Source organism: Aquipuribacter nitratireducens (assembly GCF_037860835.1).
Taxonomy (GTDB): Bacteria; Actinomycetota; Actinomycetes; order Actinomycetales; family JBBAYJ01; genus Aquipuribacter; species Aquipuribacter nitratireducens.
Genome location: NZ_JBBEOG010000002.1, coordinates 458,213 through 514,881, shown reverse-complemented (window position 1 = coordinate 514,881; position 56,669 = coordinate 458,213). Strand labels below are relative to the sequence as shown.

General features: G+C 75.5%; 48 protein-coding genes, 2 tRNA genes and 1 pseudogene (2 of these 51 running past the window's edge). 15 read left to right on the top strand and 36 right to left on the bottom strand.

Annotated elements, in window-relative coordinates; translation table 11 throughout:
- Positions 1-1,363, bottom strand: partial view of a DAK2 domain-containing protein gene (locus WAB14_RS05810; protein ID WP_340268279.1) — the 5' portion only. Its footprint begins 239 nt before the window's first position; only the first 1,363 of its 1,602 coding nucleotides appear in the window; the start codon lies at positions 1,361-1,363; the stop codon falls past the left edge of the window.
- A 236-nt stretch (positions 1,364-1,599) separates the two neighbouring features.
- Between WAB14_RS05810 and rpmB the strand changes: the two genes are divergently transcribed.
- A complete protein-coding gene (gene rpmB / locus WAB14_RS05805) occupies positions 1,600-1,785 on the top strand; it encodes a 50S ribosomal protein L28 (RefSeq protein WP_340268277.1) in 186 nt (61 codons plus the stop codon).
- 34 nt (positions 1,786-1,819) lie between these two features.
- Here the strand turns inward: rpmB and WAB14_RS05800 are convergent, their stop codons facing one another.
- Positions 1,820-2,899 carry a thiamine-phosphate kinase gene (locus tag WAB14_RS05800; protein ID WP_340268275.1) on the bottom strand — a complete coding sequence of 360 codons (1,080 nt, stop codon included), beginning with the start codon at positions 2,897-2,899 and terminating at the stop codon, positions 1,820-1,822.
- A gap of 68 nt (positions 2,900-2,967) precedes the next feature.
- Between WAB14_RS05800 and WAB14_RS05795 the strand changes: the two genes are divergently transcribed.
- Complete coding sequence (locus tag WAB14_RS05795; RefSeq protein ID WP_340268273.1) at positions 2,968-3,201, top strand: Lrp/AsnC family transcriptional regulator; 234 nt, start codon at positions 2,968-2,970, stop codon at positions 3,199-3,201.
- Positions 3,180-3,650, top strand: coding sequence for a DUF3515 family protein (locus WAB14_RS05790; protein ID WP_340268271.1), 471 nt, complete (start codon positions 3,180-3,182; stop codon positions 3,648-3,650). Before WAB14_RS05795 ends, WAB14_RS05790 begins: the two co-directional genes overlap by 22 nt.
- Before the next feature lie 2 nt (positions 3,651-3,652).
- Here WAB14_RS05790 and WAB14_RS05785 read toward each other — a convergent pair whose 3' ends face one another.
- The gene (locus WAB14_RS05785; protein WP_340268269.1) at positions 3,653-4,843 is read right to left on the bottom strand and encodes a D-alanine--D-alanine ligase family protein; all 1,191 of its coding nucleotides are present in this window, start codon (positions 4,841-4,843) and stop codon (positions 3,653-3,655) included.
- A gap of 62 nt (positions 4,844-4,905) precedes the next feature.
- Between WAB14_RS05785 and WAB14_RS05780 the strand changes: the two genes are divergently transcribed.
- A complete protein-coding gene (locus WAB14_RS05780) occupies positions 4,906-6,117 on the top strand; it encodes a trans-sulfuration enzyme family protein (RefSeq protein ID WP_340268267.1) in 1,212 nt (403 codons plus the stop codon).
- Between the two features lie 12 nt (positions 6,118-6,129).
- Here WAB14_RS05780 and WAB14_RS05775 read toward each other — a convergent pair whose 3' ends face one another.
- Together WAB14_RS05775 and WAB14_RS05770 are read right to left on the bottom strand one after the other, a co-directional pair.
- The gene (locus WAB14_RS05775) at positions 6,130-7,140 is read right to left on the bottom strand and encodes an NAD(P)H-dependent glycerol-3-phosphate dehydrogenase (RefSeq protein WP_340268265.1); all 1,011 of its coding nucleotides are present in this window, start codon (positions 7,138-7,140) and stop codon (positions 6,130-6,132) included.
- Positions 7,137-7,901 carry a lysophospholipid acyltransferase family protein gene (locus WAB14_RS05770; RefSeq protein WP_340268263.1) on the bottom strand — a complete coding sequence of 255 codons (765 nt, stop codon included), beginning with the start codon at positions 7,899-7,901 and terminating at the stop codon, positions 7,137-7,139. Before WAB14_RS05770 ends, WAB14_RS05775 begins: the two co-directional genes overlap by 4 nt.
- 51 nt (positions 7,902-7,952) lie before the next feature.
- Here WAB14_RS05770 and cofC point away from each other — a divergent pair, with 51 nt between their 5' ends.
- The gene (cofC, locus tag WAB14_RS05765) at positions 7,953-8,609 is read left to right on the top strand and encodes a 2-phospho-L-lactate guanylyltransferase (protein WP_340268261.1); all 657 of its coding nucleotides are present in this window, start codon (positions 7,953-7,955) and stop codon (positions 8,607-8,609) included.
- A 3-nt stretch (positions 8,610-8,612) separates the two neighbouring features.
- Here the strand turns inward: cofC and murA are convergent, their stop codons facing one another.
- The 5 genes from murA to leuC all read right to left on the bottom strand — a co-directional run bounded on the left by murA (position 8,613) and on the right by leuC (position 14,140).
- Positions 8,613-9,929 carry a UDP-N-acetylglucosamine 1-carboxyvinyltransferase gene (gene murA / locus WAB14_RS05760; RefSeq protein ID WP_340268259.1) on the bottom strand — a complete coding sequence of 439 codons (1,317 nt, stop codon included), beginning with the start codon at positions 9,927-9,929 and terminating at the stop codon, positions 8,613-8,615.
- A gap of 79 nt (positions 9,930-10,008) precedes the next feature.
- A complete protein-coding gene (locus WAB14_RS05755; protein WP_340268257.1) occupies positions 10,009-11,211 on the bottom strand; it encodes an HU family DNA-binding protein in 1,203 nt (400 codons plus the stop codon).
- Between the two features lie 78 nt (positions 11,212-11,289).
- The gene (locus WAB14_RS05750) at positions 11,290-12,099 is read right to left on the bottom strand and encodes a methyltransferase domain-containing protein (RefSeq protein ID WP_340268255.1); all 810 of its coding nucleotides are present in this window, start codon (positions 12,097-12,099) and stop codon (positions 11,290-11,292) included.
- Positions 12,096-12,692 (bottom strand): 3-isopropylmalate dehydratase small subunit, encoded by a 597-nt coding sequence (gene leuD, locus WAB14_RS05745; protein WP_340268253.1) that lies wholly within the window; start codon positions 12,690-12,692, stop codon positions 12,096-12,098. The genes WAB14_RS05750 and leuD overlap by 4 nt, the downstream gene beginning before the upstream one ends.
- A 35-nt stretch (positions 12,693-12,727) precedes the next feature.
- Positions 12,728-14,140 carry a 3-isopropylmalate dehydratase large subunit gene (gene leuC, locus WAB14_RS05740; protein WP_340268251.1) on the bottom strand — a complete coding sequence of 471 codons (1,413 nt, stop codon included), beginning with the start codon at positions 14,138-14,140 and terminating at the stop codon, positions 12,728-12,730.
- A 101-nt stretch (positions 14,141-14,241) separates the two neighbouring features.
- On the opposite strand from leuC, the pseudogene WAB14_RS05735 reads away from it, so the two are divergent.
- Positions 14,242-14,955 (top strand): annotated as a pseudogene (locus tag WAB14_RS05735) (IclR family transcriptional regulator); the annotation flags it as partial.
- A 223-nt stretch (positions 14,956-15,178) separates the two neighbouring features.
- Here WAB14_RS05735 and WAB14_RS05730 read toward each other — a convergent pair.
- Both WAB14_RS05730 and WAB14_RS05725 read right to left on the bottom strand, forming a co-directional pair.
- Positions 15,179-15,251, bottom strand: a tRNA-Glu gene (locus WAB14_RS05730).
- Between the two features lie 70 nt (positions 15,252-15,321).
- Positions 15,322-15,393 (bottom strand) — tRNA-Gln (locus WAB14_RS05725).
- Positions 15,394-15,520: 127 nt separating this feature from the next.
- Here WAB14_RS05725 and WAB14_RS05720 point away from each other — a divergent pair.
- Positions 15,521-17,677, top strand: coding sequence for a hypothetical protein (locus WAB14_RS05720; RefSeq protein ID WP_340268249.1), 2,157 nt, complete (start codon positions 15,521-15,523; stop codon positions 17,675-17,677).
- 21 nt (positions 17,678-17,698) lie between these two features.
- On the opposite strand, the gene gltX is transcribed toward WAB14_RS05720, so the two are convergent.
- Complete coding sequence (gene gltX / locus WAB14_RS05715; RefSeq protein WP_340268247.1) at positions 17,699-19,228, bottom strand: glutamate--tRNA ligase; 1,530 nt, start codon at positions 19,226-19,228, stop codon at positions 17,699-17,701.
- Complete coding sequence (locus WAB14_RS05710; RefSeq protein WP_340268245.1) at positions 19,225-20,028, bottom strand: fumarylacetoacetate hydrolase family protein; 804 nt, start codon at positions 20,026-20,028, stop codon at positions 19,225-19,227. Before WAB14_RS05710 ends, gltX begins: the two co-directional genes overlap by 4 nt.
- Positions 20,029-20,085: 57 nt before the next feature.
- Between WAB14_RS05710 and WAB14_RS05705 the strand changes: the two genes are divergently transcribed.
- A complete protein-coding gene (locus WAB14_RS05705) occupies positions 20,086-20,979 on the top strand; it encodes a 3-methyladenine DNA glycosylase (RefSeq protein ID WP_340268243.1) in 894 nt (297 codons plus the stop codon).
- Between the two features lies 1 nt (position 20,980).
- On the opposite strand, the gene WAB14_RS05700 is transcribed toward WAB14_RS05705, so the two are convergent.
- Positions 20,981-21,709 (bottom strand): maleylpyruvate isomerase family mycothiol-dependent enzyme, encoded by a 729-nt coding sequence (locus tag WAB14_RS05700; protein WP_340268241.1) that lies wholly within the window; start codon positions 21,707-21,709, stop codon positions 20,981-20,983.
- Positions 21,710-21,803: 94 nt separating this feature from the next.
- Between WAB14_RS05700 and WAB14_RS05695 the strand changes: the two genes are divergently transcribed.
- Positions 21,804-22,262 (top strand): DUF6069 family protein, encoded by a 459-nt coding sequence (locus WAB14_RS05695; protein WP_340268239.1) that lies wholly within the window; start codon positions 21,804-21,806, stop codon positions 22,260-22,262.
- Positions 22,259-22,750: a MarR family winged helix-turn-helix transcriptional regulator gene (locus WAB14_RS05690; RefSeq protein ID WP_340268235.1), complete on the top strand. Its 492-nt coding sequence runs from the start codon at positions 22,259-22,261 to the stop codon at positions 22,748-22,750. The genes WAB14_RS05695 and WAB14_RS05690 overlap by 4 nt, the downstream gene beginning before the upstream one ends.
- An 84-nt stretch (positions 22,751-22,834) precedes the next feature.
- Here WAB14_RS05690 and WAB14_RS05685 read toward each other — a convergent pair whose 3' ends face one another.
- The 4 genes from WAB14_RS05685 to WAB14_RS05670 form a co-directional block, all read right to left on the bottom strand.
- Entirely contained in the window at positions 22,835-23,464 is a 630-nt protein-coding gene (locus tag WAB14_RS05685; RefSeq protein ID WP_340268233.1) for a maleylpyruvate isomerase N-terminal domain-containing protein, read from the bottom strand.
- The gene (gene cimA / locus WAB14_RS05680) at positions 23,461-25,074 is read right to left on the bottom strand and encodes a citramalate synthase (RefSeq protein ID WP_340268231.1); all 1,614 of its coding nucleotides are present in this window, start codon (positions 25,072-25,074) and stop codon (positions 23,461-23,463) included. The genes WAB14_RS05685 and cimA overlap by 4 nt, the downstream gene beginning before the upstream one ends.
- Entirely contained in the window at positions 25,071-26,198 is a 1,128-nt protein-coding gene (locus tag WAB14_RS05675) for a branched-chain amino acid aminotransferase (RefSeq protein WP_340268230.1), read from the bottom strand. Before WAB14_RS05675 ends, cimA begins: the two co-directional genes overlap by 4 nt.
- A 64-nt stretch (positions 26,199-26,262) precedes the next feature.
- Positions 26,263-27,345, bottom strand: a complete 1,083-nt coding sequence (locus WAB14_RS05670) for a 3-isopropylmalate dehydrogenase (protein ID WP_340268228.1) — start codon at positions 27,343-27,345, stop codon at positions 26,263-26,265.
- Positions 27,346-27,422: 77 nt separating this feature from the next.
- Here WAB14_RS05670 and WAB14_RS05665 point away from each other — a divergent pair, with 77 nt between their 5' ends.
- Positions 27,423-28,205: a hypothetical protein gene (locus WAB14_RS05665; RefSeq protein ID WP_340268226.1), complete on the top strand. Its 783-nt coding sequence runs from the start codon at positions 27,423-27,425 to the stop codon at positions 28,203-28,205.
- A 10-nt stretch (positions 28,206-28,215) separates the two neighbouring features.
- Here the strand turns inward: WAB14_RS05665 and WAB14_RS05660 are convergent, their stop codons facing one another.
- The 7 genes from WAB14_RS05660 to ilvD form a co-directional block, all read right to left on the bottom strand.
- Positions 28,216-29,478: an FAD-binding domain-containing protein gene (locus tag WAB14_RS05660; protein ID WP_340268224.1), complete on the bottom strand. Its 1,263-nt coding sequence runs from the start codon at positions 29,476-29,478 to the stop codon at positions 28,216-28,218.
- On the bottom strand, positions 29,475-29,912 hold the full coding sequence (locus WAB14_RS05655; protein ID WP_340268222.1) for a DUF3253 domain-containing protein: 438 nt from the start codon (positions 29,910-29,912) through the stop codon (positions 29,475-29,477). The genes WAB14_RS05660 and WAB14_RS05655 overlap by 4 nt, the downstream gene beginning before the upstream one ends.
- 81 nt (positions 29,913-29,993) lie before the next feature.
- A complete protein-coding gene (gene ilvC / locus WAB14_RS05650) occupies positions 29,994-31,022 on the bottom strand; it encodes a ketol-acid reductoisomerase (RefSeq protein WP_340268220.1) in 1,029 nt (342 codons plus the stop codon).
- A 50-nt stretch (positions 31,023-31,072) separates the two neighbouring features.
- On the bottom strand, positions 31,073-31,585 hold the full coding sequence (gene ilvN, locus WAB14_RS05645; RefSeq protein WP_340268218.1) for an acetolactate synthase small subunit: 513 nt from the start codon (positions 31,583-31,585) through the stop codon (positions 31,073-31,075).
- A gap of 2 nt (positions 31,586-31,587) precedes the next feature.
- On the bottom strand, positions 31,588-33,399 hold the full coding sequence (locus WAB14_RS05640) for an acetolactate synthase large subunit (RefSeq protein ID WP_340268216.1): 1,812 nt from the start codon (positions 33,397-33,399) through the stop codon (positions 31,588-31,590).
- Positions 33,400-33,636: 237 nt separating this feature from the next.
- Positions 33,637-36,387, bottom strand: coding sequence for a putative bifunctional diguanylate cyclase/phosphodiesterase (locus WAB14_RS05635; RefSeq protein ID WP_340268214.1), 2,751 nt, complete (start codon positions 36,385-36,387; stop codon positions 33,637-33,639).
- Between the two features lie 135 nt (positions 36,388-36,522).
- On the bottom strand, positions 36,523-38,223 hold the full coding sequence (gene ilvD, locus WAB14_RS05630) for a dihydroxy-acid dehydratase (RefSeq protein WP_340268212.1): 1,701 nt from the start codon (positions 38,221-38,223) through the stop codon (positions 36,523-36,525).
- A gap of 119 nt (positions 38,224-38,342) precedes the next feature.
- On the opposite strand from ilvD, the gene WAB14_RS05625 reads away from it, so the two are divergent.
- Positions 38,343-39,611 carry a PQQ-dependent sugar dehydrogenase gene (locus tag WAB14_RS05625; RefSeq protein ID WP_340268210.1) on the top strand — a complete coding sequence of 423 codons (1,269 nt, stop codon included), beginning with the start codon at positions 38,343-38,345 and terminating at the stop codon, positions 39,609-39,611.
- Positions 39,612-39,620: 9 nt separating this feature from the next.
- Here WAB14_RS05625 and WAB14_RS05620 read toward each other — a convergent pair whose 3' ends face one another.
- Genes WAB14_RS05620 through WAB14_RS05610 form a run of 3 tightly spaced genes read right to left on the bottom strand, consistent with a single transcriptional unit; the run spans position 39,621 to position 42,998 of the window.
- A complete protein-coding gene (locus WAB14_RS05620; protein ID WP_340268208.1) occupies positions 39,621-40,538 on the bottom strand; it encodes an HAD family hydrolase in 918 nt (305 codons plus the stop codon).
- Positions 40,535-41,494: a formylglycine-generating enzyme family protein gene (locus WAB14_RS05615; RefSeq protein WP_340268206.1), complete on the bottom strand. Its 960-nt coding sequence runs from the start codon at positions 41,492-41,494 to the stop codon at positions 40,535-40,537. Before WAB14_RS05615 ends, WAB14_RS05620 begins: the two co-directional genes overlap by 4 nt.
- A 13-nt stretch (positions 41,495-41,507) precedes the next feature.
- A complete protein-coding gene (locus WAB14_RS05610) occupies positions 41,508-42,998 on the bottom strand; it encodes an arylsulfatase (protein WP_340268204.1) in 1,491 nt (496 codons plus the stop codon).
- Between the two features lie 155 nt (positions 42,999-43,153).
- Here WAB14_RS05610 and WAB14_RS05605 point away from each other — a divergent pair, with 155 nt between their 5' ends.
- Entirely contained in the window at positions 43,154-43,543 is a 390-nt protein-coding gene (locus tag WAB14_RS05605; RefSeq protein ID WP_340268202.1) for a hypothetical protein, read from the top strand.
- Between the two features lie 24 nt (positions 43,544-43,567).
- On the opposite strand, the gene gatB is transcribed toward WAB14_RS05605, so the two are convergent.
- The 7 genes from gatB to WAB14_RS05570 form a co-directional block, all read right to left on the bottom strand.
- Entirely contained in the window at positions 43,568-45,073 is a 1,506-nt protein-coding gene (gene gatB / locus WAB14_RS05600; protein ID WP_340268200.1) for an Asp-tRNA(Asn)/Glu-tRNA(Gln) amidotransferase subunit GatB, read from the bottom strand.
- Positions 45,070-46,641 (bottom strand): Asp-tRNA(Asn)/Glu-tRNA(Gln) amidotransferase subunit GatA, encoded by a 1,572-nt coding sequence (gene gatA / locus WAB14_RS05595; RefSeq protein ID WP_340268198.1) that lies wholly within the window; start codon positions 46,639-46,641, stop codon positions 45,070-45,072. Before gatA ends, gatB begins: the two co-directional genes overlap by 4 nt.
- Positions 46,641-46,961, bottom strand: a complete 321-nt coding sequence (gene gatC / locus WAB14_RS05590; RefSeq protein WP_340268196.1) for an Asp-tRNA(Asn)/Glu-tRNA(Gln) amidotransferase subunit GatC — start codon at positions 46,959-46,961, stop codon at positions 46,641-46,643. Before gatC ends, gatA begins: the two co-directional genes overlap by 1 nt.
- A gap of 11 nt (positions 46,962-46,972) precedes the next feature.
- Positions 46,973-49,099, bottom strand: coding sequence for an NAD-dependent DNA ligase LigA (gene ligA / locus WAB14_RS05585; RefSeq protein WP_340268194.1), 2,127 nt, complete (start codon positions 49,097-49,099; stop codon positions 46,973-46,975).
- Between the two features lie 49 nt (positions 49,100-49,148).
- A complete protein-coding gene (locus WAB14_RS05580) occupies positions 49,149-50,153 on the bottom strand; it encodes an aldo/keto reductase (RefSeq protein ID WP_340268192.1) in 1,005 nt (334 codons plus the stop codon).
- Between the two features lie 65 nt (positions 50,154-50,218).
- Positions 50,219-50,695 carry a cupin domain-containing protein gene (locus WAB14_RS05575; protein ID WP_340268190.1) on the bottom strand — a complete coding sequence of 159 codons (477 nt, stop codon included), beginning with the start codon at positions 50,693-50,695 and terminating at the stop codon, positions 50,219-50,221.
- A gap of 45 nt (positions 50,696-50,740) precedes the next feature.
- Complete coding sequence (locus tag WAB14_RS05570) at positions 50,741-53,359, bottom strand: helix-turn-helix transcriptional regulator (protein WP_340268188.1); 2,619 nt, start codon at positions 53,357-53,359, stop codon at positions 50,741-50,743.
- A 93-nt stretch (positions 53,360-53,452) separates the two neighbouring features.
- On the opposite strand from WAB14_RS05570, the gene WAB14_RS05565 reads away from it, so the two are divergent.
- Positions 53,453-54,316 (top strand): SDR family oxidoreductase, encoded by an 864-nt coding sequence (locus WAB14_RS05565; RefSeq protein ID WP_340268186.1) that lies wholly within the window; start codon positions 53,453-53,455, stop codon positions 54,314-54,316.
- A gap of 45 nt (positions 54,317-54,361) precedes the next feature.
- On the top strand, positions 54,362-56,669 hold the 5' portion of the coding sequence (locus WAB14_RS05560; protein WP_340268184.1) for a DEAD/DEAH box helicase. The gene runs 257 nt beyond the window's last position; only the first 2,308 of its 2,565 coding nucleotides appear in the window; its start codon is at positions 54,362-54,364; its stop codon lies beyond the right edge, outside the window.

Sequence of the window (56,669 nt, the reverse complement as noted above, 5' to 3'; positions counted from 1 at the left end):
TGGCCGCGACCGCCGCACGCAGGCGGCCGACGTCCTCCGACCCGGTCGGCACGCCCTCCGCGAGGGCGGCCAGGACCTGCACCGGCGACGACGTCGGCAGCGACTCGACGCCGTCCGGGGCGGGGACGTCGGGATCGCCGGGGAGCACCACGACGTGGGCCCCGGACCGCTCGGTCAGCCCCCGGACGGTGCCGTCGAGCTCCTCGGGCGAGCACGCGACGGCGCCCGCGTCGCGGCACGCGGCGGCCGTCGCCCCGCCCCGCACGCACGCGACCACGACGACGTCCCGCGGCACGTCGACCCGCGGCCCGGGCTCGTCCCGCTCGCCCCCGACCGGTGCCGGCCCCGGGGTCGACCGCGACGCCGCGAGGAAGTGCGTGATGCGGATCTCGGCGGGTCGGCCGAGGGGCAGGGCGGTCTCGACGGCGGCGCCGGGCTCGTCGGTGTGGACGTGGGCGTGCCACAGACCACCCCCGCCCACGACGACGACGCTGTCGCCGAGCGCCGACAGCAGCTCCCGCAGGCGGTCGCCGACACCCGACCCGTCGCCCGACCCGTCGCCGGACCCGTCGCCGGACCCGTCGCCCTCGAGCAGGTACATCACCTCGTAGGCCGGGCCGTCCGGGTCGAGGTCGGCACCGGGTGCCCCGTGCGCGTGCGGGAGCCGCGGTGCGGCGTCCGCTGAGGGGGCAGCGGCGCCGGTGACCACCTCCTCGAGGGCCTCGAGGGCGAGGACGAGAGCGGCCGCACCCGAGTCGACGACGCCGGCGGCGGCGAGGACGGGCAGCTGCGACGGGGTGCGCGCGAGAGCCTCGCGGGCAGCGGCGACGGCGGCGGCGACGACCTCGTGCGTCGTGGCGCCCGCCGACGTCGCCACGTGGCCCGCCGCGTCGGCCGCGGCCCGCGAGACGCTGAGGACCGTCCCCTCGACGGGGGAGGCGACGGCCTGCCGGGCGAGCTCGTCACCCCGGGCGAGGGCGGCCGCCACCACGCGCGGGACCAGCCCACCGGGCGCGTCGAGCGGACGCACCCCGTCCTCGGGCGTGAGCAGGACGTCCGCCCAGCCGCGCACGAGCTGGCTCGCGATGGCGCCCGAGCTGCCGCGCGCCTCGAGCAGGAGCGCGCGCCGCGGGTCGACGTCGTCGCCCGCGAGGGCCCGCGCGAGGCCCCGGGAGACGGTGAGGGAGAGGTTCGTGCCGGTGTCGGCGTCGGCGACCGGGAAGACGTTGAGCGCGTCGAGGCGCGGCCGGGCCGCCTCGAGCCGGTCGGCGACGAGGTGCGCCCAGTCGAGGAGCCGCACGGGTCCGAGCCCGGCGGCCTCACCCGCCCCCACGGCGTCGGGTCGCACCGCGCCGTCCGCCATGCCCGGCAGGATACGGACCGGGTGGGACACGTCCCCTGTGGTCCGCGGTCCCCGGCGAGCCCCGGGCCTCGGCGGGTCCGCGGGTTCGGACACGGGCTGCGCGTCCGCTACCCTGTCGTGGTTGCCTGCCGGACCCCGGGGGGCTCATGCACCGGCCCCCGGTCCCACGGGGAGGACCGGAACCGCCCGAGGAGGCCCGACGCGGGCCCCTGACACCTGTACTCGAGGAGAATCCCGTGGCTGCCACCTGCGACGTCTGCGGCAAGGGCCCCGGCTTCGGACACTCGATCTCCCACTCGCACCGCCGCACGAAGCGGCGCTGGAACCCGAACATCCAGCGGGTCCGTGCGCTCGTGGGCGCGACGCCGAAGCGGATGAACGTCTGCACCTCCTGCCTCAAGGCCGGAAAGGTCGCGCGCTGACCCCAGCGCCACCCGCTCCACGGCCGCCGCTCCCTCAGGGACGGCGGCCGTAGTGCGTCCAGCCCCCGGTCGCGCCGGCGAGGGGCGCGGGGTCGGCGCCGTCGACGAGCACGCCCGGCTGCTCCCCCGCGGCGGGCTCGCGGCACGCGCCCACGACGTGCGCCCCCGGCGGCAGGGCGCCGGCGGGGAAGGTCGCGAGCATGGCGTGCTCCTCCCCGCTCGTCAGCACCCACCGCCGCGCCAGGTCGCGGTCGGCGGGGTCGAGGGCCGTCGCGAGCGCCCGCAGGTCGTCCCCGGGCGAGAGGGCGGCGCCGTCGAGGTCGACGACGACCCCGGAGGCCTGCGCCACCCGCAGCACGTCCCTCACGAGGCCGTCGCTCACGTCGATCATGCTCGTGGCCCCCGCAGCGCGCGCGACGGCGCCTGCACGGTGGTCGACCACGGGCGCGCGGTGGGCCGCCAGGCACGTCGTGAGGGCCTCCCTCGCCCCGGCGTCCCAGTCCGCCGGCGCCTCCGGCGAGGCGAGCGTCCCGACACCGGCCGAGAGCGCGGCCAGCCCCGCCGCGGACGCCCCGAGGGGCCGCCCCGGCAGCGGCAGCAGCGCGACGACGTCCCCCGGCCGGGCTCCGGCGCGGGTCACCGGCGGCGCCGGACCGTCGAGCACGCCGAGACCCGTGCCTGTCACGACGGTGACCGGGCCCTCCGCGACGTCTCCGCCCAGCACCGCGGCACCCGCGGCCGCCGCCCCTTCCCCGAGCCCCGCGGCGAGGCCGGTCGCCCACGACAGCGGCAGGTCGCCCGGTGCCGTCAGCGAGACGACGAGGCCCGTGGGGCGCGCCCCCATCGCCTCGACGTCGGCGAGCACCTGGACGACCGTCTTGCGGCCGACGTCGGCGGCCGACGACCAGTCGAGCCGGAAGTCGACGCCCACCACCAGCGTGTCCGTCGTGACGACGACGGGACCCGCGTCGGCGACGACGGCCGCGTCGTCCCCCGGCGGCACGACCACCCGGGGGCCGGGCTCCGGGTCGCGGGACCCCGAGGCGGTGAGGGTCCGGAGCACGGCGGAGACGAGGGCGTCCTCCCCGACGTCGGCGACGGTCGGCTCGGGCACGGGCGGCTCCTCGGGTGGGCGGTCGGCACCGTGGGGCCGGCGTTGGTCGGTCGCGGTACGGTCGGCGCGTGGTCCAGGCGTACATCCTCGTGCAGACAGAGGTCGGCAAGGCCGGCAGCGTGTCCGACGCCATCCGCGACATGGCGGAGACGGTGTCGGTGGAGAACGTGACGGGTCCCTACGACGTCGTCGCGAAGGTCCAGGCGGAGACGCTCGACGAGCTGGGCCGGCTCGTCGTCGCGCGCATCCAGGAGCTCGCCGGCATCACCCGCACCCTCACGTGCCCCGTGGTCCACGTCTGAGGCTGCCGCTCGCCGCGCTCGCCGCGCTGGTCCTCGCCGGCTGCACCGGCCCGCTCGCCGTCGAGGCCGGACCGGAGGCCACCGACCCGGCCTGCGCCGAGCTCCTCGCGGCCCTCCCCCGGACCGTCGCGGACGCCCAGGCGAGGCAGACGAGCGGCGCCGGCACCGCCGCGTGGGGCGAGCCGGCCGTGCTGCTGCGCTGCGGCGTCACGCCGACCGGTCCGACGTCCCGGGAGTGCGTGAGCGTGGAGGCGTCCGACGGCTCGGTGGTCGACTGGGTGCTGCTCGCCTCCGACGACAGCGGCGCGATCCTCACGACGTACGGCCGCCGACCGGCGGTCGAGGTCGAGGTGCCCGCCACCTACGGCCCCGCGACGCTGTCCGTGCTGCCGGACGTCGGTCCCGCGGTGGCCGCGCTACCCGTCGAGGCGGCCTGCCTGTCGTCCTAGGGCTACCGCAGGCCGACCGGCCGCTCGAGCGCCAACCGGACGAGGCGGTCGACGAGCTCGGGGTACGTCACGCCGGTCCGCTCCCACAGCACGGGGTACATCGACGTCGACGTGAACCCCGGCATCGTGTTGACCTCGTTGAGCAGCAGGCGTGCCCCGCCCGGGCCCGCCGCGTCCCCACCGGGCTCGACGAACCAGTCGACGCGCGCGAGCCCCTCGCAGCCGAGGGCCTCGAACGCCTCGACGGACCGGTCGCGGACCGCCGCTGCGACCTCGTCGGGCAGGTCCGCCGGCGCGACGAGGTCGACCCGCGACCCGTCGAGGTACTTGGCCTCGAAGTCGTAGAAGCCGTCGCCGTGCACGACGATCTCCCCGCACACGCTGGCCCGCGGCGTCCCCCCGTCCGGCGCCCCCAGGACCCCGCACTCGATCTCGCGCCCGGCGACGCCGACCTCGACGACGACCCGCGGGTCGTGCTCCGCCGCCGCCTCGAGCGCCGCGACGAGCGCGGCCTGCGCGTCGGGCCCGTCGAGGGCGACCCGGCCGATGCCGAGGCTGCTGCCGGCACGGGACGGCTTGACGAAGACGGGTGTGCCGGGAGCCGCGCGACCGAGGACCACGTCGCGTACCTGCCCGAGGACGCCTGCGGGGTCGGTGCGCCAGTCCCGCGGGTGCAGCAGCACCCAGTCGGCGACCTCGAAGCCCGCGTGCGCGAGCAGGACCTTCATCGTGTGCTTGTCCATCCCCGCGGCGCTCGCGAGCACACCCGAGCCGACGTACCGGGTGCCCGCGAGCTCGAGGAGGCCCTGGAGGGTGCCGTCCTCGCCGTAGGGCCCGTGGAGCAGCGGCAGCACGACGTCGACGTCGCCCACCGCGACCGGTGACCCGGACTCGGGCACCCGCACGAGCCCCTGGCGCTCGGTGTCGGTCGCGCTCAGCACGTGCCCGGGCGCGACCGCGGAGGCCGCCGTCACCTCCGGGAGCTCACGGCCCCGCAGTCGCCAGGCCGACGGGTCGTCGTCGACGAGCAGCCAGGCGCCGCTGCGCGTGATGCCGACGGCGACGACGTCGTAGCGGTCACGGTCGAGTGCGGCGAGGACGCCCGACGCGGTGACGCACGAGATGCCGTGCTCGCCGGAGCGGCCACCGAACAGGACGGCGACGCGAGGCCGCCGGGTACCGCTGTCGCTCATGGACGGCGAGGCTAACGGCCGGGGCGGCCGTGCCCGGCGAGGCGCCACCTACGCTGGCGCCCGTGCCCGACTCCCCCGCCACCCGACTCGTGCACGCCGGTCGCCCGCCTGCTGTCGGCGGGGGACCTCTCAACCCGTCCGTCGAGCTGTCGAGCACGTACCACGCCCTCACCGGGCCCGACGGGATGGCCGACCCCTCGGTCCGCAGCTACGCCCGCGGCGGCACCGGGACGTGGCAGGCGCTCGAGGCGGCGCTCGGGGAGCTCGAGGGTGGCGAGGCCGTGCTGCTGGCGTCCGGCATCGCCGCCGTCACCGCCGGGGTCGAGGTCGCGCTCGCGCGCGCCGCCGCACGTGCAGCCGACACGACCGCACCCGGCGCGCACCGGCCCCGCGTCGTCGTGCCGTCCCGTGCGTACTCCGGCACGGTCGCGCTCCTGCGCCACCTGCGGGACACCCGCGGCGTCGACGTCGTCGAGGTGGACCCCGCCCTCCCCGGCGCGCTCGAGGCGGCGGCGGCCCAGGGCGCGGACCTCGTGTGGCTCGAGACCCCGGTGAACCCCACGATGGAGCTCACCGATGTGCGCGCCGTCCGCGCGGCCGTCGAGCGGGCCGCCACCACGGCGGCGGACGGCCGCCGTGCGCTGGTCGCCGTCGACAGCACCTTCGCGACCCCGCTCCTGCAGAACCCGCTCGCCCTCGGCGCGGACCTCGCCGTCCACTCCCTGACGAAGGCGGTGTCGGGCCACAGCGACGTCCTGCTCGGCGCCGTCGTGGCCGGCGACGGCGACCTCGCGGAGCGCCTGCGGGAGCACCGCACCCGCACGGGCGCCGTGCCGGGGCCCTTCGAGGCGTGGCTCGGCCTGCGGGGCCTGCGCACCCTCGACGTCCGGCTCCAGCGGGCCCAGGCGAGCGCCCACGTGCTCGCCGGACGGGCGCGCGGCCACCGCGCGGTCCGCCGGGTCCGCTACCCGGGGCTGGCCGACGACCCCGGCCACGCGCTCGCGACGGAGCAGATGCGCGGCCCCGGGACGCTGCTCGCCCTCGACCTCGCCGACGCCGCCGCCGCGGAGCGGGTGGCGGCCGCGACGCGGTTGTGGGTGCACGCGACGAGCCTCGGCGGGGTGGAGTCTCTCGTCGAGCGACGCCGCCGGCACCCTGCGGAGCCGCTGGGCGTGCCCGAGGGGCTGCTGCGGCTGTCGGTGGGCATCGAGGACGTCGAGGACCTGTGGCGGGACCTCGAGCAGGCCCTCGACCGGTCGCTCGAGCGGGGCTGAGGGCCCCGGCTGCTACTCGACCTCGGGCTTGCGGGCCCGCGAGAGCAGCAGCCTCGCGAGGTCCTCCGGGCGCAGGCCACCCGAGACCACGGCCGTCACCGCCTCGGTGATGGGGACGTCGACGCCGAGGGAGCGGGCGAGGTGCAGCAGCGACCCGCACGACACGACGCCCTCGGCGGTCTGCCGGGTTCGGGCGACGACCTCCTCGACGGTCGAGCCGCGGCCGAGCTCCTCCCCGAACGTGCGGTTGCGGCTGAGCGGCGAGGTGCACGTCGCGACGAGGTCGCCCATGCCCGCGAGCCCGGCGAACGTCTGCGGGTCGGCGCCGAGCGCGGCGCCGAGCCGCGCCGTCTCGGCGAGGCCCCGCGTGATGATCGAGGCCCGGGAGTTGTCGCCCATCCCGAGCCCCACGGCCATGCCGACGGCGAGGGCGATGACGTTCTTCATCGCCCCGGCGATCTCGACCCCGACGACGTCGGTGTTCGTGTACGGGCGGAAGTAGTCGGTCGAGCAGGCCGCGGCCACCTGCTCCGCGACCTCCGGCGTCGTCGCCGCGACGACGGTCGCGGTCGGCTGCCGCGCGGCGATCTCGCGGGCGAGGTTGGGTCCGCTCACCACGGCGACCCGGTCGCGCCCGACGCCGGCGGCCTCGGCGACGACCTCGCTCATGCGCCGGTCGCTGCCGTGCTCGACGCCCTTGGAGAGCGAGACGAGGACGGCGTCGGGACGAACGTGGGCCGCGAGCGGGGCGACCGTCCGACGCAGCACCTTCGACGGCAGCGCGACGACGACGACGTCGGCTCCCGACACCGCGCCGACCGCGTCGGTGGTGGCCGTGAGCGCCTCCGGCAGCTCGACACCGGGCAGGTAGCGGGGGTTGGCGTGGTCGCTCGCGATCGAGCGGACGATCTCGGGGTCCCGCCCCCACACCGTGGTCGGGCAGCCGGCGTCGGTGGTGACGGCGGCGAAGGTGGTGCCCCACGACCCGCTGCCGAGCACGCAGACGCGCGGCCGTGCGCTCATCTTCGCTCCTCGCGGCCGGTCCAGCGGCCCGTCTCCGGCACCCCTGCCGCCTTCGGGTCGAAGGGGACGGTCGGTGGCGTCTCGCCCCGCTGCTCGGCGACGATGGCGGTGAGCGCGCGCATGATGCGGTCGGTCGCCTCGGTGAGGACGGCCTGGTCGAGCGGGCGACCGCGCAGGTCGTCGAGGTCGACGGGCGGGCCGGCCCACACGTGGACGGTCTTCCGGGGGAACGGGCGCGGCACCCGGCCGTACCGGGGCAGCAGACGGTGCGGGCCCCACTGCCCCACGGGGACGACGGGGGCGCCGGTCTCCAGCGCGATGCGGGCCGCGCCGGTCTTCCCGCGCATCGGCCACAGGTCGGGGTCCCGCGTGAGCGTGCCCTCCGGGAACACGACGACCATGAGGCCCCGGCGCACCGCGGCGACCGCCGAGCGGAACGCCTCGGCGGCGTCACCACCCCCGCGGTGGACGGGGATCTGCTCCGCGTCGCGGAGGATCGCCCCGAGCAGCGGCACCCGGAACAGGCTCGACTTCACGAGGTAGCGCATGACCCGGCCGTGCGCGTGCACCCAGTGACCGAGGGTGAGGGGGTCGACCTCGCTCGCGTGCGTCGAGACGAGGACGAGGCCCCCCTCGGCCGGCAGGTTCTCCGCACCGCGCCAGTCGCGGCGTGTCGTGAGGCGCAGGAGGGGGATGCAGACGGCGAGGACGAGCCGGTAGCCCCACCCCAGCCGCGTGTCGGTCTCGCGGCGGGTGCTCACGCCGTCACCCTAACCACCCGTGCGCTCGGGCGGGTGGGACGATGCGCGGCGATGGCGACGGACCGCGCGGCTCCCGGCTGGACGGTCGTCCTGCCCGTCAAGGGCGGCGACTCCGCGAAGTCGCGGCTCGCCGTCCCCGACCGCATCTCCCTGGCCCGCGCCGTCGCGCTCGACACCGTCGCCGCCGTCACCGCCGCGGACGGGGTCGTGCAGCGCGTCCTGGTGGTGACGGGCGACGCGCGAGCGGCCGCGGAGCACGCGGCCCTCGGGGCGACCGTCGTCGCCGATCCCGGACCCGACCTCGCGGCGGCGCTCCGGGCGGGGCTGGAGGCAGCGGGCCGGCAGGCGCCCGAGCGGCCCTGCGCCGTGCTGCTCGCCGACCTGCCGGCGCTGACGGCGGACGACGTGCGCCTGGGGCTCGCGGCGTGTGCCGACGCCCTGGCCTCGGGGGCGCGTCAGGTGACGGTGCCCGACGCGGACGGAACGGGGACGACGCTGCTGGCCGCGGCGTCCCCCGCCGTGCTCACCCCGTCGTTCGGTGCGGGCTCGGCGGGCCGTCACGCCGTGGTCGCGCACGTGCTCACCGACGTGCCGTGGGCCCTGCGGCACGACGTCGACACCGCCCACCAGCTCGACGCCGTCCTCGCGCACGGCGCCGGGCCGCGCACCCGCGCGGTCGTCGCCGGTCCCGCCCGCGACGCGGGCTGACCGTCAGCCGCGCTCCACCATCGCCCCGAGCGCGGCGAGCTTGTCGCCGAAGTGCTCGTAGCCGCGGTCGATGAGCCCGATGCCGTGGACCTTCGACGTGCCCTCGGCCGCGAGTGCCGCGATGAGGTGGCTGAAGCCCCCGCGCAGGTCCGGGACGGTGATCTCGGCGCTGTGGAGCTTCGACGGGCCCGAGACGACGGCGCTGTGGAGGAAGTTCCGCTGCCCGAACCGGCACGGCGCGCCGCCGAGGCACTCCCGGTACACCTGGATCGTCGCGCCCATCTCCCGCAGCGCGTCGGTGAACCCGAAGCGCTGCTCGTACACGGTCTCGTGGACGATGCTGAGCCCGCTGGCCTGCGTGAGCGCCACCACGAGCGGCTGCTGCCAGTCGGTCATGAAGCCGGGGTGGACGTCGGTCTCGAGGACGATGGACGACAGGTCGCCGCCGGGGTGCCAGAAGCGGATGCCGTCCTGCCGCACGTCGAAGCGGCCCCCGACCTTCCGGAAGACGTTGAGGAACGTCATCATCTCGGGCTGCGTGGCGCCCTCGAGGAAGACGTCACCCTTCGTCGCGAGCGCGGCGCACGCCCAGGACGCGGCCTCGATCCGGTCGGTGAGCGCGTAGTGGTCGTAGCCCTCGAGGCGGTCGACGCCCTCGATGCGGATGACCCGGTCGGTGTCGACGCTGATGATGGCGCCCATCTTCTGGAGCACCGCGATGAGGTCGAGGATCTCCGGCTCGATGGCGGAGTTCTTGAGCTCGGTGACGCCCTCCGCGCGCACGGCGGTGAGCAGGACCTGCTCGGTCGCCCCGACGCTGGGGTACTCCAGCTCGATCTTGGTGCCGCGCAGCCCGTCCGGGGCCGTGATGCGGATGCCGCCACCCGGGAGCTTGTCGACGACGGCGCCGAAGCGCCGCAGCGACTCGAGGTGGTAGTTGATGGGCCGGTCGCCGATGCGGCAGCCGCCGAGGTCGGGGATGAACGCCTCCCCGAGGCGGTGCAGCAGCGGGCCGCACAGGAGGATCGGGATGCGGCTCGTGCCGGCGTGGGCGTCGATGTCGGCGCTGTGGGCGCGCTCGACCTCGCTGGGGTCGAGCAGGAGGCCGTCCTCGCCCTGGTCGTGGACCGAGACGCCGTGCAGCTCGAGGAGACCCGTGACCACGCCGACGTCGCGGATCGCCGGCACGTTGCGGAGCCGGCTCGGCGTGTGCCCGAGCAGCGAGGCCACCATCGCCTTCGACACGAAGTTCTTGGCACCCCGCAGGCGGATGCGCCCGTTGAGGGGCGAGCCCCCGTGGACGATGAGCGTGTCGGTCACGGTCCCATGGTGGACCATCGGCGCCCGCCCGCCGACCGCGACCGCTCCCGTGTCCGTCCGGACCGGCACAGCGGCGGCCTCAGGCGCCCCCGCCGGTGCCGGCGGTCGGGGTGGACGACGGGGTGGACGACGGGGTGGACGACGGGGTGTCGTCCTCACCGGTCGCGGCCGCCGGGCTCGAGGACGGCTGCGCCGCCGGGCGGACGGCCGGGCGACGGGCCGGGGCGCCGGTCCGTGTCGCCGGGGTCCGCTTCGCAGGAGTGCGCGTGGCGGTGGTCCGCTTCGCGGCCGTCTGCTTCGCGGCCGTCTGCTTCGCGGCCGTCTGCTTCGCGGCCGTCTGCTTCGCGGGGGTGCGTGTCGTGGGCGTGCGCTTCGCCGAGCTGCGCGTCGCGGTCGAGGACGTCGCCGGGCTCCCACCCGACGAGGACGGGACGGGCGGGCGCGTCGCGGTCGCGGAGTCGGTGGTCGCCGCCTCCGTGGCCCGCGCCGTCCCGGTCGCCGTCGCAGGAGCGGCCGCCGCGGTCGTCCTCGCGGTCGTCTTCTTCGCTGTCGACTTCTTCGTGGTCGACCTCTTCGCGGGCGCGGCCTTCGTCGCCGTCGTCTTCTTCGCGGGCGTGGCCTTCGTCGCCGTCGTCTTCTTCGTGGTCGACTTCTTCGCGGGCGTGGCCTTCGTGGCCGTCGTCTTCTTCGCCGTCGTCTTCTTCGCCGTCGCCTTCTTCGCGGGCGTGGCCTTCGTCGCCGTCGTCCTCTTCGCCGTCGCCTTCTTCGCGGGCGTGGTGTCGCCGGTCGCGACCGGGCCACCTCCGGGCGCTCCGCCGTCGCGGGCCTCGGCCGCCTTCCGCGCGGGCGAGGCCTCGGTGGCGACGACGGGCACGGGCTGCGTCGACGGCTTCGGACGCGCCTTCGCGCCGTACTGCTTCTCGGCCTTGACCTGCGCCTTCTTCGCGATCTTGGAGACCTTGCCGCCCTTCTTGCCCTCAGCCACGGCGGCAGCGGCCACGGCGATGGCCTGCTCGCCCAGGTGGCGGGCCTCGTCGACGAGGACGCGGAAGCCCTTGGCCGGCTCGAAGCGCGGGACCTGGACGCCCGCCACGTCGACGGGCTCGCCCTCGGACGCCGCCCGGTAGGCGCGCTCGAAGGTGCCGAGGCCGCTGACGGCGACCTTCTCGCCGCGGGCGACGGCATCCGTGACGGACTCGACGAATGCGTCGACGGCCTGCTTGGCCTTCTTCTTGTCGCCGATCCGCTCGGCGATCGCGGCGACGAGGTCGCTCCTGTTCACGGGTGCCTCCTGGCGTCGACGGTGGGCTGGCCCGGGTCACGCTACGGCCCGGGCGTCGCCCGGTCCACGGCATCCGGGTCAGGCGGGGCGTCGCGCGAGCGCCCGTGCGCGCACGTAGTCCTGGTCGTAGCTGCCGTCCGCGCGCCGCAGCCGCGCGACCGCGCGCGCGACCGCGTCCGCCGCGAACGCCTCCACGGCCTCCGGCCGGACGTCGCCCCGCCCGTAGCCCACGAGCACCTGGCTCCGCAGCCAGCCCTCGACGGCGCGCGCGTCGGGCAGCCGTCGGCGCTGGCGGACCAGCTCGACGTCGAGCGGCTCGAGCCCCGCCCCTCGCACGAGCCCCGCCAGCTCCTCCGCCTCGGGGAAGAACCACGTCGCCGGCGCGACGCCGTGCCCGGCCGCGACCTCGTCGAGGACCGCGCGGGCCGCCGCCACCTGGCCCGCCCCGCCCATGTCGATGCGCAGCAGGCCGCCCGGGGCCAGAGCCGTCGCGAGGCGACGGTGGACGAGCGCCTGGTCGGTTTCCGGCACCCAGTGCAGCGTCGCGACGCTCAGCACGACGTCCGCCCACCCGTCGGGCACCACGGCGTCCAGCTCCTGCGCCCGCGCCACCTCGAAGCGCAGCCCGGCCACGGCATCGCCGTCCCGCGCCACCGCGACCTGGGACGAGGACGCGTCGATCCCGAGCACCTCACCACCGGGCGCGACGCGGTCCGCCACGTGCCGGGTGAGGTCGCCCACGCCGCACCCGACGTCGAGCACCCGCAGCCCGGTCCGCCAGGGGACCGCGTCGAGCACCTCGTCGTCGTGGGCGCGGTGGTGGGCGGTGTGGGCGGCGTAGAGCGCCCCGTCGAACGCCGGGTCCGTCGTGCCGGCGCCCCGGCTCACCCGACCGGCGTCGTGGTCGGGCGCCAGGCCTCGCGGCGCCCCTCGAAGTCCGCGACCTCTGCCTCGTGCCGCAGCGTCAGACCGATGTCGTCGAGGCCCTCCATGAGCCGCCAGCGCGTGTAGTCGTCGACCTCCATCGTCGCGACGACGTCGGCGCAGCGCACCTGGCGCGCCTCGAGGTCCACCGTCACCTCGAGGCCCGGCTGCTCCTCGAGCAGCTTCCACAGCAGCTCGACGTCCTCCTGCGCGAGCCGGCCCGCGACCAGGCCCTGCTTGCCGGCGTTGCCTCGGAAGATGTCGGCGAACCGCGACGACAGCACGGCGCGGAAGCCGTAGTCCTTGAGGGCCCACACCGCGTGCTCGCGGGAGGACCCCGTGCCGAAGTCGGGGCCGGCGACCAGGACGCTGCCCGTGCGGTACGCCTCCTGGTTGAGGACGAAGCCCGGGTCCTGCCGCCAGGCGGAGAAGAGCCCGTCCTCGAAGCCCGTGCGGGACACCCGCTTGAGGTAGACGGCGGGGATGATCTGGTCGGTGTCGACGTTGCTCGCGCGCAGCGGGACGCCCGTGCCGGTGTGGGTGGTGAACGGTTCCATCGCGGTGCCTCCGGTCGGTCCGGGAACGGGCGGGGTCAGTCGAGGTCGGCGGGGCTGGACAGCGTGCCGCGGACGGCCGTGGCGGCCGCCACGAGAGGACTCACGAGGTGGGTGCGGCCGCCCCGGCCCTGCCGGCCCTCGAAGTTGCGGTTCGACGTCGACGCGCTCCGCTCCCCCGGCGACAGCTGGTCCGGGTTCATGCCGAGGCACATCGAGCAGCCGGCGCCGCGCCAGTCGGCGCCGAACTCCTTGAAGACGACGTCGAGGCCCTCCTCCTCGGCCTGCAACCGGACGCGCGCCGACCCCGGGACGACCATGACCCGCAGGTCCGGGTGCTTGTGCCGCCCCTGCACGACCGCGGCCGCGGCGCGCAGGTCCTCGATGCGCCCGTTCGTGCACGAGCCGATGAACACGGTGTCGACCTTGACCTCCCGCATCGGCGTGCCGGGCTCCAGCGCCATGTAGGCGAGCGCCTTCTCCGCCGACGCACGCGCCGTCGGCTCGCTCATCTGCTCGGGGTCGGGCACCGACCCCGACAGCGGGACGCCCTGCCCCGGGTTCGTGCCCCACGTGACGAACGGCTCGATGTCGGCGGCGTCGAGCACGACCTCCTCGTCGAAGACGGCGTCGTCGTCGGTCCGCAGCGTCCGCCAGTACTCGACGGCGGCGTCCCAGTCCGCGCCCTGCGGCGCGTGCGGGCGGCCCTGGAGGTAGGCGAACGTCGTGTCGTCCGGGGCGATCACGCCCGCCCGGGCGCCGGCCTCGATCGACATGTTGCAGATCGTCATCCGCGCCTCCATCGACAGGCTGCGGATCGCCTCGCCGCGGTACTCCAGCACGTAGCCCTGGCCGCCGCCGGTCCCGATCCGGGCGATGACGGCGAGGATGACGTCCTTCGCCGTCGAGCCCTCGGGCAGCGCGCCGTCGACGGTGATCGCCATGGTGCGGAACGGCCGCAGCGGCAGGGTCTGGGTGGCGAGGACGTGCTCGACCTCGCTCGTGCCGATACCCAAGGCCAGCGCCCCGAACGCACCGTGGGTGGAGGTGTGGCTGTCGCCGCACACGACGGTGATCCCCGGCATGGTGAGGCCGAGCTGCGGGCCGACGACGTGGACGATGCCCTGGTCGACGTCGCCGAGCGGGTGCAGCCGGATCCCGAACTCCTCGCAGTTGCTGCGCAGCGTGTCGACCTGGGTGCGGCTGACGGGGTCGGCGATGAGCGTCTGGCGGGTGACGCCGAGGTCGGTCGGGACGTTGTGGTCCTCGGTCGCGATCGTGAGGTCCGGGCGACGCACCTGCCGACCTGCGAGGCGCAGGCCCTCGAAGGCCTGCGGGCTCGTCACCTCGTGGACGAGGTGGAGGTCGATGTAGAGCAGGTCCGGCTCGTCGCCCTCCCCCTTGCGGACGACGTGCGCGTCCCACAGCTTCTCTGCGAGCGTCCGGCCCATCGGTGCCACCTCCCGCGACCGTCCCGGTCGCTGTCGTCCTGTCCTGACGTCTTCGGCAGGATGCCTTGCCATCCCACGTGACGAGACGGCAGTATCGACTCGTGGACAAGAGTAGCGGAGTCGGCGTCCTCGACAAGGCCGCCGTCGTCCTGGGCGCCCTCGAGGGCGGCCCCGTGACCCTCGCCCAGCTCGTCGAGAGCACGGGCCTCGCACGCCCGACCGCCCACCGCCTCGCGGTCGCGCTCGAGCACCACCGGCTCGTCGCCCGCGACGGCAACGGCCGCTTCGTCCTCGGCCCCCGGGTGGCGGAGCTCGCCGCCGCGGCGGGCGAGGACCGGCTGTTCGCCGTGTCGCAGCCCGTGCTGGCGGCGCTGCGCGACCACACGGGCGAGTCCGCGCAGGTGTACCGGCGCCAGGGCGAGCACCGCGTGTGCGTCGCGGCCGCCGAGCGGCCGAGCGGCCTGCGCGACAGCGTCCCCGTCGGCGCGACCCTCACGATGCTCGCCGGCTCTGCCGCCCAGGTGCTCCTCGCGTGGGAGGAGCCGGACCGCCTCCACAAGGGCCTCATCGGAGCCCGCTTCACGGCGACCACGCTGTCGCAGGTGCGGCGGCGGGGCTGGGCTCAGTCCGTCGGCGAGCGCGAGCCCGGCGTCGCGTCCGTGTCGGCGCCGGTCCGCGGGTCGCAGGGTCGCGTCATCGCCGCGATCTCGGTGTCCGGTCCCATCGAGCGCCTCTCGCGCCAGCCCGGCCGCATGCACGCCGCCGCGGTCATGGCCGCCGCGAACCGGCTCACCGAGGCGCTGCGCCGCGCCGGCGGCGAGGGCGTCGCGGCGGCGCCGCAGACCGCGAGCGTCGGCCCCCTGCCCCCTGCACCGCCGGCGTACCGGACCGCGCGCACCGTCCGCCCCGAGCACCGCCCCGAGCACCCGGCCACCCTGGCTCCCCGGCCGGCAGCCGGCGTCGTCCGGCCGCTCGCCCGCTGAGAGCCCCCCGGACGCACGAAGGCCCGCTCCGGCTGGAGCGGGCCTTCGTCCCGTGTAGCCCCGACCGGATTCGAACCGGCGCTACCGCCTTGAGAGGGCGGCGTCCTAGGCCGCTAGACGACGGGGCCCTAGGTGCCCTGACCGGGCCGGTGAAGACTACCGCACGCGGGACCATGCCCCGGGCGGTGCCCTCCTGAGCTGGGGTACCAGGACTCGAACCTAGACTAGCTGAACCAGAATCAGCCGGGCTGCCAATTACCCCATACCCCATGGGTGCCGTCCCGACGGGCGGGCGCGACGTGCACGAGGGTAGCCGACCGCGGGGGGCGGTCCAAAACCGCCGTCCCGTGCCCCTACGCTCGGCCCGCACGCCGGACGGACGACGGGTGGGGACGCAGTGGCGACTGGGACGCCGGTTCACGGCGCGGCGGCGGCCCGCACCGGAGGCACCGACCGGGCCGGCACGACGGCTCTCCTCCTGGTGCCGGCGGGGGTCGCGCTGGTCGCGCTCCCGGTGATGCTGGCGGCCGCCTTCGCGCAGCAGGTCGGGGCGTGGTCCTGGTGGACGGCCACCGCGGGGGTGCTCGCGGGGGCGGCGCTCGCCGCCGCGGTCCTGCCCGCGCTCCGGCTGCCCCGCGTCCCCTGGCCGGTGGCGGCGGCCGTCGCCGCGGTCGCCGTCCTGACCGTGGTGTGGGGCGTCGCCGCCTCGGGGGAGCACGTCGTGGTCCGGCGCGACCCCGGGGCGTACGCGACGTACGCCCTCGCCCTCGCGCGCGTCGGTGGCGTGCCGCTCGACCCCGGGCTCGAGGTGTTCGGGCTCCAGGCCACCGACCCCTGGGTGCGCGTGAGCGCCGCCGCCAACTACTCCGTCGCCGGACCGGTCGTCGACGGGCAGCCGACCCTCCGGGTCGAGCCCCAGTTCCTCGTCGGCGTCCCCGCCCTGCTGTCGCTCGGCTGGTGGGTGGCCGGGTGGCCTGCGATGGCCTTCCTGCCGGCCCTCGCGACGGGTCTCGCCCTGTGCGCGGTGGGGGCGCTCGGCCACCGGCTGCTCGGCGGGTGGGGCGCGGCGCTCGCGGTCGCGCTGCTCGCGCTCGCGCAGCCCGTGGCGCTCGTCGCCCGGCAGACCTTCTCCGAGCCGTTCTCCCTGCTCTACCTCATGACGGGCGCCGCGCTGCTCGTCGCGGCGGTCGACGCGACGCGGGCCCGCGACGGGCGCCTCCTCGGCCTCGTGGCCGGTGTGCTGCTCGGCGCCAACCTCCTCGTCCGCATCGACGCCGTCCGGGAGCTCGTGCTGCTCGTGCCCGCGGTCGCGCTGCTCGCCGGGAGGCGGCACCCGGCCGCCGTGCCCCTGGCGGTCGGGGCCCTCGCGAGCGGCGTCCCCGCCGCGCTGGCCACGAGGTGGTGGTCCTCGCCCTACATCGCCTCCGTCATGAGCTCGCTGGGACCGCTCGTCGTCGCCGGAGCGCTCCTGCTGGCGGTGTCGCTGCTCGCGCTCGCGGCGGGGCGGGTGCTCGCCGACCGCTGGCACGCGGGACCGCCCACCTGGGCCTCGTGGGCCGCGGTCCGGCTGCCGCTCGCGTCCGGCGGTGTCGTCGCCGCCGCCTGGCTGGTTCTCGCGAGCCGACCCCTGTGGCTCGTCGACACCCGCGAGCCCTACCTGCCGGGGCAGGACACGTTCGTCGAGGCGCTCCAGCAGCAGCAGGGCCTCGTGCTCGACGGCACGCGGACCTACGCCGAGGACTCGGTGACGTGGCTCGTGTGGTGGCTGGGTCCCGCGACCGTCCTCGCCGCGGCCGTCGCCTCCGTCGCGCTCACCGTGGTCGGCGCCCGGGCGGTGCTGACACGCCGGCCGCTGCCGGGGTGGGTGCTGCCCTTCGTCGTCGGGCTCGCCGTCACCCTCGTCAGCCTCTACCGCCCGGCGATCACGCCGGACCACCCGTGGGCGGACCGGCGCTACGTCACCGTCACGTACCCGTTCGTCGTCCTGTGCGCGGTCGCGGCCCTCGTCGCGTTCACCCGCTGGCTGCCACGACGAGCCGGGGGTGGCGCGGCCCGGCCCCTGCTGGCGAGCGGCCTCGCGCTGTCGTTCCTGGTCCCGACCGCCCTCGCGACGGCACCGGTCGCGCTCGAGCGCACCGAGGTGGGTCAGGTCGACGCCGCCCGGCAGGTGTGCGGGGCCCTCGAGGCCGCGGGGCCGGACCCTGCCGTCCTCACGGTCGGTTTCCGGGCGCGCGTGGAGTGGGCCCCGGTGGTCCGGGCCCTGTGCGGGGTCCCGCTCGTCGGTATCGAGCCGCCGGCCGAGCCGGGTGGTGGGGAGGACCTCGGCTCCGTCCTCGCGCGCGCCGCGGCCGGAGCGCGGGCGAACGGCGCCACACCTGTCGTGCTCGTCGGGGACCAGGCGAGCGCGCAGCAGGTCGCCGACGCCACCGGGGTGACCGCCCAGCCTGTCGTCGACCTCGCGACGAGCGAGCCTGCGAGGCTGCTCGAGGAGCCGCCGACGAGCAGCCGGCCGCTCACGGTCCAGGCGTGGGTCGTGCCCCTGACGTCACCCTGAGCCGCGAGACCGCCTCGACCGTCAGCCCGGCGCGGGTCCGAGCCGGGCGGCGAGGCGGTCGAGCCGGGCGAGCGACGACTCCCGACCGACGAGCTCCATGGACTCGAAGAGCGGCGGGGACACCCGTCGGCCCGTCACCGCCACCCGCACGGGCGCGAAGGCGAACTTCGGCTTGACGCCGAGACCGTCGACGAGAGCCGCACGGAGGGCCGCCTCGATGCCCGCGGTGTCCCAGCTCCCGAGCCCGGCGAGGGCCTCGCGGGCCGCAGCGAGCACCTCGGGCGCCTCGGGCCGCAGCGCCGCGACCGACTCCTCGTCGTGGCGGAGGGCGTCGTCGTCGACGAAGAGGAAGCCGAGCATGTCGCGGGCCTGCCCGAGCAGCGTCATCCGCTCCTGCACGAGCGGCACGGCCGCCGCGAGCACCTCCGCCTGGGCCGGGGTCGGCGGGTCGGCGACGAGCCCGGCGAGGTACGGCACGACCCGCCGGCCGAGCTCCTCGGGCGGCAGCGCCCTCAGGTGCTGGGCGTTGATCGCCTCGGCCTTCGCGACGTCGAAGCGCGCGGGGTTGGCGTTGACGTCGGCGACGTCGAACGCCGCGACCATCTCGGGGAGGGTGAAGACGTCGCGGTCGTCGGCGATGCCCCAGCCGAGCAGCGCGAGGTAGTTGAGGAGCCCCTCGGGCAGGAAGCCGCGCTCGCGGTGCAGGAGGAGGTTGGACTCGGGGTCGCGCTTCGACAGCTTCTTGTTGCCCTCGCCCATGACGTACGGCAGGTGCCCGAAGCGCGGGACGCCCGTCCCGACCCCGACGGCGGCGAGCGCGTCGTAGAGCGCGACCTGCCGGGGCGTCGAGCTCAGCAGGTCCTCCCCCCGCAGCACGTGGGTGATGCCCATGTGGGCGTCGTCGACGGGGTTGACGAGGGTGTAGAGCGGGTCCCCGTTGGCGCGCACGACGGCGAAGTCGGGCACGCTGCCCTGCGCGAAGCGGATCTCGCCGCGGACCAGGTCGTCGACGACGACGTCGGCGTCGGGCATCCGGAAGCGCAGCACCGGCGAGCGGCCCTCGGCGAGGAACGCCGCGCGGGCCTCGTCGGTGAGGTACCGGTCGTGGTTGTCGTAGCCGAGCTTGGGGTCGCGGCCGTGGTCGCGGTGGCGCTGCTCGACCTCCGCGGGGGTGGAGAACGACTCGTAGAGCTGCCCGGCCTCGAGCAGCCGCGCGATGGCGTCGTCGTACACGGCGCGTCGCTGGGACTGCCGGTAGGGGGCGTGCGGCCCGCCGACCTCGGGTCCCTCGTCCCAGTCGAGACCGAGCCAGCGCAGGGAGTCGAGCAGCGCGTCGTACGACTCCTGCGAGTCGCGCGCCGCGTCGGTGTCCTCGATGCGGAAGACGAACGTGCCGCCGGTGTGGCGGGCGTACGCCCAGTTGAACAGGGCCGTCCTGATGAGCCCGACGTGCGGGGTACCGGTCGGCGACGGGCAGAACCGCACGCGCACCGCGCCCGCGGCGGGCAGGCCCGCGTGCTCGTGGACGACCTCGTGGACCTCGGGGCTCACGCGGCACCTCCCTCACCGGCGTCGCGGACCGGGTTGCGCAGCACGCCGATCCCCTCCACCTCGACCTCGACCACCTGCCCGTCCTGCAGCGGGCCCACCCCCGACGGCGTGCCGGTGAGGATGACGTCGCCGGGCAGGAGCGTGAAGGCCTCGCTGACGTGGCTCACGACGGAGACGACGTCGTGGATCATCTGCGAGGTCCGGCCGGACTGGACGACCTGGCCGTCCAGCCGCGTGGTGAGCGCGAGGTCGTCGACGGCGAGCTCGTCGGCGGTGACGAGCCAGGGGCCGAGCGGGCAGAAGGTGTCGAAGCCCTTCGCGCGCGCCCACTGGAGGTCGCTGCGCTGCAGGTCGCGGGCGGTGACGTCGTTGGCGCACGTGTAGCCGAGGACGACCTCCGGCACCCGGTCCTCCGGCACGTCCTTGCAGAGGCGGCCGATGACGACGGCGAGCTCGCCCTCGTAGTGGACCTCCTCCGACTGCCACGGGAGCACGACGGGGTCCATCGGCCCGACGACGCTCGTGTTGGGCTTGAGGAAGAGGGCGGGCTCCGTCGGCGCCTGGCCGCCGCCCATCTCCGCCACGTGGTCGGCGTAGTTCTTGCCGACGCCGACCACCTTGCTGCGCGGGATGACCGGCGCGAGCAGGCGGACGTCGACGAGGGCGTGCGTCTGCCCCGTGCGGACGGGCTCGACGTACAGGGGGTCCCCGGCGACCTGGTGGAGGACCTCCTCGCCCGGGTCGCCCTCGACGATGCCGTAGACGGGGTCCTCACCTGTCGTGTACCTCGCGATCCGCACGGTCGAGGAGGCTACCGGCGGCCTGTGACCCCCTGCCGCACTGCCTACCCTGGGGCGGTGACGACGGAGGTGCTCCCGCCCGAGGTGTGGCGGGCGCGGCTCGCGGCGCACGAGGCGCGGGCGGACGCCCTGAGCGCCGGGCACCGGTCGCGACGGGCGCGCGGGGAGCCGCACGCGGTCGAGGACTTCCTCTGGACGTACTACCCGACGCGGCCCGCGCAGCTGAGGCGCAGGCACCCCGGCGCGGGCGTCGCGCTCGCCCCGGCCGAGGACGGCGCGGCCCTGCACGCAGCATGGCGGTGGTACCGCGAGGCGAACGGGGTCGTGGACCTCGACGTCGACGCCTACGTCGCGGCCCGCGGCGACACCGTCCGCTTCGTCCACCGCCTCCTCACCGCGACGGCGACCCGTCCGGCGTTCACCGGCTGCCTCGGCCTCCACGAGTGGGCGATGGTCTACCGGCAGGGCCGCGACGAGCAGCTGCGGCACCCGCTGCCGCTGCGGCTCGGGCAGGCCGGCACCGACGCCGTCGTGGAGTCGCACCCCGTCCGCTGCTCCCACGTCGACGCCTTCCGCTTCTTCACCCCCGCCGCCGTCGGCCGCAACCGCGTGCAGCCGACCCGTGAGCGGCAGGTCGCCCTCGAGCAGCCGGGGTGCCTGCACGCGGCGATGGACTGCCACAAGTGGGCGACGAAGCTCGGTCCGGCGGTCCCGGGCGAGCTCGCCCTCGACTGCTTCGCCCTCGCCGGTGAGATCCGCGTCCTCGACATGCAGGCGTCCCCCTACGACCTGTCGTCGTACGCCCTGCCTCCCGTGGCGATCGAGACGCAGGAGGGCAGGGCGGAGTACGTCGCCCGGCAGCGCGAGCTCACCGGGCGCGCCGCGGCCCTCCGCGAGCGCCTCGTCGCGGTGTGCGAGACGGTCCTCGCGGGGGCTGCGACCCGCGGGTGAGTCAGGTCGTCACGACGGCCAGGCGCCGCTGCAGCGCCTCGGCGGCGTCCGGCGCGCCGTCGACGGCGAGCTCGCCGTGGGGGCGGCCCCACAGCCACAGCAGCAGGTCGGACGCGTCGGCGTGCACCGTCGCGTCCGCCGCCTCGTCCGCCCCGTCGCCCACCGCGAGCCGGTCGGGCGTCGAGCGCACCGTCCACGCGCGCCCCGGGACGTGGAGGACCACGGTCGTGGCCGGACCGGGCTGCGGGACGTCGGACCAGTCGCCCTCGGCGAAGACGCGGAGGAGCTCGTCGACGCCGTCGGCCGCCAGCGCGGCGTCGACGACCGGGGTCGTCCCGGCCGCGAGCTCGGCGTCGGCACGGTGCACCGCGGTCTCGTGCGCCATGCGGCGCACCCAGAAGCCGACGGTCCGGTCCGACTCCTCCCACGTCCACGCGGGGTCGCCGGGGGCGTGGGATCCGAGCACCTCCTGGAGCCGCTCGTGGGCGGCGTCGAGCTCGACGAGCGGGTCGCCGACGTGCCGGTCCGGTGGTGGCCACGGCTCGGGCTCCGCCTGCAGCTCGATGCACGCGACCTTGTGCCGGTAGACGAGCGACAGGTGCTCGACGAGGTCGCGGACGGTCCAGTCGCCGCAGGTCACGACGGGGGCGTCGAGACCGGCGGCCGTGGCCGCGACCTGGGTGCGGTCGTGGTCGGCCCGCACGTGCGCGAGCAGGGTGTCGTGGTCCACGACGCGAACCGTAGGGCCCCCGGTCCTGGACAGGAATGCTTTGCCGGCTCATCATGTTGTGAGCCGGCAAAGGAGCTCGGTCCGAGGAGGAACCATGGCCACCCCCACCCCCACCACCCCTGCCGCCGCCGGGACGACCCGGCCGACCCGCCGCCTGTGGGTCCGCGGTCTGCTCGCCGCCCTCGCCGCGGTCGTCGTCAACGTCGTCCTCTTCCTGGTCGCAGGCGCCGCGGGCCTCGAGGTGCTCGTCCCGGACCCGGCGGCCGCCGACGGGTCGTCCGCTCCCCTCGTCGTCGGGGCCGTCGCCGTCGCGAGCGTGGTCGGCGTGGTCGCCGCCACCGTCGGGCGCTGGGTCCACCTGCGGTTCACCCGGTGGCCCGAGGCGGTGTTCACCGTCGGGGTGCTCGTGCTCCTCGTCCTGTCCTTCGCCCAGCCGTTCCTCGTCGCGGTCGACGCCTCGACGGCGGCCCGCCTGCTCCTGTGCCTCATGCACGTCGTGGTCGCCGCCGCCGTGCTGCTGTTCCTCGGGCGTCGGGAGACACTCACCGCGTGAGCGACGCCCCTGCAGTGCTGCCCCCGGGCAGCGAGCGCCCCGGACCGGGCGAGCCGGGGTGGGCGTGGCGGGTCAACCGCGCCGTCGTGTCCCTGGCCCGGGCGCACCGGGCGCGCGCGGCGTCGTTGCTGCGGGGTCTCGACCTCCACCCGGGTCAGGAGGTGCTCCTCCTCGTGCTCGCCGACACCGGTCCGACGACCCCCGGACGGCTGGCCGGGGCGCTGTCCATCGAGCCGCCGACCGTGACGAAGATGGTGCAGCGGCTCGAGGGGGCGGGCCTCGTGCGGCGCGACCCGGACCCCGCGGACCGCCGGTCGACGGTCGTCTCCCTCACCCCCGCGGCACGCGAGCGGCTGCACGGGGTCGACGAGGCGTGGACGGTGCTGGCGGAGGAGACCCTCGCCGGGCTCGACGAGCGTGAGCGCGTCGACCTCGTGCGCCTGCTCGAGCGTGCGGCGGCCGGGCTGCCGGGCGCGACCTGCCGGTAGGACCCACACGGTGAGAGGGGAGTTCGTCCCGGCCGGGGCGGCGTGTCGCGGGACGGATCCCCCTCTCACCGCCCGAGGCCGTGCTCAGAGGACGCGCGCGGCGTCGACGGTGTCTCGCTCGCGGCGGGCCAGGGCCCGCAGGACGGCCGCGTCGCCGTACCGGCGGCGCGCCGCCGCCTGCAGCAGGTCGACGGCCTCGCCGACCGTTGCCGCCGGCACCTCCGGGGCTGCGTCGACCGACAGGGCGAGGTCCTCGAGGTGGACGGCGAGCTCGACGCACCGGGTCCGCAGGTACTCCGACAGCAGGAGCACCTGGTCCCGCCGATGGCCGACCACGACGACCTCGTCGCGGGGCGCGGTCGGCAGTGCGGCACCGAGCCTCACCAGCGCGGCCTCGAGCGCGCCGACGAGCGCCCCGTGCCCGTCAGCGGCGGAGGCCGCCGCGCGCTCGCGCACCCCGACGTTGAGCACCGAGTCCGGCTCGGCAGTGCCTGCGAGGTCGGCGAAGTAGCCGACCGCGTCCGTCGTCACCGGCGTGCTCGTGCCACGTGACCGGTAGGCGTCCACCTGCAGGACCGCCCGGGCGAGGTGCGCCGCGAGCTCCCCCGTCGACATGCCGGGAAGGACCGACGACTCGGACCACCGGTCGCCGACAACGGAGGAGGCCACGAGCCGGTGCGCCGCCCGCGCGCCCGCGAGGAACGCCTCGCTCACGCGCGGGAGGGGACGCCCCGGCGGAGCAGCCCGTGCGCCAGGCCGTCGACGAGGGCCTCCCACGACGCCTCCACGACGTTGGGACCGACCCCCACCGTGGTCCACGAGGACTCCTGGTCGGCGGTCTCCAGCAGCACGCGGGTGACGGCGTCGGTGCCGTGGGCGGCGTCGAGGATCCGCACCCGGAAGTCGACGAGGTCGAGGTGCGCGAGCTCGGGGTAGCTGGGGTCGAGCGCGGTGCGCAGCGCGGCGTCGAGCGCGTTGACGGGCCCGTTGCCCTCGCCGGAGGCCACGCACCGCTCCCCCTGGAGGACCAGCCGGACGGTCGCCTCCGACAGCGCGGCGCCGTGCGCGTCGCCGGGTCGCATCTCGGTGATGACGCGCCAGGAGTCGACGTGGAAGTAGTCCGGGACACCCTCACCGAGGCCGCGCTCCGCGGCGACGCGCCGGACGAGGAGGTCGAAGGAGGCGTCGGCGGCCTCGAACGTGTACCCCTCGGCCTCCTTCGACTTCACCGCCTCCGTCACCGCGGACAGCAGGACGGGGTCGGACAGGTCGAGGCCGAGCTCCCGGCCCTTGAGCTCGATGCTCGCCCGGCCCGCCATCTCCGACACGAGCATCCGCATGTCGTTGCCGACCGTGCGCGGGTCGGTGTGCTGGTAGAGGTCGGGGTCGACGCGGATGGCGCTGGCGTGCAGGCCGGCCTTGTGGGTGAAGGCGCTCGCGCCCACGTACGGCTGGCGCGAGTACGGCGGCACGTTCGTGATCTCGCTGACGGCGTGCGCGATCCGGCTCGCCTCCGCGAGACCGCCCGGGCGCAGCACGGGCGTCGACCGCTTGAGCTCGAGGTTCGCCACGACCGTCACGAGGTCGGCGTTGCCGGTGCGCTCGCCGTAGCCGTTGAGCGTGCCCTGGACCTGCACGGCACCGGCGTCGACGGCCGCGAGGGTGTTCGCGACCGCGCAGCCGGTGTCGTTGTGGCAGTGGATGCCCATCGGCGCCCCGACCGCGGCACGGACCTCCGCCACGACGTCGGCGACGACGTCCGGCAGGTGCCCTCCGTTGGTGTCGCACAGGGCGACGGTGCTCGCACCCGCGGTCATGGCGACCCGGAGGACCTCGAGCGCGTAGGCGCGGTCGAGGAGGAAGCCGTCGAAGAAGTGCTCGGCGTCGAGCACGACCTCGCGGCCCTCGGCGACGAGGAAGGCGACGCTGTCGCGGACCATCTCGAGGTTCTCCGCGGGAGTGGTGCGCAGGGCGCGCTCGACGTGGCCGGTGTGGCTCTTCGCCACGAGGGTGACGACGGGCGCGCGGGCGTCGAGCAGCGCCCTGACCTGCGCGTCGGTGTCGGCGCGCCCGCCCGCCCGGCGGGTCGCGCCGAACGCGGCGAGGCGGGCGTGGCGCAGCTGCAGCTCGTCGGCGGCGCGCGCGAAGAACTCGGTGTCCTTCGGGATCGCGCCGGGCCACCCGCCCTCGATGACGCCCACGCCGAGGTCGTCCAGGTGACGCGCGATCGCGAGCTTGTCGGCGACCGACAGCGACAGTCCCTCCTGCTGGGCGCCGTCGCGCAGGGTCGTGTCGTAGACCTCGATCGCCGCGCGCTCGCTCATGCCAGGCGCCGCAGCCAACCGTGCTCGTCGGCCTCGCGGCCGTACTGGATGTCGAGGAGCCGCGAGCGGATCCGCATCGTCGTCTCCCCCGGCTCCTCGCCCATGACGACCTCGCCGCCGTCCCACGCGAGCCGCCCGAGCGGGGTGACGACCGCCGCGGTGCCGCACGCTAAGACCTCGGTGATGTCGCCGGAGGCGACGCCGTCGCGCCACTCCTCGACGGAGACCTTCCGCTCCTCGACCTCGTGCCCGAGCTCCTTCGCGAGGGTGAGGATCGACGAGCGGGTGACGCCCTCGAGGATGGTCCCGGTGAGCGACGGCGTGACGAGCCGGCCGTCGGCGTGGACGAAGTAGAGGTTCATGCCACCGAGCTCCTCGACCCAGCGGTGCTCCGTCGCGTCCACGAAGCAGACCTGGTCGCAGCCGTGCCCGATGGCCTCCTGCTGGGCGGCGAGGCTCGCGGCGTAGTTGCCGCCGCACTTCGCCTCACCCGTGCCGCCGGGGGCGGCCCGGGTGTAGTCGGTCGTGAGCCAGATGCTGACCGGGCGGACACCGCCCGGGAAGTACGAGCCCGCGGGCGAGGCGATGAGGCAGTACGTGACGGTGTGCGCCGGGCGCACCCCGAGGAACTCCTCGGAGGCGAACATGAACGGGCGCAGGTAGAGGCTCGCCTCGCCCCCGCTCGGCACCCAGTCGACGTCGGCGCGCACGAGCGCCTCGAGCGAGCCGAGGAAGTCGGCCTCCGGCAGCTGCGGCAGCGCGAGGCGACGGGCCGAGCGGGCGAACCGCGCGGCGTTGGCCTCGGGCCGGAACGACCACACCGAGCCGTCGTCGTGGCGGTAGGCCTTGAGACCCTCGAACACCTCCTGCGCGTAGTGGAGGACCGCGGCGGCGGGCGACAGGGTGATGGGGCCGAAGGCGCGCACGCCGGCGTCGTGCCAGCCCCGATCGAGGGTCCACGTCGCCGTCACCATGTGGTCGGTGAAGTGCTTCCCGAACCCGGGGGCACCGAGGATCTGCGCGCGCTCCTCGTCGGTGCGCCGCGCGACGTCCGGGTCGACCGTGAAGGCGAGCGGCGAGGTGCCCGCGGCGTCCTGCGACGTGTCGGTGTCCGTCTGCGTCATCGTGCGCCTCCCAGCGGTCCGGCCGCGCCCCGGCGCGCGGTCCGGGTCAGCCTAGCCGCGGCCCTCACGCGAGCCGGGCGCGGACCGCGTCGGTGACCTCGGCCGTGCCCGGGCGCGGCGCCGAGGGGTCGCGGTCGGCGAGGGCGCCGACGACCGCCTCCTGCACGCGCGCGGCGGCCTCTCCGAGCCCGACGTGCTCGAGGAGCAGCGCGACGGACAGGAACGTCGCGGTCGGGTCGGCGACCCCCTGAGCCGCGATGTCGGGGGCCGAGCCGTGGACCGGCTCGAACATGCTGGGCGAGGAGCGGTCGGGGTTGACGTTGCCGCTGGCGGCCAGCCCGATGCCGCCGGTGACGGCGGCGGCGAGGTCGGTGAGGATGTCACCGAACAGGTTGTCGGTGACGACGACGTCGAAGCGCTGCGGGTCGGTCGTGAGGAAGATCGTCGCCGCGTCGACGTGGAGGTAGTCGACGCTGACGTCCGGGAACTCGGCGTTGACGGCCTCGACGGTACGTCGCCACAGGTGTCCGGCGTGGACGAGGACGTTGTGCTTGTGGACGAGGGTGAGGCGCCGCCGCGGGCGGGCCGCGGCGCGGGCGAAGGCGTCGCGCACGACGCGCTCGACGCCGAAGGCGGTGTTGACGCTCACCTCCGTCGCGATCTCCGCGGGCGTCCCGACGCGCAGCGCCCCGCCGTTGCCGACGTACGGCCCCTCGGTGCCCTCACGGACCACGACGAAGTCGACGGGCCCCTTGTCGAGGACGTGCGGCGCGAGGGGGCTGGTGGCGCCGGGCAGGAGGACCGACGGGCGGAGGTTGACGTAGTGGTCGAGGGCGAAGCGGAGCCGCAGGAGGAGGCCGCGCTCGAGCACCCCGCTCGGCACTCCGGGGTCGCCGACGGCGCCGAGGAGGATCGCCTCGTGCTGCCGGACGGCGTCGAGGTCGGCGTCGGTGAGGGTCTCCCCCGTCCGGTGCCAGCGCGCCGCCCCGAGGTCGTAGTCCGTGGTGCGGACGTCGACACCGTCCGCGGCGACGGCGGCGCGGAGCACGTCGAGACCGGCGCCCACCACCTCCGGACCGATGCCGTCGCCACCGATGACGGCGAGGTCGAGCGTGCGGGGGGCGGCGGCGGGCGTCGTCGCGGTCACGCTCCGCAGGCTACGACGCGCACCGGCCGCCCCGGCCCGGCCGTCCGAGTGCTGGTGGACGCCGTAGGGTTCCCGCCGTGGGCCCGAGCGCGCCGTCCCCCGTCCCCGAGGACGAGCCGGTCGCGTGGCCGCTGTCCGCCGCGGCCGGCGAGATCCTCCTCGCGGACGGCCGCACGGTCGGGCTGTCGTCGAGCTCGCTGACCGCCCGCGAGCTCGTCCTGCGCCGCGTGTGGAGCGTCACGGTGCGACGTCGGCGCCGCCTGATCGGGGAGAGCGCGACGCCGCTCGTCGCAGCAGGCGACGTCGCGTGCCCGCCGCTCCCCCCGCTCGTCGTGCTCCACGACGCCGCCCGGGCCCGGCTCCTCGGCGCGGACGACCCGGCCGGCGTGCGGCTGCGGGACCTGCTGTTCCGGCTGCGGACGGAGGACACCGGGCTGACCACCCGCGTCCGCGCGGCGGCGGTGGAGGAGCTCGAGCGCGCAGGGCTCGTCACGACGACCACGCGCAGCCGCTGGTACGGCACCCAGCACGAGGTGCGGCTCACGGGCTCCGGTGCTCGACGGGCGGCGGAGGGGCGGCGACGGCTGGCGGCGCTCGCGACCGGCGACGACCTCACCGACGAGACGCTCGCGCGTGCGGGCGCCCTCCTCCTCCTCGCCCGCTCGCGCTCGGCCCGGGCGCTGCGTGCCGAGCTCGAGAACCGCCGGGACGACCACGGCGGGGTGGTGCTCGTTGTCGCGGACGACTCCGACGCGCTCGACCTCCGCGCGATCGGGACCGCGGTCGACGGTGACGCCTCCGCGGGGGCGGGCTCCGGCGACGGCGGTGACGGCGGCGGGGGCGACGGCGGCGGGGACTGACCCCCTCGGCTCAGACGCGGGCCCCCTTGCGCCACGCGGTGAAGGACCGGACGGACCCCGCGCCGGGGCGCACGAGCCACGGCCACGGGTGCACCTCCGCGGGGGAGGCGCGGACCGCGCGCGGCCCGAACCCGGGGACGGGCGCGTGGGTGACGGCCGCGTCCCGGCCGTGCAGGACCTCCCCGGGTCGGCCCCGGTGGACCTCGACGTCGTGGCGGGTGGCGAGGGAGGCGACGGTCTCGGCGAGGAACACCAGGCGCTTGGCGGACAGCCGGAGCCGGGCGAGCAGCGGCTCGTCGAAGACGACGACCACCGGCAGCTCGGGGTGCGCGTCGAGGGCGGGGTCGGCGTCGCCGAGCGACTCGAACGTCAGCCACACCGCGCGCGGCGCAGAGGTGGCGACGACGTCGGACGGCCCGGCGAGGTCGGCGCCGGGCTCGCCGCGGCCGAGACCGGGGGCGCGGTGGAGCAGCCGCGGCGGCGCCGTGGTGTCGGGCCAGCCGTCGACGGGGCAGCGCTCGCGGAGCGGGCAGCCCGCGCACACTCCGGGCGCGCGCTTCTCGACCTGCCACCGGCTGAAGCCGTACGGGCGCCCGGTCCCCGCGCCCACCGTCCACTGCCACCCGAGCCGGTTGGCCGCCCGGGAGCCGTCGAGCAGGTGCCGGAAGAACTCCTCCTCCCCCTCCCGCCAGTCCCACCCGGCCCGGACCGTCCACTGCGAGGCCAGCCACATGCGGGTCTGGTTCACGAGCCACCCGTCACGACGCAGCTCGTCGGTGGTGAGCCGCATGCACGCCATCTCCGCCGGCCACGGCTCCCCCGACCAGCCGGAGCCCACGGCCGGCTCGTGCCGCAGGGGCGCCCGCATGCCCCGTCCCGTCCGGGCGTGGACGTGCCGGGCGTACTCCTGCCACAGCAGCTCGTCGCGGTACTTCTGCCGGTCCCGCGACGGGGCGTCGGCGACGCGGTCCCACACGCTGCGCAGGTCGACGAGCCCGTGCCGGATGTACGGGCTCATGCGGCTCGCGCCGCGCCGGGGCTCGGGCCACACCTCGTTGCGGCGCGCTGCGTAGCCGGTGACGTCGAGCGCGGCGAGCGCGGCGTCGGCCGCCGGCTGCCCGCCGCGGAAGGCCGGGCTCGCGACCAGGCCCTCGGCGCCCTCGGCGCCCTCGAGGGCGAGGTCACCCAGGTGCGCACCGACCCACGCGACGGCGGCGTCGGGGTCGGCGGCGACGTCCGGCCCCGGGGTCGGCAGCTGCGTCCGCGTGCTCACCTCGCGGTCCGCGGCAGCCGCACCCGCACGGGCCCCTTCGCGGTGCTCGGGTCCACGACCCGGCCGTGCTGAGTGATCTCGACGTGCCCGCGGGCGACGAGGCGACGCGCCGCCATGCGCGCGGGCTCCATGAGCGGGCGCCACGCGTCCTCGTCGCGGTCTGTGCCGTGCCCGGCGACGAGCCGGGCGGCTTCGCTCGGGCACACGCTGGCGTCACGGGCGCGGCGGGCGAGCAGGTCGAGGAGCGCGTCCTCGAGCCGCTCGTCGACCGGGCGCAGCCCGCGGCGCCGGCACCCCGATGAGCAGTAGCGCACCTCGTCGTAGTGGTCGCCCCACCGGGCACGGCGCTCCATGCGGCGCCCGCACACGCGGCACGTCCGCTCGAGCGGCTCCGGGCCCGGGTCGGCGTCCGGGCGGTCCCTCCGGCGGCTCACCGGACGATCATCACCCGGCGCGCCGCCGGTGGCACCCGCACCTGCCGAGCGGGTGCCACCGGGACGTCGTCGCCGGGCGCGTCAGCGGGCGGCGGTGCCCTCGGTGTAGTCGTCGTCGCCGTCGGACACCCACGCCATCATCTTGCGCAGCTCCCGGCCCGTCGCCTCGATGGGGTGCTGCTCCTGCTCCTCGCGCATCCGCCGGAACTCCGGCGCGCCGGCGTCCTGGTCGTCGAAGAACCGCTTCGCGAAGCTGCCGTCGGTGATGTCGCCGAGGACGTCCTTCATCCGGGCCTTGACGGAGTCGTCGATGACGCGCGGGCCGGAGACGTAGTCGCCGTACTCGGCGGTGTCGGAGACGCTCCAGCGCTGCTTCGCGATGCCGCCCTCGTACATGAGGTCGACGATGAGCTTGAGCTCGTGGAGGCACTCGAAGTACGCGACCTCCGGCTGGTAGCCGGCCTCGACGAGCGTCTCGAAGCCCGCCTGGACGAGCCGGCTCGCGCCGCCGCAGAGGACGGCCTGCTCGCCGAACAGGTCGGTCTCGGTCTCCTCCGCGAACGTCGTGCGGATGCCGCCCGCCCGCAGCCCGCCGATGGCCCGGGCGTAGGCGAGGGCGAGGTCCCACGCCTCCCCGCTCGCGTCGGTCTCGACCGCGACGAGCACGGGGACACCGCGACCCTGGCTGTACTCGCGGCGCACGAGGTGACCCGGGCCCTTCGGCGCCACCATGCAGACGTCGACGCCTTCCGGCGGCGTGATGTAGCCGAAGCGGATGTTGAGCCCGTGGGCGAAGAACAGCGCCTTGCCGGGGACGAGGTTCGGCTCGATGGCCTCCGCGTACACGTGCCGGGCCGCCTGGTCCGGGACCAGCACCATGATGACGTCGGCCTCGGCGGCGGCCTCGGCGGGCGTCACGACCCGCAGGCCCTCGGCCTCGGCACGCTCGCGGCTGCGGCTGCCCTCGGCGAGCCCGACGCGGACGTCGACGCCGGAGTCGCGCAGGTTGAGGGCGTGCGCGTGCCCCTGCGAGCCGTAGCCGATGACCGCGACGACGCGGTCCTGGATGGCGGCGAGGTCGGCGTCGGCGTCGGTGTAGATGTGGGCCATCGGGTGGGTCTCCTCCGTCAGTGGGGGTGGGTGGGGGTCTGGGTGGGCGCTCAGGCGCTGCGCAGCGTGCGGTCGCCGATCGCGCGACCGCCGCGTCCGAGCGCGACGGCGCCGGACTGGACGAGCTCGCGGATGCCGAAGGGGCTCAGCACCTCCAGCAGCGCCTGGATCTTCTCGGGGCGGCCCGTCGCCTCGATCGTGACGGCGTCCGTGGCGACGTCGACGACGGAGGCGCGGAACAGCGCCGCGACCTGCGCGACGTCGCCGCGGGTGGCGGCGTCGGCGCGGACCTTGACGAGCAGGAGCTCCCGCTGGACGGACGACTCCGCGTCCAGCTCGACGATCTTGAGGACGTTGACGAGCTTGTTCAGCTGCTTCGTCACCTGCTCCAGCGGCTGGGACTCGACGTCGACGACGACGGTGATCCGCGACACCGACGGGTTCTCCGTCGGGCCGACCGCGAGGCTCGTGATGTTGAACGCCCGGCGCGCGAAGAGCGCGGAGACCCGGGCGAGCACGCCCGGCTTGTTCTCGACGAGGACGGACAGGGTGTGCCGGCTCATGCTCAGTCCTCCCGGTCCCACGTCGGCGCGATGCCCCGCGCGACCTGGATGTCGTCGTTGCTCACGCCCGCCGGGACCATGGGCCACACCATGGCGTCGCGGTGGACGACGAAGTCGACGACGACCGGCCGGTCGTCGATCGCGAGCGCCTTCTCGATCGTCGCGTCGACGTCGGCCGCGGTCTCGCACCGCAGACCGGCGCACCCGTAGGCGGCCGCGAGCGTGACGAAGTCGGGGATCCGCGTGCTGTGCAGGTCCGTGTTGGAGTACCGCGACTCGTAGAACAGGGTCTGCCACTGCCGGACCATGCCGAGGCTCGAGTTGTTGATCACCGCGACCTTGATGGGGATGTCGTTGATCGCGCAGGTGGCGAGCTCCTGGTTGGTCATCTGGAAGCAGCCGTCCCCGTCGACCGCCCACACGGTGGTGCCGGGCAGGCCGACCTTCGCGCCCATCGCGGCGGGCACCGCGTAGCCCATCGTCCCGAGCCCGCCGGAGTTGAGCCACGTGCGCGGCTTCTCGTAGCGGATGAACTGGGCCGCCCACATCTGGTGCTGACCGACGCCGGAGGCGAAGACCGCGTCCGGGCCCGAGAGGGCGCCGAGCCGCTCGATGACGTACTGCGGCGACAGGGAGCCGTCGTCGGGCTCGGCGTAGCCCAGGGGGTAGCGCTCGCGCAGCGAGTCCAGCTGCTGCCACCAGCCGCCGAGGTCGGCGCGCCGCCCCGCCTCGTGCTCGGCACGCAGAGCGCTCACGAGCTCGGTGAGGACCTCACGGACGTCGCCGACGATCGGCACGTCGGCGTGCCGGTTCTTGCCGATCTCCGCCGGGTCGATGTCGGCGTGGACGACGGTCGCACCCGGGGCGAAGGAGTCGAGGCGACCGGTGACCCGGTCGTCGAAACGGGCGCCGAGCGCCACCAGCAGGTCCGCCTTCTGCAGGGCGGACACCGCGGCCACGGTGCCGTGCATGCCGGGCATGCCGAGGTTCGCGGGGTGGGAGTCCGGCAGCGCCCCGCGGGCCATGAGGGTCGTGACGACCGGGGCCCCGCTGAGGTCGACGAGCTCGCGCAGGGCCGCGGCCGCCTCGGCGCGGATGACCCCGCCACCGACGTAGAGGACCGGCCGCCGGGCGGTCGCGAGGAGCTGGGCCGCCTCGCGCACGCGCTTGCCGTGGGGCCGGGTCACCGGGCGGTAGCCGGGCAGATCGACGCGGTCGGGCCAGTGGAACGTCGTGGTCGCCTGGAGCGCGTCCTTCGCGACGTCGACGAGCACCGGGCCGGGGCGCCCGGTCGCGGCGATGTGGAACGCCTCGGCGACGGCCCGTGGGATCTCCGCGGGGTCGGTGACGAGGAAGTTGTGCTTGGTGATGGGCATCGTCATGCCCGTGATGTCGGCCTCCTGGAAGGCGTCGGTGCCGATGGCGGCGCTGCTCACCTGGCCGGTGATCGCGACCATCGGGACCGAGTCCATGTGCGCGTCGGCGATCGCGGTCACGAGGTTGGTGGCGCCCGGGCCGGACGTCGCCATGCAGACGCCGACCCGGCCGGTCGCGGCCGCGTAGCCCTCGGCGGCGTGCCCGGCCCCCTGCTCGTGGCGCACGAGGACGTGCCGCACCTTCGTGGAGTCCATGAGCGGGTCGTAGGCGGGCAGGATCGCCCCACCGGGGATGCCGAAGACGACGTCGACCCCGGCGGCCTCGAGCGAGCGGACGAGCGAGGCCGCGCCGCTCATCGTCTCCTCGGCCGGGCCATGGGCCCGCGCCGTCCCGGGCTGCCCGGGCTGCCCCTGCTGCCCGACCTGAGTCGTCGTCATCGTCGTGCTGTCCTCTCCGTCCGCGTCCGTCCCGCGCCACCCCGCGCGGGCCGGTGCCCGGACGCGGGACGACCCCTCCTCCCCGGTCGGGGCTGAGGGGTCGCGCGTCGCTCGGGCCGTGGCTGCAGCTCGGTCAGGCGACGCGCCTGCCGAGTACGAGTACCCCGACGGCCCTGGGGCCCCGGGAGTCACCGTGCTGTGCCACGGGGGCGACGGTACGCCCCACCCGGGCCGGTGTCAGGTGGCGACCCCTCCTGTCCCGAGGGGTGAGACGGCCGTCCGGATGTCGGCGGAGCCGAGGTCGGCGCGGAGGTCGTCGGCGGTCGGCGACCCGGCCCCGACCGGGGGCACGTCGACGACGCGGGGCACGTCCTCGGACCGTACCGGCGGGGCGAGGAGGAAGCCCTGGGCGCGCCCGCACCCCAGCGCCCGCAGGAGGTGCACGTGCGCCACCTCCTGCACGCCCTCCGCGACGACCGTGAGCCCGAGCTCGTGCCCGAGGGCGACGATCGAGCGGAGGACGGCCTGGTCGCGGGGCGAGACGGTCGCGGCCCGGACGAACGCCTGGTCGACCTTCAGCACGTCGATCGGCAGCCGGTGGAGGTGGGCGAGGGAGGAGTAGCCGGTGCCGAAGTCGTCGAGCGCGACGTGCACGCCGGTCGCGCGCAGTGCCGCGAGCGTCTCGACGGCGGCGTCGACGTCGCGGAGGAGGGTCGTCTCGGTGACCTCCAGCGTGAGCCGGTCCGCCGGGACGCCGTGCGCGGCCAGGCCGCTGCGGACGCGCTCCACGAGCTGGGTGTCGACGAGCTGTCGGGGCGAGAGGTTGACCGCGACGGACAGCGGCGCCCCCTGCGCGGCCCACGCCGCCGCCTGGCGCAGCGCGGTGTCGAGGACCCACGCCCCCACCTCGAGGATGAGACCGCTGTGCTCGAGGAACGGGACGAACTCCGCCGGCCCCACCCCGGAGCCCGGCCACCGCAGCAGCGCCTCGCTGCCGAGCACGCGCCCGTCCGACAGCGACACGACGGGCTGGTGGTGGAGCTCGAAGTCACGGCTCTCCGCCGCCTCCCGCACCCGCCGCTCGAGCTCGGTCCGTTCGAGCGCGCTCGCGAGCAGCCGGGGGTGGGAGGTGACGGCACGACGGCCCCCGGCGCGCTTCGCCTCGTACATCGCGAGGTCGGCGTCGCGGAGCACGTCGTCGGCCGTGCCGCCGGGCTGGGCGACCGCGAGCCCGACGCTCGCCGCGACCCGCAGGCGGCGCGTGCCGACCGCGTAGGGGGCGACCATCTCCTCCAGGACCTTGTCCGCCACGCGGCGGACGTGGTCGACGTCGTCGTCGCACACCATGACGGCGAACTCGTCACCGGACAGGCGACCCACGACGTCGTCCTCGGCGACGGCGAAGCGGAGCCGACGCGCCGCGGCGACGAGGAGGCGGTCGCCGACGGCGTGACCCTCGGTGTCGTTGACGGCCTTGAACTCGTCGAGGTCGATGAACACGACCGACGTCGGCAGGCCGGCGGCGACCCGGTCGGCGAGGGCCCGGGAGAACCACCACCGGTTGGGCAGCCCCGTGAGGGCGTCGTAGCGTGCGCGCCGCTCGAGCTCGCGCTGCAGCCGGACCCGCTCCGACACGTCCCGCATGACGACCGTGAGGCCGCCCGGGACGGCCGGGGTGTCGTGCGGGTGGATGCGGACCTCCATGTGGCGCCAGCCCCCGCCCGCGCGGCCCACCCGCACGCGGTCGAGGGCGACCGGCTCGTGGCGGCCGGTCACGAGCGCGTCGTCGAGCTCGTCCTGCTCGGCGGGGTGCACGAGACCGCTGAGGCGGCGTCCCTCGAGCTCGCCCGGCTCCATCGCGAGCACGGCGCGCGCGGCCGGGCTGGAGAAGACGACGACCCCGGCGGCGTCGCAGACGGCGACGACGTCGGACGAGCCGTCGACGATCGTGCGGAAGCGGACGGACGTCTCGTGGAGCCGGCGCGCGAGCCGGGACTGCTCGCGCAGGAGGATGACCGTCTGCGCCAGGACCGCGACGACGAGGCTGAAGGTGAGGGCGACGAACACCGGCTCGGGGCCGAGTCCCGCGAGGCTGCGGACCGCGACGAGGCACGCGACGACACCGACGACGACGACGGGCAGCCAGGTGCGGGACTCGTGGCGCGTCAACGGCGGCTCCTGGTCCGCGTGGACGTCGCTCGCGCGGCGTCGCACCGGGCCGAGGTGGAGGAACAGCGGCTCGCGCCCGACGGCGGCGGCCGCCGCGGCCACGACGGCGACCGCCCACAGGGAGTCCGACCACGCGTCCGCCGGTCCCGTGGTGCCGCCCCGCCACGTCACCGCCTCGGCCGCGGTCATCGCCGCGACCGACGCGACGAGCGGGGCGACCCGGCCGCGCTCCCCCCGTTCCTGGCGGCGCCACAGGCCGACGAGCAGGGAGAGCACGACGAGGTCGAGGAGGATCCACACCCCGACGACGGGCTCGGCCGTGGGCGGCAGCCGACCGCCGGGCGCGGTCGCCGTCCACAGGAGCAGTCCCGCGAGCAGCGGTCCCGCGCTCAGCGCCCAGCCCTCGAGGACGAGCATGACGGCCCGGTCCGGGCTGCGCCGGACCCCGGGTGACAGGAGGACGGCCACGACGAGGAGGACGGCGACGCCGGCGCGGGCCACGAGGCTCGTGCCGGACGTGCCGTTGCCCCCGCCGACGACGACGACCGCGCCGACGGGGGCCAGCAGCGCCGCGCCGAGCCAGGCGAGGCGCTCCCGCCCCACCGCCCGCACCGCACGGACCCCCAGGGCGAGGGCGAGGACCGCGAGGCAGCCGAGCAGGACGAGCGTGCGGACCTGCTGCGCCGACTCCGGGCTGCTCCAGCGCCCGAGCGACCCCACGGCGAGGACGCCGAGGCCCACGAGCGGGGCGGCGACCGCCCACACGAGGACCCGGAGCACCGCCAGCGCTCGTGGCCGCGACACATGCTCGGTCAGCATGTCCGTCCTCGTCCCTCGGGGAGCCTGGTCGGTCGATGATGACCGATCCCACGCTCCCGTGGGCACCCCTTGCGGCGACGCCGCGTCATGTCCGCCCGGACGGAGGCCCCGTGGTCGGCGCACCCCCCGGTGCTCTCACGTCGTGACGGCGCCGCGGCTCGCCGACCGCACGGTCCGCACGTACTTCGACAGGACACCGCGGGGCGGGGCGGGCGGCCGGGGGGTCGTCGCGGCGCGCCGGCGCGCCATCGTCCCGTCGTCGACGACGAGGTCGAGGGTGGCGTTCGCGACGTCGAGGCGGATCCGGTCACCGTCCTCGACGAACGCGACCGGCCCGCCGTCGACCGCCTCGGGGGCGACGTGACCGACGCACAGCCCGGTCGTGCCGCCGGAGAAGCGTCCGTCGGTGAGGAGGAGGACGTCCTTGCCGAGGCCGGCGCCCTTGATGGCGCCGGTGATGGCGAGCATCTCCCGCATGCCGGGGCCGCCCTTGGGCCCCTCGTAGCGGATGACGACGACGTCGCCAGCGGTGATGGTGCCGTCCTCGAGCGCGTCCATCGCCGCGCGCTCGCCGTCGAAGACCCGCGCCGTGCCCTCGAACACCGACTCGTCGAAGCCCGCGCTCTTCACCACCGCGCCCTCGGGCGCGAGGCTGCCGTGGAGGATCGTGATGCCGCCGGTGGCGTGGATGGGTTCGGTGAGCGCCCGGATGACGCGCCCGTCGGGGCTCGGCGCCTTGAGCGCGAGCAGGTCCTCGCGCATCGTGCGGCCGCTGACCGTCAGGCAGTCGCCGTTGAGCAGGCCGGCGTCGAGCAGCGCCTGGAGGACCACCGGCACCCCGCCGATGCGGTCGACGTCGGTCATGACGTGGGCGCCGAACGGCTTGAGGTCCCCGATGTGGGGCACCTTCGCCCCGATCCGGCTGAAGTCGTCGAGGTGGAGCTCGACCTGCGCCTCGTTCGCGATGGCGAGGAGGTGGAGGACGGCGTTGGTGCTGCCCCCGAAGGCCATGAGCACGGCGATGGCGTTCTCGAACGCCTCGCGCGTGAGGATGTCGCGGGCGGTGTGGCCCCGCTCGAGCATCCCGACGACGGCCTCCCCGGAGCGGCGCGCGAAGCCGTCGCGGCGCCGGTCGACGGCCGGCGGGGCCGCGGAGCCGAGCAGGCTCAGGCCGAGCGCCTCGCCGATGCTCGCCATCGTGTTCGCGGTGTACATGCCGCCGCACGCGCCCTCGCCGGGGCAGATCGCGCGCTCGATCGCGTCGACGTCCTCGCGGCTCATGAGCCCGCGCGCGCACGCGCCCACGGCCTCGAACGCGTCGATGATCGTCACCTCGCGCTCGCTGCCGTCCGACAGCTTCGCGGTGCCGGGCAGGATGCTGCCGGCGTAGACGAAGGCGGCGGCGACGTCGAGGCGGGCCGCGGCCATCATCATGCCGGGCAGGGACTTGTCGCAGCCGGCGAGGAGCACCGCGCCGTCGAGGCGCTCGGCCTGCATGACGGTCTCGACGCTGTCGGCGATGACCTCGCGGCTCACGAGGCTGTAGTGCATGCCGACGTGGCCCATGGAGATGCCGTCGGAGACGCTGATCGTGCCGAACTCCATGGGGAAGCCGCCGGCGGCGTGGACGCCGTCCTTCGCCGACTGCGCGAGCCGCTGCAGGCTGAGGTTGCAGGGCGTGATCTCGTTCCAGCTGCTCGCGATCCCGATCTGCGGCTTGTCGAAGTCGTCGTCGGTCATCCCGACCGCGCGAAGCATGCCGCGCGCGGCGGTGCGCTCGAGCCCGTCGGTGACGTCGCGGGAACGGGGGCGGCGGTCGACCGGCTGCTCCGACATGCCGACAGCGTAGGACGGCCGCCTCGGGCCGGTCGGCAGGTGGACTCCTCGTGGGCCCCGACCGCACCGGTCGGGGCCCGTCGTGCGGGCGGGCACCACGGCTGCGCACCATGGACGGCATGCGACGCACCGGGGGACGCGCCACGAGGGCCTCGCTGCAGGCGCTGACCGCGACGACCGCGACGGCCCTGCTCCTCGCCGCGTGCGGCGGCGAGGAGGCCGCCGCACCGGCGACCGGGAGCGCCGCAGGGTCGGCACCGGCGACCGCGACGGCCGACCCGCCCTCCCCACCCTCCGTCGCCGCGACGGCGCCGTCCACCGCCGCGGCCGCGCCCACGGGCACCGCGTCGGAAGCGCCGGACCCGACGAGCACCTTCACCGACGCGACCGCCACCGGAGCGCCGGACGCATCCGCGGCACAGGACGTCGTGACGGGCCTCGACGTGCCGTGGGACCTCGCCTTCCTCCCCGACGGCACGGCGCTCGTCACCCTGCGGGACCAGCAGCGCGTCGTGCACGTCACGCCGGACGGGCAGCTGCAGCCCGTGGCCGCCGAGGGCGAGGACGGGCGCGTGTCCGGCGTCGCGCCCGGCGGCGAGGGCGGCCTGCTCGGGATCACGACCGACGTCGGCGCCGAGCACGTCTACGTCTACCTCTCGGCGCCGGAGGAGAACCGGGTCGTCCGCTACGACTTCGACCGTGACGCCCTCGCCCTCACCGACCCCTCGACCGTCCTCGACGGCATCCCCCGCTCCGAGGTCCACAACGGCGGTCGCATCGACCTCGGCCCCGACGGCCACCTCTACGTCGCGACCGGGGACGCGCGGGACGAGGCGGCGTCGCAGGAGCCGGGGTCCCTCGCCGGGAAGATCCTCCGCGTCACCACCGACGGCGAGCCCGCGCCCGGCAACCCCGACCCGACCTCGCCGGTGTGGAGCAGCGGGCACCGCAACGTCCAGGGGCTCGGGTGGTCCGCAGCCGACGGGACCATGTGGGCGAGCGAGTTCGGCCAGAACCGCACCGACGAGCTCAACGCCATCGCGCCGGGCAACGACTACGGCTGGCCGCAGGTCGAGGGCACCGGCGGGGGCGAGCGCTTCACGGACCCGGTCGCGACGTGGGGAACGGACGAGGCCTCGCCGAGCGGGATCGCCGTGACCGACGACGCGGTCTACCTCGCGGCCCTGCGGGGCCAGCGGCTGTGGCGGGTCCCGGTCCGGGACGGCGAGGTGGCGGGCGAGCCGGAGGTGTTCCTCGACGGCTACGGCCGGCTGCGGCACGTCGAGCTCGCGCCCGACGGGAAGAGCCTGTGGGTGCTCACGAGCAACACCTTCCGGGGCGATCCGCGCGAGGGCGACGACCGGATCCTCCGGGTGCCGCTCGGCTGAACCCGAGCGTCACGCGCCGACGAGGACCGTCTCCCAGTCCCGGGCGACGCTCGCGGTCGTCCACCCCCACCGCTGCGCGGTCACCGCGACGGGCTCGGCGGCGTCGAAGGACCCGGCGACCGACTCGTACGCCACCTCGCGCTCCGGGTCGTCGTGCTCGACGAGCAGCGACAGCGACGGCCCGCCCGAGGCTCCCGCCCACTGGAGCATGTCGACGTCGCCCGGGGAGTTGCCCGCCGCGAACACCGGTGCCCGCCCGAGCACGCGCTGGATGTTCGCGACCTTGGCGGGCCCCTCGTTCACGCCGCTGAGGTCGACGTCGGACGTCCGGAGCAGGGCCGGACGACCGGCCCCGTCCCGCACGACCCGGTACGCGATCTGCGTGCCGACCACCGACTGCGGGGGCACTCCGAAGAAGTCGAGCGCGACCGCCCGCACGAACTCCGCCCCGCCACCGGTGACGAGCGCGACGTCGAAGCCGGCGGCGCGCAGCGCGTCGAGGAGCTCAAGCATCGGGCGGTAGCGGAGCCCGCGGTAGGGGACGCCGAGCTCGGGCTGCGTCCGCTCGCGGACGAACCGGCGGACGCGCTCGCTGAACTGCCCCGGCGACTGCCCCTCGAAGAGCTCGACGAGCGCGGCGGCGACCCGCGGCAGCCCGAAGGACGCAACCGCCGCGTCGTCGCCCTCGATCACGGCCCGGAGCTCCGCCCGCTCGCGGAGATCCGGGCGGCGCGCGACCTCGGCGGTGAGCTGGTCGAGGAGGAAGTCCAGCTGGACGTACCGGGGCTTCTCGCACCACAGCGTGCCGTCGACGTCGAGCACGGCCAGCCTGTCCTCGGGCGCGATCCGGGCACTGTCGGCGAGGAAGCCGAGCAGGCTCGCCCGGGCGGGCCCGTCCCGCCACGACGGCAGGGGCCGGGCGCTCATCCGCCCCCGCGCCCGTCGCCCACCGGGACCGGCCTGCGGACGGTGCGGAACCCGATGTGGCTCATGCCGGTGTCGACCATCTGGGGCCGCCGCGCCGCGGGCCGGTAGCGCAGGCAGTACTCGTCGGCGCACAGGAACGAGCCGCCCTTGATGACCCGGCGGGGGACCGCGAACTGCGGCTGCGCGGGGTCGAGGCTGTCGGTGACGGAGGGGCCGCGGGGGTCGGTGGGGACGCAGCACGCCGAGCCGGCGGGGTCGGGGTGCCGGGCCGCGTAGTAGTCCGTCGTCCACTCCCAGACGTTCCCCGCCATGTCGAACAGGCCGTAGCCGTTGGGCGGGAACGAGCCGACCGGGGCGGTGCCCGCGAAGCCGTCGGCCCGGTCGTTGCGCCAGGGGAAGCCGCCCTGCCAGAAGTTCGCGAGGTAGCGCCCGCCGGGCACCGCCTCGTCCCCCCACACGAAGTCGGCGCCGTCGAGGCCGCCCCGGGCCGCGTGCTCCCACTCCGCCTCGCTCGGCAGGTCCTGCCCGGCCCACGACGCGTACGCGGCGGCGTCCTCGAAGGCGACGTGGACGACCGGGTGCTCCTCCCGTCCGGTGAGGTCGCTGCCAGGGCCCTCGGGACGGTGCCAGCACGCCCCCGGCGTCCACGTCCACCACTGGCTGAGGTGCCGGAGGTCGACCGGTCCGGGCGTCATGGTGAAGACGAGCGATCCCGGCACGAGGTTCTCCGCCGGCGCACCGGGGTAGTCCGCCGGGTCGAGCGGTCGCTCGGCGACGGTGACGTAGCCGGTGGCCTCGACGAAGGCCTGGTACTGCCGGTTGGTGACGGTCGTGGCGGACACCTCGAGGTCGCCCACCCGGACCGGGTGCGCCGGCCCCTCCTCCGGGTAGTGCCGGTCCGAGCCCATGAGGAACTCGCCACCGGCCACCCGGACGAGGGCCGGGGAGTCCACCACGGTCACGAGGGTGTCACGAGCTGGGCAGGCCCGCCTGGAGCTTCGCGAGCATCTTCCCGACCGTGAAGCTCGACGACTCCTGCCGGGGCGGGAACTCCTGCAACGTGCTCGCGAGCCGCATGACGAAGGCCTGCGCCGGCACCACGAGGAAGGCGTGGCTCAGGACCCAGTCGTAGTACGTGTTCGACGTGACGTCGGCACGCTCGAACGGGTCGGTGCGCAGGTTGAAGACCTTCGGCACGCGCAGCTCGGTGAAGGGCTCCGCCCACACCTGCAGCGTCCCGGTGGCGCGCTGCTCCAGGAAGACCATCTTCCAGTTGTCGAACCGCATCGCCATGAGATCCCCGTCGTCGGAGACGTAGAAGAAGGAGTCCCGCGCGCTCGTCGGCGACTCCCCGGACAGGTAGTCGGTCTGGTCGTTGCCGTCGAGGTGCACCCGGTAGTCCCGCCCCGCGAGACTGTGGCCCTGCTTGAGGTCCTCCACGATCCCCGGCGCACCGGCCGCCCTCAGCAGCGTGGGGAACCAGTCGGCGTGGCTCACGATGTCGGTGAGGACGGTCCCGGGCTCGACCGTCCCGGGCCAGCGGACCAGCGACGGCACGCGGAAGGCCCCCTCCCAGCACGAGTTCTTCTCGTTGCGGAACGGCGTCATCGCCGCGTCCGGCCACGTGTTCATGTGGGGGCCGTTGTCGGTGCTGTAGAGGACGATCGTGTCCTCGGCGATCCCCAGCTCGTCGAGCACGCCGAGCATCTCCCCGATGCGTCTGTCGTGCTCGACCATCGCGTCGTGGTACTCCGACTGCCACCGGCCCGCCTGCCCGCGGATGGAGTCCTTGATGTGGGTGCGGAAGTGCATGCCGGTCGTGTTGAACCACAGGAAGAACGGCGTGCCGGCCTCGTGCGCGTCGCGGATGAACCGCTGTGCGTGCGGTACGACCTCCTCGTCGATCGTCTCCATCCGCTTCCTCGTGAGCGGCCCGGTGTCCTCGATCCTGCCGTCGGCCCAGCTGTGGAGGACCCCGCGGGGGCCGAAGCGCTCCCGGAAGCCGGGGAAGTGCTCGGGGTCGGGGTAGTCGGGGTCCTCCGGCTCCTCCTCGGCGTTGAGGTGGTAGAGGTTGCCGAAGAACTCGTCGAAGCCGTGGGCGGTGGGCAGGAACTCGTCGCGGTCCCCGAAGTGGTTCTTGCCGAACTGCCCGGTCGCGTACCCCTGCTCCTTGAGCGCCGTCGCGATGGTCGGGTCCTCCGCCCGGATCCCGATGTCCGCGCCGGGCATCCCGACCTTCGTCAGTCCGGTGCGGTACGGGTTCTGCCCTGTGATGAACGCGGCCCGCCCGGCGGTGCACGACTGCTCCCCGTAGTAGTCGGTGAAGCGCGCCCCCTCCTCGGCGATGCGGTCGATGTTCGGGGTGCGGTACCCCATGAGCCCGTCGGAGTAGCAGCTGAGGTTCGTGATCCCGATGTCGTCGCCCCACAGGACGAGGATGTTCGGTCGACCACCGGGCATGCGCGTCTCCTTCCGCCCCGGACCGCCGGCTCCGGCGCCCGCGACGGACGCTAGGCCGGGCCGTCGACGCCACGCCTCACCCGGCCCGGGTGAGCACCCTGCGGCGTGCGGCCGGAAACCTTGCGTCAGTTACTGACATCACGCACCATGGGCGCATGGTCGGCCTCGAGACCGCGGCACTGCCGCTGACGGTCGTCTCGCTCGTCCTCAACGTGCTCGTCCTCGTCCCGGTGACGGGCTCGCTCCTCCTGGGTGCCCGCTGGCCGGCGGGCGCCTACGGCGAACGCACGCCGGCGCGCGACATCCTGCTGGCGATCTACCTCGCGATCCTCGCCGGCTCCGCCGCCCTGCTCGTCACGGTCCTGGTGGCCAGCAGGCGGCTCCCCGACCTCGAACCCGCCGTGCTCGCCCTGCTCGGGCTGCAGGTCGTCTACAAGGTGCTGAGCGGGGTCACGGTCCGGGACCTCCGCAACCCCGTCGTGCTGTCGAACCTCGGCATCGCCGTGGTGCACTCGGTGACGATCGCCCTTCTCGTCTCGTCGTGACGCGAGGCCGGCGACCGGATCGCCTCAGGCCCCGAGGCGCTCCAGCACGAGCTCCCGCACGCGGGCGGCGTCCGCCTGGCCGCGCATCTCCTTCATGACGGCGCCGATGAGGGCACCGGCGGCCTGCACCTTGCCGTCCCGGACCTTCGCCGCGACGTCCGGGTTCGCGGCGATGGCGCGGTCGACGGCGTCGCCGAGCGCCGAGTCGTCGGAGACGACCTCGAGCCCCCGGGCGGTGGCGACCTGCTCCGGCGCGCCCTCGCCGGCGAGGACGCCGTCGAGCACCTGCCGCGCGAGGGAGTCGGTGAGCCGGCCCGAGTCGACGAGGCCCTGCAGCTCCGCGACCTGGCCGGGGGTGACGGCGAGGTCGCCGAGCTCGACGCCGTCCGCCTTGGCCCGGCGCGACAGCTCGCCCATCCACCACTTGCGCGCGGCCGCCGGCGCCGCGCCCGCGGCGACGGTGGCCTCGACGAGGTCGAGGGCGCCCGCGTTGACGACGTCACGCATCTCGGCGTCGGCGAGGCCCCACTCCCCCTGCAGCCGCCGGTGCCGGGCCGCGGGCGGCTCCGGCAGCGACGCACGCAGCGACTCGACCCACTCGGCGTCGGGCTCGACCGGTACGAGGTCGGGCTCGGGGAAGTACCGGTAGTCGTCGGCGTCGGACTTCGGGCGTCCCGAGGTCGTGACACCGGTGTCCTCGTGCCAGTGCCGGGTCTCCTGCGTGACGGTTCCCCCGGCCGTCAGGAGGGCAGCCTGCCGCTGCACCTCGTACCGGACGGCGCGCTCGACCGAGCGCAGCGAGTTGACGTTCTTCGTCTCCGTCCGCGTGCCGAGCGGCGCGTCGGGCGACGGTCGCAGGGACACGTTCGCGTCGCAGCGCAGGTTGCCGCGCTCCATGCGCACCTCCGACACCCCGAGGGAGCGGAGCAGGTCCCGCAGCGTCGCGACGTAGGCGCGGGCGACCTCCGCGACGCGCGGCCCGGTGCCGAGCACGGGCCTCGTCACGATCTCGATGAGGGGGATGCCGGCCCGGTTGTAGTCGACGAGGGAGTACTCGGCCCCGTGGATCCGGCCGGTCGAGCCGCCGACGTGCGTCGACTTGCCGGTGTCCTCCTCCATGTGGGCGCGCTCGATGCCGACGCGCACGACCTCGCCGTCGTCGAGCTCGACGTCGAGCCACCCGTCGTGGGCGATCGGCTCGTCGTACTGCGAGGTCTGGAAGTTCTTCGGCATGTCCGGGTAGAAGTAGTTCTTCCGCGCGAACCGGCCGTACGGCGCGATCTCGCAGTTGAGCGCGAGGCCGATCCGCACCGCCGACTCCACCGCGGCCCCGTTGAGCACCGGCAGCGCGCCGGGCAGCCCGAGGCAGACCGGGCACACCTGGCTGTTCGGCGGCGCGGCGAAGGAGTGCTCGCAGCCGCAGAACATCTTGGTGCGCGTCGACAGCTCGACGTGGACCTCCAGGCCCACGACGGGGTCGAAGCGCGCGACGGCGTCGTCGAACTCCACGAGCTCCGTGGTCGCGGTCATGCGGGTGCTCCCGTGGTCGTGAGGTCGCGGCGGGGGAAGGAGCCGAGCGCGGGCGCGCGATCGAGCAGCGGACCGCCCCAGCGGTCGAGCAGGCGCGCCTCGAGGGCCGCACCGACCCGGTAGAGCCGGTCGTCGGCCTGCGCGGGCGCGAGCAGCTGGATGCCGGCGGGCAGCCCGTCCTCGTCGGCCAGGCCGCTCGGCAGGGACATCCCGGGGACGCCCGCGAGGTTGGCGGGGATGGTGGCGACGTCGTTGAGGTACATCGCCATCGGGTCGTCCAGCTTGTCGCCGAAGCGGAACGCCGTGGTCGGGGCGGTCGGCGACACGAGCACGTCGGCACGCTCGAACGCAGCGGCGAAGTCGCGCTGGACGAGCGTGCGCACCTTCTGCGCGGAGCCGTAGTAGGCGTCGTAGTAGCCGGCGGACAGCGCGTAGGTACCGAGGACGATGCGCCGCTTGACCTCGTCACCGAAGCCGGCCTCGCGGGTCGCCGACATGACGGCCTCCGCGGTCGCCTGCGGGTCGCCGTCGCCCACCCGCAGGCCGTAGCGCATGGCGTCGAACTTCGCGAGGTTGCTCGACGCCTCGCTGGGCAGGATGAGGTAGTACGCGGCGAGCGCGTAGCGGAAGTGGGGCGCCGACACCTCCACGACCTCGGCGCCGGCCTCGCGGAGCACGTCGACGGCCTCGGCGAAGCGCGCCTGCACCCCGGCCTGGTAGCCCTCGCCGCCGAGCTCGCGGACGAGCCCGACACGGACCCCGGCGAGGTCGCCGGTGGCCCCGTCGCGGGCGGCAGCCACGACGTCGGGGGCACGGCCGGCCAGCGAGGTGGAGTCCCGGGGGTCGTGCCCGCCCATCGCGGCGTGGAGCAGCGCCGCGTCGAGCACGGACCGGGCGCACGGCCCGGCCTGGTCGAGGCTCGAGGCGAGCGCGACGAGGCCGTAGCGGGACACGCCGCCGTAGGTGGGCTTGACGCCCACGGTGCCGGTGACGGCGGCGGGCTGCCGGATGGACCCGCCGGTGTCGGTGCCGACGGCCAGCGGCGCCTCGTACGCGGCGACGGCGGCTGCCGACCCGCCCCCGGACCCACCGGGGATGCGCTCGAGGTCCCACGGGTTGCGCGTGGGACCGTACGCGGAGTGCTCGGTGGACGAGCCCATGGCGAACTCGTCCATGTTGGTCTTGCCGAGCAGGGGCGTCCGCGCGGCCCGCAGCCGCTCGACGAGCGTCGCGTCGTACGGCGGGACCCAGCCCTCGAGGATGCGGGATCCGACGGTCGTCGGCATGCCCCGGGTCGCGACGACGTCCTTGACGGCGACCGGGACCCCGGCCAGCGCCGGCAGCGGCTCGCCCGCCGCGCGTGCCTCGTCGACGGAGCGCGCGACGGCGAGCGCCTCGTCGGCGGCGACGTGGAGGAAGGCGTGGACGCCGGCCTCGGCGGAGCCGTCGACGGCGTCGATGCGCGCGAGGGCGGCCTCGACGAGCTCGACGCTCGACACGTCACCGGCCGCCATCTCCTCCGCCATCTGCGCGGCGCCGAGGCGGGTGAGGTCGCGGCTCGTGCTCATCAGTCCTCCTCGAGGATGCGGGGGACGCGGAACCGGTCGTCCTCGACGGCGGGCGCCCCGGCCAGCGCCGCCTCGGGCGACAGCCCCGGCACGGGGACGTCGTCGCGCATGACGTTCGTCAGCGGCATCGGGTGGCTGGTGGCGGGCACGTCGGGGGTCGCGACCTCCTGCACCTGGGCGACGGCCTCGAGGACGACGGACAGCTGCCCGGCGAGCCGCTCGCGCTCGGCGTCGGTGAGGGCGATGCGCGCGAGCCCGGCGAGGTGCGCGACGCGGTCCGCGTCGAGCTGCTCGGCCGAGCGGGCGGGGGTGTCGGACATGGTGGGCGAGTCTAGGAGGTCGCCGCGGTGTCCCCGGGCAGGGCCGCGGCACCCTCGGCGAGCAGCCGCTCGAAGCCGGCCTCGTCGAGCACGGGCACCCCGAGCTCCTCCGCCTTCGCGGCCTTGGAGCCGGGGCTGTCGCCGACGACGACGGCCGTGGTCCTCCTCGACACCGAGCTGGCGGCCTTGCCGCCCCGGGCGAGGATCGCCTCCTTCGCCTCGTCGCGGCTGAACCGCTCGAGCGAGCCGGTGACGACGACGGTCATCCCCTCGAGCACCCGCGGCGTCGACGCGTCGCGCTCGTCGGCCATCCGCACGCCCGCCGCCTGCCAGCGGTCGACGACGGAGGCCTGCCAGTCGACGGCGAACCAGTCGACGATCGCCTCGGCGATGGTGCGGCCGACGCCGTCGGTGGCGGCGAGCTCCTCGACCGCGGCGGCCCGGTCACCGCTCTCCGCGACCTCCCGCAGCGCGGGCAGCGAGCCGTAGCGGGTGGCCAGCGCCCGCGCCGCCGTCGGGCCGACGTGGCGGATGGAGAGCGCGACGAGCACCCGCCACAGGGGCCGCTGCCGCGCCTCGCCGAGGTTCGCGAGCAGGCGCCGGCCGTTGGCCGAGAGGTTGCCGTCGTTGTTCGTGTAGAGCGGCACCCGGCACAGCCGCTCCTCGTCGAGGTCGAACACGTCGCCCTCGTCGGTGACGACCCCCGCCTCGAGCAGCGACTGCGAGCCCTCCCAGCCGAGCGCCTCGATGTCGAAGGCGTTGCGTGAGGCGAGGTGGAACAGCCGCTCCCGCAGCTGGCTGGGGCACGTGCGTCGGTTCGGGCAGCGGATGTCGACCGCGCTCTCGGTCTCCCGCCGCAGCTCCGTGCCGCACGACGGGCAGTGCGTCGGCATCTCGAAGGCGCGCTCGCTGCCGTCGCGCAGCTCGACGACCGGGCCGAGCACCTCGGGGATGACGTCGCCGGCCTTGCGCAGCCACACGGTGTCGCCGATGAGCACGCCCTTGCGCCGCACCTCGTCGGCGTTGTGCAGCGTCGCCATCGACACCGTGGACCCGGCGACGAGGACCGGCTCCATGACGGCGAACGGGGTGACGCGGCCCGTGCGCCCCACGTTGACCTGGATGTCGAGCAGGCGGGTGCGGACCTCCTCCGGCGGGTACTTGTACGCCGTCGCCCAGCGGGGCGCGCGGCTCGTGGCGCCGAGGCGGCGCTGCAGGGCGGTCTGGTCGACCTTGACGACGACGCCGTCGATCTCGTGGGCGACGTCGTGCCGGTGCTCGGCGTAGAAGTCGACGAACTCCTGGACCTCCGCGAGCGTGTCGACGACGCGGTAGGTGTCCGCGGTCGGCAGGCCCCACGCCCGCAGCACGTCGTAGGCCTCGGACTGGCTCTGCACCGTCCAGCCGTCGAGCAGGCCCAGGCCGTGGACGCGCATGTCGAGCGGGCGCCGGGCCGTCACCCGTGGGTCCTTCTGCCGCAGCGACCCGGCCGCGGCGTTGCGGGGGTTGGCGAACGGGCTCCTGCCCGCCTCGGTGAGCTCGGCGTTGAGCCGGGTGAAGGCCTCGACGGGGAAGAACACCTCGCCGCGGACCTCGACCCGGTGCGGCACCGGCACGCCGGCGGCGGCGTCGGAGCCGGACAGCGCGGTCGGGACGGTGTCGATCGTGCGGACGTTGAGGGTGATGTCCTCCCCGGTGCGCCCGTCGCCGCGCGTCGCCGCGCGCTCGAGCCGGCCGTCGACGTAGAGGAGGTTGACCGCGAGCCCGTCGATCTTGAGCTCGCAGAGGTACCGGATGTCGTCGCCCGCCTCCGCGCGGACCCGCGCGTCCCACTCGGCGAGCTCCTCGGGGCTGAAGACGTTGTCGAGGCTCAGCAGGCGCTGGAGGTGGTCGACGGGCGTGAACTCGGTCGAGAACGTGCCGCCGACCTGCTGGGTGGGGCTGTCCGGCGTGACGAGGGCGGGGTGCTCGGCCTCGAGCCGCTGCAGCTCCTGGAGGAGGGCGTCGTACTCCGCGTCGGACACCGTCGGGGTGTCGCGGACGTAGTAGGCGAACTGGTGGGCGCGGATCTCCTCGGCGAGCGCGGCGGCCCTCTCGCGGGCGGCCTCGGGGACGTCGGCGGGGACGGACTCGCTCACGGTCGGGATCCTGCCACCGGCCCCGGACAGCGCGGCTCGGCCGGACCCCTCACGTGTCGATGCTGCTCATGTCGCCGTACCGGGCCCCGACGACCGCGTCGCGCGGCACCGCCGCCTCGAGTGCCGCGAGGTCGTCGGCGCCGAGCGCGACGGCGGCCGCGCCCACGTTCTCCTCGAGCCGGTGCACCTTCCGCGTCCCGGGGATCGGGACGACGTCGTCGCCCTGGGCCAGCACCCACGCGAGCGCGAGCTGACCGGGCGAGCACCCCTTCTCCTCGGCGAGGCGGCGCACCTCTCCCACGAGCCGCAGGTTCGCCTCGAGCGCGTCACCGCCGAAGCGGGGGAAGTAGTCGGTGCGGCGCCGGTCGTCGGGGTCGAGCTGGTCAGCGCTCGTGATGGCGCCGGTGAGGAGCCCGCGGCCCAGCGGGGAGTAGGGCACGAGGCCGATCCCGAGCTCGCGGAGCAGCGGGAGGATCTCGTCCTCGACGTCGCGGGTGAACAGCGAGTACTCGGTCTGCAGGACCGTGATCGGGTGGACGGCGTGCGCCCGCCGGATCGTCGTGACCGACGCCTCGGACAGCCCGAGGTGACGCACCTTCCCGGCCGTCACGAGCCCCGCCATCGCCCCGACCGTCTCCTCGATCGGCACCGACCTGTCGACCCGGTGCTGGTAGTAGAGGTCGACGTGGTCGACACCGAGGCGCCGCAGCGAGTCGTCGCAGGCCCGCCGGACGTACTCCGGCGACCCGTTGATGCCGAGCCGGGTGCCGTCGGGCAGGCGCTCGTTGCCGAACTTCGTCGCGATCACGACCTCGTCGCGCCGGCCCGCGACCGCCCGCCCGACGAGCTCCTCGTTCGTGAAGGGCCCGTACATGTCGGCGGTGTCGATCAGCGTGACGCCGAGGTCGAGGGCGCGGCGGATCGTCGCCGTCGACTGCTCGTCGTCGTGGGAGCCGTAGAACTCGCTCATGCCCATGCAACCGAGGCCGAGGGCGCTCACGGTCAGCGGGCTGTGCGGTCCGGCGGCGCCGAGCAAGCGGGAAGGGAGGGTCATCCGCCCATCCAGCACCCGTGCACGGCACCCGGCAACCCGGGCCGCGGGCGACGCCGGGACCCGCGCTACGGCTGGGGGGCTCCCGAGACGACGACGCCGTGCCGCCGGGTGACGGCGAGGACCTCCGGCAGCGTCTCGGCGAGCGGCCGGTCGAGGGCGACGGAGCGTGCGAAGTCGGCGAAGAAGCGGCCCGCGCCGGTGCCGGACGTGACGGCGAGGAAGCGCGACGGTGCGCCGTCCGGCACCTCGACGGTGCAGGACGTCCCCGCGGGCAGCGTGATGGTCGCGCCGGGGGACATGTCGTGGCGCGCGTCCTCGACGTGCACCCGGACGGTGCCCTCGAGCACGAACAGGACGCCGGACCACGGCGACACGTGCGGCGGTGCGGGCGGTCCCGGTTCGGCCACGACCTCGAAGACCTCGAAGGCGCCGCATGCATCCTCGACGAGGGCCTTGGCGACGTGGTCACCGTCGACCATGCGGTGGTGGGCGCCCTGCCCCGGCGCGAGCGGGGCGGCGGCGGGTGTCGGTGTGACGGTCATGCGTCGAGCGTGGGTCCGGCGGCGAGCGGGCGGGCGAGTGGTCGGCTACCCGTCTGCGGCGGGGTCGAGGATCGCGGCCAGCTCCGTCCGGTCCGCCACGCCGAGCTTGTGCCCGATCCGGTACAGGTGCCCCTCGACCGTTCGCACCGACACGACGAGGCGCTCGGCGATCTCCCGGTTGGACAGGCCACGGGCCGCGAGCAGCGCCACCTCCCGCTCCCGCCCGGTCAGTGGCAGCGGCACGGTCGCGGCGGTGACGGCGGGGGTACGGACACCGGCGCGCTCCGCGAGCCGCTGTGCGCGGGCCGCCGCCGACAGGGCGGCGCCACGGCGGGCGTGTCGGCGCAGCAGGGTCGCGGCCTGCGCGGCGGAGTCCGCCGCGGCCACAGGGTCGCCGAGCGCCTCGAACCCCGCCGAGACGCGGAGCAGCGCGGCCGCGTCGGCCCGCAGGGTCCCGACCACGTACTCGAGGGCGACGACCGCGCGGGGGCCGGCGACGACGCTCGCGACCGCCTCGAGGCGGGTCACCCCCTCGCCCAGGACGGCGGCGGCCGCTCCCAGCTGCGCGGCCACCTGCCACGCGAGCACCTCGTAGGCCGGCGACTCCTGGGCACGGGCGAGCCCGGCCGCTGCGAGCGCGAGGTCGACGGCCTCGCTCGTCGCGCCCTCGCTCGCCGCCACCCACGCCCGAGCGAGCAGGTCGTCGGGGACGTACAGGCGGTACGTCGGGTGCTGTTCCGCCACGAGCCCGGGCAGGAGGACCCTCGCTGCGGTGCGGTCCCCCGTCATCGCGAACGCCGTGACGAGCAGCGTCCGGCAGCGGAACCGGAACTCGTGCGGTGACGGCTCGAGCGCCGACCACGCCTCTCGCAGCGGCACGACGGCGGGCCGGACGCGGCCGGCCGCGAGGGCGGCGTGGCCCGCGAGGACGAGCCCCATGAGCCGGGCCGGCCCGTGGAGGTCCGCCGACGCCGCGCGGAGGGGCTCTGCGACCTCGGCCGCACGCTCCGGCAGGCCCGCGAGCCGGTACCCCAGCACCTGGAAGTCGGCGCGTCCGAAGGCAGGGATGCTCATCGTCGACGGTGTCGCGGACGGGGTCGCGGATCCCCGGTCCGCGACCCCGGGTGCGAGCAGATCGACGCGGCCGGTCACCGCGGCGGTGGCGGCGAGGGCGGACGTCACGAGCAGGTCGGGCAGGTCGCTGCCCCGGGTGCGCCCGCGCAGCGCCACGGCGCGGGGCAGGACCGTGGCCACCTCGCCGGCCGCGGCGGCGAGGGCGACGTCCAGCGCCTCCAGGTGGAGCCGGACGGGACCGGCGTCGTCGCGGCCGAGAGCTGCTGCCACCACCCCACGTGCCCGTTCGAGCTGCCGCAGCGACCACGCGAGGTTGCCCGCCCGCACGGCCTGGACGAGCGCGCCGGTGGGGCCGTCCGCGGCGCGCGCCGCCAGCGCGACGAGGAGTGCCTCCGCCTCCTCGCCGCGGCTCAGCCACGACAGCGCGGAGGCGTGGACGACACCGGCTCGCGCGTCACCTGTCGCCGCCGCCGCGCGCGCCAGGCGCTCCGCGAGCGGCAGGTCGAACAGCCCGATCGCCCGCTCGGCCGCACGGAGGAAGAGCGCGGGATCCGGTGGCAGGTCCGAGTCGAGCGCGAGGACCGCCTTCCGCAGGACGTCGGTGTCGGGGTCGAGCGTGGCGGCCACGGCCCCGCGGAGCCGTCGCGCACGCATCTCACCCATGGACTCCCGTCGCACCTCTCCGTACAGCGGGTGCGCCAGCCGCGCGACGAGGCCGTCCGACGCCGTCGCGGTCCGGACGAGGCCGCGGGACTCCACGGCCTCCAGGACCGCCACAGCGCCGGGTGCGCCGAGACGAGCGAGCGTGTCGACGGCGACGGGCTCGGCGACCGCGAGGACGTCGACGACGTGCTGCTCCTCGGGCGTGAGGGCGCCGAGATCCCGGCCGAGCAGCGCGGCGAGCCCGGGCGTGAGCCGCGGTTCCTGCGACCAGCACCAGAGGCCGGATGCCGGCGAGAACCGCCCGGCGGCCACCTCGGCGGGCAATAGGTGGCGGAGGAACAGGGGGCTGCCCTGCGTGAGCGCCCACAGCCGGCGGACCGACCGGGTCTCCACCGGTCCGTCGAGGACCGCGGCGACCAGGGACGCAGTCGCGTCCGCGTCGAGCAGGTCGAGGTCGAGCCGCTCAAGGGCACCGTCCTTCCACAGCGACGTCGCGGGGTCGGGCGGGCTCGTGCCGTGACGCAGGGTGAGGACGACGGGGCCGAGGCGGCGCACCGCGGCCCGGTGCACGACGACCGCGGACAGCGGGTCGAGCAGGTGCGCGTCGTCGACCACGAGGACGAGCGGCGCCAGGGTGGCGAGCTCGTCGACCGCCGCGGCGACGGCGGAGGCTCCGCCGTCCCCCTCGGGAAGACGCAGGACGCCGGCGAACAGTCCGAGCGGCACCTGTCGGGTGGCCTCCCCGCCCTGCACCCACAGCACGCGCGCGCCCCGGGAGGCGCCGGCGGCGAGTGCCTCGCGCACCAGCCGGGTCTTGCCGGCCCCCGGGGGTCCGGCCACGACGATCCCCGCCGCACCGGGCCGCACGCCTGCTGCCACCTGCTGCAGCTCTGAGTCGCGGCCGGTGAGCGGCCACTGCCGCTCCACGACCGGATGCTAGCGAGCGTGGCCGGAGCACCGCAGCGTTCGAGTACCGGGCTACTCGCGGTCGGGACGGCGTCGACGTCCACGCTTGCCCTCATGAGCGCTGCAGCGGACCCGGCACCGACCGTCCTCGTCACCGGCGCGGGCCGCGGGATCGGCCGCGCCATCGCCCTGCAGCTGGCGCGTTCGGGCTGGCACGTGCTCGGTGGGGTCCGCACCGAGGAGGCGGCCGAGTCGCTGCGCCGCGCCTCCGACCGCATCACGCCCGTCGTCCTCGATGTCACCGAACCCGACCACGTCGAGGCTCTCGCCGAGCACCTCCCGGAGGCGCTGGACGCGCTCGTGAACAACGTGGGCATCGCCGTCGCGGGGCCGGTGGAGACCCTCACGAGGGACGACATGCACCGCCAGATGGACGTCAACCTCGTGGGGCCGCTCGCGCTGACCCGTGCGGTGCTGCCACGACTGCGCCGCGCGAAGGGTCGCATCGTCTTCATCTCGTCGGTGAACGGCCGGCTGTCGTTCCCGTTCACCGGTCTGTACAACGCCTCGAAGTTCGCCGTGGAGGCCGTGGCGGACTGCCTGCGGGTCGAGCTGCGGCCCTCCGGGGTCCGGGTGGTGCTCGTGGAGCCCGGAGTCGTCGACACCGACCCGTGGCGCGAGATGGACGCGCTCCTCGACGGCCTCGAGCAGCGCCTCGCCCCCGAGCACCGCGAGCTGTACGCCGCACACTTCGCCGGTGAGCGGCAGCTCGTCGCGAGGATCCGCAGAGGCGCCGCCCCTGCCGAGGACGTCGCCCGCGCGGTCCACGGCGCACTGACCCGAGCCCGACCGGCCCCGCGCGTGGTCGTCGGGCGTGACGCCCGCGTGCTGCTCGCGATGCGGGCCCTGCTGCCCGACCGTGGCATGGACGCCGTGTGGGCGCGCGGTCTCGGCCTCGCGGACGCGGGGGCGTCGTGATCGTGCGCTGAGCGCGCGCCGGGGGGCTGCGAGGATGGGCGCACCATGACGGCCGAGCCCACGGACGCGATCGCCCCGCACCCCCTCCCCCGGACCCCGGACACCGCCCCGCTCGGCGACGTCGCCGGCGCGGACGCCGACACGGTGCTGGAACGGGTGACCGCGTGGGCCGGCGATGCCGGCCTCACGCTGTACCCGCACCAGGAGGAGGCGCTGCTCGAGCTCGCGAGCGGCTCGCACGTCGTGCTCGCCACCCCGACGGGGTCCGGGAAGAGCCTGGTCGCCGCGGGCGCGCACGCCCTCGCTCTGGGCGACGGCCGCCGCACCTTCTACACCGCCCCGATCAAGGCCCTGGTCAGCGAGAAGTTCTTCGCGCTGTGCGACACCTTCGGCGCCGAGCGGGTCGGGATGATGACGGGCGACGCCGGGATCAACACCGACGCCCCGATCGTGTGCGCGACCGCCGAGGTCCTCGCCAACCTCGCGCTGCGGCGGGGCCGCGACGCCGGTGTCGGGCAGGTCGTCATGGACGAGTTCCACTACTACGGCGACCGGGACCGCGGCTGGGCGTGGCAGGTGCCGCTCATCGAGCTGACCGACGCCCAGTTCCTCCTCATGTCGGCGACGCTCGGCGACGTCACGGCCCTCGCCCGCCGGCTCGAGGAGCGCACGGGCACGCCCGTCGCCCACGTGACGACCGCCGAGCGGCCCGTGCCGCTGACGTTCGACTACTCCCTCACCCCCCTGCACGAGACCGTCGAGCTCCTCGTGCGCGATGACCAGGCGCCGGTCTACGTCGTCCACCCGACGCAGGCGGCCGCGCTCGAGCACGCCTCGAGCCTCATGAGCACGCCACTGCGGACCAAGGAGCAGAAGCAGGCCATCGCGGACGAGCTCGGCGCCTTCCGGTTCGGGCCGGGCTTCGGCAAGGTCCTGCGGCGCCTGGTGACGGCGGGCGTCGGCGTCCACCACGCGGGGATGCTGCCGCGCTACCGCCGCCTCGTGGAGCGCCTCGCCCAGCGCGGCCTGCTCGCCGTCGTGTGCGGCACCGACACCCTCGGCGTCGGCATCAACGTGCCGATCCGCACCGTGCTCGTCGTGAGCCTCACGAAGTTCGACGGCCGCAAGGTGCGCGTCCTCACCGCCCGGGAGTTCCACCAGGTCGCGGGGCGCGCGGGGCGCGCCGGGTTCGACACCGCCGGCCGGGTCGTCGTGCAGGCGCCCGAGCACGTCATCGAGAACGAGCGCGCGGCCGCCAAGGCGAGCAACGACCCGGCGAAGCGGAAGAAGTTCGTGAGGAAGAAGCCACCTGCGGGGACCGTCACGTGGTCGGAGCAGACGTACGAGCGCCTCGTCCACGCCGACCCGGAGCCCCTGCAACCCCGCTTCCGCGTCACCACCGCGATGCTCCTCAACGTCATCGCGCGGCCCGGCGACCCCTTCACCGCGATGCGGCGCCTCATCGAGGACTCCGACGAGCCCCGCATCCGCCAGCTCCACCACATGCGCCGCGCCATCGCCGCCTACCGCTCCCTCGTCGCCGCGGGCGTCGTGGAGAAGGTCGATCCGCCGGACCCCGACGGGCGGACCGTCCGGCTCACCGTCGACCTCCAGCGCGACTTCGCCCTCAACCAGCCGCTCTCCCCCTTCGCGCTCGCCGCCGTCGAGCTCCTCGACCGCGACTCCCCCGACTACGCCCTCGACGTCGTCAGCGTCATCGAGGCCACCCTCGACGACCCCCGGCAGGTGCTCCAGGCGCAGGCGTTCAAGGCGCGCGGCGAGGCGGTCGCGGAGATGAAGGCCGACGGCATCGAGTACGAGGAGCGGATGGAGCTGCTCGAGGAGGTCACCCACCCCCGCCCGCTCGCCGACCTCCTCGAGCACGCCTACGAGACGTACGTCAGCGGCCACCCGTGGGTGCGCGAGCACGAGCTGTCACCGAAGGCCGTCGTCCGCGACATGCACGAGCGGGCGGCGACGTTCAGCGAGTACGTCCGCGCCTACGAGCTGACGCGCTCCGAGGGCGTCCTCCTGCGCTACCTCGCCGACGCCTACCGGGCGCTGCGCCAGACCGTGCCCGAGCAGGCGCGCAGCGAGGAGCTGACGGACATCGTCGAGTGGCTCGGGGAGCTCGTCCGGCAGGTCGACTCCTCCCTGCTCGACGAGTGGGCCCTGCTCGCCGCCGGGGCCGAGTCGGTCGCGGAGGTCCGCCCCGGGTCCCTCGACGAGGGCCCGCCGCCCGTCACGCGCAACGTCCGGGCGTTCCGGGTGCTCGTGCGCAACGAGATGTTCCGTCGCGTGCGGCTCGCGGCGCTGCGGCACTGGAACCCGCTCGGGGAGCTCGACGCCGACG

Excerpts from the sequence above, each read along its gene's own strand:
- leuC (WP_340268251.1), bottom strand. The coding sequence starts at position 14,140 with ATGGGCCGGACGCTCGCAGAGAAGCTGTGGGACGCGCACGTCGTCCGC.
- WAB14_RS05605 (WP_340268202.1), top strand. The coding sequence starts at position 43,154 with ATGGTCGGCCTCGAGACCGCGGCACTGCCGCTGACGGTCGTCTCGCTC.
- gatA (WP_340268198.1), bottom strand. The coding sequence starts at position 46,641 with ATGAGCACGAGCCGCGACCTCACCCGCCTCGGCGCCGCGCAGATGGCG.
- WAB14_RS05640 (WP_340268216.1), bottom strand. The coding sequence starts at position 33,399 with ATGACGACGACTCAGGTCGGGCAGCAGGGGCAGCCCGGGCAGCCCGGG.
- WAB14_RS05565 (WP_340268186.1), top strand. The coding sequence starts at position 53,453 with ATGAGCGCTGCAGCGGACCCGGCACCGACCGTCCTCGTCACCGGCGCG.
- leuD (WP_340268253.1), bottom strand. The coding sequence starts at position 12,692 with ATGGAACCGTTCACCACCCACACCGGCACGGGCGTCCCGCTGCGCGCG.
- cofC (WP_340268261.1), top strand. The coding sequence starts at position 7,953 with ATGGCGACGGACCGCGCGGCTCCCGGCTGGACGGTCGTCCTGCCCGTC.
- cimA (WP_340268231.1), bottom strand. The coding sequence starts at position 25,074 with ATGAGCGAGCGCGCGGCGATCGAGGTCTACGACACGACCCTGCGCGAC.
- WAB14_RS05575 (WP_340268190.1), bottom strand. The coding sequence starts at position 50,695 with ATGACCGTCACACCGACACCCGCCGCCGCCCCGCTCGCGCCGGGGCAG.
- WAB14_RS05775 (WP_340268265.1), bottom strand. The coding sequence starts at position 7,140 with ATGAGCGCACGGCCGCGCGTCTGCGTGCTCGGCAGCGGGTCGTGGGGC.
- gatB (WP_340268200.1), bottom strand. The coding sequence starts at position 45,073 with ATGACCGCGACCACGGAGCTCGTGGAGTTCGACGACGCCGTCGCGCGC.
- WAB14_RS05625 (WP_340268210.1), top strand. The coding sequence starts at position 38,343 with ATGCGACGCACCGGGGGACGCGCCACGAGGGCCTCGCTGCAGGCGCTG.
- WAB14_RS05620 (WP_340268208.1), bottom strand. The coding sequence starts at position 40,538 with ATGAGCGCCCGGCCCCTGCCGTCGTGGCGGGACGGGCCCGCCCGGGCG.
- WAB14_RS05580 (WP_340268192.1), bottom strand. The coding sequence starts at position 50,153 with ATGACCCTCCCTTCCCGCTTGCTCGGCGCCGCCGGACCGCACAGCCCG.
- WAB14_RS05785 (WP_340268269.1), bottom strand. The coding sequence starts at position 4,843 with ATGAGCGACAGCGGTACCCGGCGGCCTCGCGTCGCCGTCCTGTTCGGT.
- ilvN (WP_340268218.1), bottom strand. The coding sequence starts at position 31,585 with ATGAGCCGGCACACCCTGTCCGTCCTCGTCGAGAACAAGCCGGGCGTG.
- WAB14_RS05635 (WP_340268214.1), bottom strand. The coding sequence starts at position 36,387 with ATGCTGACCGAGCATGTGTCGCGGCCACGAGCGCTGGCGGTGCTCCGG.
- WAB14_RS05695 (WP_340268239.1), top strand. The coding sequence starts at position 21,804 with ATGGCCACCCCCACCCCCACCACCCCTGCCGCCGCCGGGACGACCCGG.
- ilvC (WP_340268220.1), bottom strand. The coding sequence starts at position 31,022 with ATGGCCCACATCTACACCGACGCCGACGCCGACCTCGCCGCCATCCAG.
- ilvD (WP_340268212.1), bottom strand. The coding sequence starts at position 38,223 with ATGTCGGAGCAGCCGGTCGACCGCCGCCCCCGTTCCCGCGACGTCACC.
- WAB14_RS05675 (WP_340268230.1), bottom strand. The coding sequence starts at position 26,198 with ATGACGCAGACGGACACCGACACGTCGCAGGACGCCGCGGGCACCTCG.
- WAB14_RS05610 (WP_340268204.1), bottom strand. The coding sequence starts at position 42,998 with ATGCCCGGTGGTCGACCGAACATCCTCGTCCTGTGGGGCGACGACATC.
- gatC (WP_340268196.1), bottom strand. The coding sequence starts at position 46,961 with ATGTCCGACACCCCCGCCCGCTCGGCCGAGCAGCTCGACGCGGACCGC.